Origin of the sequence: Rhodocaloribacter litoris, from assembly GCF_011682235.2 — a bacterium.
GTDB classification, from domain to species: Bacteria; Bacteroidota; Rhodothermia; order Rhodothermales; family ISCAR-4553; genus Rhodocaloribacter; species Rhodocaloribacter litoris.
Genome location: NZ_CP076718.1, coordinates 1,690,484 through 1,733,438 on the forward strand (window position 1 = coordinate 1,690,484; position 42,955 = coordinate 1,733,438).

At 66.1% G+C, this 42,955-nt stretch carries 36 protein-coding genes, 1 pseudogene and 1 other annotated feature (1 of these 38 only partly in view); of the genes and pseudogenes, 19 read left to right on the forward strand and 18 right to left on the reverse strand.

The window, feature by feature from the left end; all coding sequences use genetic code 11:
• Positions 1-135: the 3' end of a DoxX family membrane protein gene (locus GQ464_RS06920; RefSeq protein ID WP_166976865.1), read on the forward strand. 288 nt of this gene lie to the left of the window's left edge; 135 of the gene's 423 nt are visible here — the last part of the coding sequence; its start codon lies beyond the left edge, outside the window; the stop codon is at positions 133-135.
• A gap of 241 nt (positions 136-376) precedes the next feature.
• A complete protein-coding gene (locus tag GQ464_RS06925; protein ID WP_166976866.1) occupies positions 377-1,138 on the forward strand; it encodes a peptidoglycan-binding domain-containing protein in 762 nt (253 codons plus the stop codon).
• On the opposite strand, the gene GQ464_RS06930 is transcribed toward GQ464_RS06925, so the two are convergent.
• Both GQ464_RS06930 and GQ464_RS06935 read right to left on the reverse strand, forming a co-directional pair.
• Positions 1,129-1,341, reverse strand: a complete 213-nt coding sequence (locus GQ464_RS06930) for a transposase (RefSeq protein WP_228350695.1) — start codon at positions 1,339-1,341, stop codon at positions 1,129-1,131. The two genes, GQ464_RS06925 and GQ464_RS06930, sit on opposite strands and share 10 nt — an antisense overlap.
• Positions 1,342-1,784: 443 nt before the next feature.
• The gene (locus GQ464_RS06935; RefSeq protein WP_166976867.1) at positions 1,785-2,822 is read right to left on the reverse strand and encodes an extracellular solute-binding protein; all 1,038 of its coding nucleotides are present in this window, start codon (positions 2,820-2,822) and stop codon (positions 1,785-1,787) included.
• 224 nt (positions 2,823-3,046) lie between these two features.
• Here GQ464_RS06935 and GQ464_RS06940 point away from each other — a divergent pair, with 224 nt between their 5' ends.
• The gene (locus GQ464_RS06940; RefSeq protein WP_228350696.1) at positions 3,047-3,610 is read left to right on the forward strand and encodes a hypothetical protein; all 564 of its coding nucleotides are present in this window, start codon (positions 3,047-3,049) and stop codon (positions 3,608-3,610) included.
• A 368-nt stretch (positions 3,611-3,978) separates the two neighbouring features.
• Here the strand turns inward: GQ464_RS06940 and GQ464_RS06945 are convergent, their stop codons facing one another.
• Positions 3,979-5,058, reverse strand: coding sequence for an IS256 family transposase (locus GQ464_RS06945; protein WP_166976869.1), 1,080 nt, complete (start codon positions 5,056-5,058; stop codon positions 3,979-3,981).
• Positions 5,059-5,153: 95 nt separating this feature from the next.
• Between GQ464_RS06945 and GQ464_RS06950 the strand changes: the two are divergent.
• A pseudogene (locus GQ464_RS06950) lies at positions 5,154-6,409 on the forward strand (IS3 family transposase).
• Positions 5,451-5,569 (forward strand) — a sequence feature (AL1L pseudoknot). (Overlaps the previous pseudogene by 119 nt.)
• Here GQ464_RS06950 and GQ464_RS06955 read toward each other — a convergent pair.
• The 5 genes from GQ464_RS06955 to nhaA form a co-directional block, all read right to left on the reverse strand.
• Complete coding sequence (locus GQ464_RS06955) at positions 6,402-6,860, reverse strand: hypothetical protein (RefSeq protein ID WP_166976870.1); 459 nt, start codon at positions 6,858-6,860, stop codon at positions 6,402-6,404. The pseudogene GQ464_RS06950 and the gene GQ464_RS06955 sit on opposite strands and share 8 nt — an antisense overlap.
• 33 nt (positions 6,861-6,893) lie before the next feature.
• Positions 6,894-8,729, reverse strand: a complete 1,836-nt coding sequence (locus GQ464_RS06960) for a choice-of-anchor Q domain-containing protein (protein WP_166976871.1) — start codon at positions 8,727-8,729, stop codon at positions 6,894-6,896.
• 204 nt (positions 8,730-8,933) lie between these two features.
• The gene (locus GQ464_RS06965) at positions 8,934-11,267 is read right to left on the reverse strand and encodes an ATP-dependent helicase (protein WP_166976872.1); all 2,334 of its coding nucleotides are present in this window, start codon (positions 11,265-11,267) and stop codon (positions 8,934-8,936) included.
• 146 nt (positions 11,268-11,413) lie between these two features.
• Positions 11,414-13,438 (reverse strand): monovalent cation:proton antiporter family protein, encoded by a 2,025-nt coding sequence (locus GQ464_RS06970; RefSeq protein ID WP_166976873.1) that lies wholly within the window; start codon positions 13,436-13,438, stop codon positions 11,414-11,416.
• A 134-nt stretch (positions 13,439-13,572) separates the two neighbouring features.
• A complete protein-coding gene (nhaA, locus tag GQ464_RS06975) occupies positions 13,573-14,910 on the reverse strand; it encodes a Na+/H+ antiporter NhaA (RefSeq protein WP_166976874.1) in 1,338 nt (445 codons plus the stop codon).
• A 200-nt stretch (positions 14,911-15,110) separates the two neighbouring features.
• Here nhaA and glpK point away from each other — a divergent pair, with 200 nt between their 5' ends.
• The 7 genes from glpK to GQ464_RS07010 all read left to right on the forward strand — a co-directional run bounded on the left by glpK (position 15,111) and on the right by GQ464_RS07010 (position 25,478).
• On the forward strand, positions 15,111-16,601 hold the full coding sequence (gene glpK / locus GQ464_RS06980; protein WP_166976875.1) for a glycerol kinase GlpK: 1,491 nt from the start codon (positions 15,111-15,113) through the stop codon (positions 16,599-16,601).
• 82 nt (positions 16,602-16,683) lie between these two features.
• Positions 16,684-17,406, forward strand: coding sequence for an MIP/aquaporin family protein (locus GQ464_RS06985; protein WP_166976876.1), 723 nt, complete (start codon positions 16,684-16,686; stop codon positions 17,404-17,406).
• Between the two features lie 44 nt (positions 17,407-17,450).
• Complete coding sequence (locus GQ464_RS06990; protein ID WP_166976877.1) at positions 17,451-19,742, forward strand: cation:proton antiporter domain-containing protein; 2,292 nt, start codon at positions 17,451-17,453, stop codon at positions 19,740-19,742.
• Between the two features lie 519 nt (positions 19,743-20,261).
• Positions 20,262-20,615 (forward strand): helix-turn-helix domain-containing protein, encoded by a 354-nt coding sequence (locus tag GQ464_RS06995; RefSeq protein WP_166982032.1) that lies wholly within the window; start codon positions 20,262-20,264, stop codon positions 20,613-20,615.
• 41 nt (positions 20,616-20,656) lie between these two features.
• Positions 20,657-21,214, forward strand: a complete 558-nt coding sequence (locus GQ464_RS07000; RefSeq protein WP_166982035.1) for a transposase — start codon at positions 20,657-20,659, stop codon at positions 21,212-21,214.
• Between the two features lie 46 nt (positions 21,215-21,260).
• Positions 21,261-21,935 (forward strand): SAP domain-containing protein, encoded by a 675-nt coding sequence (locus GQ464_RS07005; protein ID WP_166980575.1) that lies wholly within the window; start codon positions 21,261-21,263, stop codon positions 21,933-21,935.
• Between the two features lie 111 nt (positions 21,936-22,046).
• Positions 22,047-25,478: a cation:proton antiporter domain-containing protein gene (locus tag GQ464_RS07010; RefSeq protein WP_166980577.1), complete on the forward strand. Its 3,432-nt coding sequence runs from the start codon at positions 22,047-22,049 to the stop codon at positions 25,476-25,478.
• Here GQ464_RS07010 and GQ464_RS07015 read toward each other — a convergent pair.
• From GQ464_RS07015 to GQ464_RS07035, 5 genes are all read right to left on the reverse strand, one after another.
• A complete protein-coding gene (locus GQ464_RS07015) occupies positions 25,444-27,177 on the reverse strand; it encodes a cation:proton antiporter domain-containing protein (RefSeq protein WP_166980579.1) in 1,734 nt (577 codons plus the stop codon). The two genes, GQ464_RS07010 and GQ464_RS07015, sit on opposite strands and share 35 nt — an antisense overlap.
• Before the next feature lie 65 nt (positions 27,178-27,242).
• Positions 27,243-28,088: a universal stress protein gene (locus tag GQ464_RS07020; RefSeq protein ID WP_166980581.1), complete on the reverse strand. Its 846-nt coding sequence runs from the start codon at positions 28,086-28,088 to the stop codon at positions 27,243-27,245.
• 123 nt (positions 28,089-28,211) lie between these two features.
• Positions 28,212-29,147 (reverse strand): mechanosensitive ion channel family protein, encoded by a 936-nt coding sequence (locus GQ464_RS07025; RefSeq protein WP_166980583.1) that lies wholly within the window; start codon positions 29,145-29,147, stop codon positions 28,212-28,214.
• Positions 29,148-29,191: 44 nt separating this feature from the next.
• Entirely contained in the window at positions 29,192-29,593 is a 402-nt protein-coding gene (locus GQ464_RS07030; RefSeq protein ID WP_166980585.1) for a response regulator transcription factor, read from the reverse strand.
• 203 nt (positions 29,594-29,796) lie between these two features.
• On the reverse strand, positions 29,797-30,450 hold the full coding sequence (locus GQ464_RS07035; protein WP_166980587.1) for a LuxR C-terminal-related transcriptional regulator: 654 nt from the start codon (positions 30,448-30,450) through the stop codon (positions 29,797-29,799).
• Positions 30,451-30,677: 227 nt separating this feature from the next.
• Here GQ464_RS07035 and GQ464_RS07040 point away from each other — a divergent pair, with 227 nt between their 5' ends.
• Positions 30,678-30,980 (forward strand): hypothetical protein, encoded by a 303-nt coding sequence (locus GQ464_RS07040; protein WP_166980591.1) that lies wholly within the window; start codon positions 30,678-30,680, stop codon positions 30,978-30,980.
• 54 nt (positions 30,981-31,034) lie between these two features.
• On the opposite strand, the gene GQ464_RS07045 is transcribed toward GQ464_RS07040, so the two are convergent.
• Together GQ464_RS07045 and GQ464_RS07050 are read right to left on the reverse strand one after the other, a co-directional pair.
• A complete protein-coding gene (locus GQ464_RS07045) occupies positions 31,035-32,024 on the reverse strand; it encodes an SDR family oxidoreductase (RefSeq protein WP_166980594.1) in 990 nt (329 codons plus the stop codon).
• Positions 32,021-32,527 (reverse strand): acyl-CoA carboxylase biotin carboxyl carrier protein subunit, encoded by a 507-nt coding sequence (locus GQ464_RS07050; RefSeq protein ID WP_166980597.1) that lies wholly within the window; start codon positions 32,525-32,527, stop codon positions 32,021-32,023. Before GQ464_RS07050 ends, GQ464_RS07045 begins: the two co-directional genes overlap by 4 nt.
• Before the next feature lie 130 nt (positions 32,528-32,657).
• Here GQ464_RS07050 and aat point away from each other — a divergent pair, with 130 nt between their 5' ends.
• From aat to ubiE, 4 genes are all read left to right on the forward strand, one after another.
• On the forward strand, positions 32,658-33,245 hold the full coding sequence (gene aat / locus GQ464_RS07055) for a leucyl/phenylalanyl-tRNA--protein transferase (RefSeq protein WP_166980600.1): 588 nt from the start codon (positions 32,658-32,660) through the stop codon (positions 33,243-33,245).
• Between the two features lie 153 nt (positions 33,246-33,398).
• Positions 33,399-34,298, forward strand: coding sequence for an N-acetylmuramoyl-L-alanine amidase-like domain-containing protein (locus GQ464_RS07060; RefSeq protein WP_166980603.1), 900 nt, complete (start codon positions 33,399-33,401; stop codon positions 34,296-34,298).
• Positions 34,299-34,387: 89 nt separating this feature from the next.
• The gene (gene pfkA, locus GQ464_RS07065) at positions 34,388-35,368 is read left to right on the forward strand and encodes a 6-phosphofructokinase (RefSeq protein WP_166980606.1); all 981 of its coding nucleotides are present in this window, start codon (positions 34,388-34,390) and stop codon (positions 35,366-35,368) included.
• A gap of 63 nt (positions 35,369-35,431) precedes the next feature.
• Positions 35,432-36,154 carry a bifunctional demethylmenaquinone methyltransferase/2-methoxy-6-polyprenyl-1,4-benzoquinol methylase UbiE gene (gene ubiE, locus GQ464_RS07070; RefSeq protein ID WP_166980609.1) on the forward strand — a complete coding sequence of 241 codons (723 nt, stop codon included), beginning with the start codon at positions 35,432-35,434 and terminating at the stop codon, positions 36,152-36,154.
• Positions 36,155-36,179: 25 nt separating this feature from the next.
• On the opposite strand, the gene GQ464_RS07075 is transcribed toward ubiE, so the two are convergent.
• From GQ464_RS07075 to GQ464_RS07085, 3 genes are read right to left on the reverse strand one after another with little or no spacing between them, the layout of a single operon-like run.
• Positions 36,180-36,635, reverse strand: a complete 456-nt coding sequence (locus GQ464_RS07075; RefSeq protein WP_166980611.1) for an ATP-binding protein — start codon at positions 36,633-36,635, stop codon at positions 36,180-36,182.
• Between the two features lie 52 nt (positions 36,636-36,687).
• Positions 36,688-37,062 (reverse strand): STAS domain-containing protein, encoded by a 375-nt coding sequence (locus GQ464_RS07080; protein WP_166980614.1) that lies wholly within the window; start codon positions 37,060-37,062, stop codon positions 36,688-36,690.
• A 36-nt stretch (positions 37,063-37,098) separates the two neighbouring features.
• The gene (locus tag GQ464_RS07085) at positions 37,099-39,279 is read right to left on the reverse strand and encodes a PP2C family protein-serine/threonine phosphatase (RefSeq protein WP_166980616.1); all 2,181 of its coding nucleotides are present in this window, start codon (positions 39,277-39,279) and stop codon (positions 37,099-37,101) included.
• A 346-nt stretch (positions 39,280-39,625) separates the two neighbouring features.
• On the opposite strand from GQ464_RS07085, the gene GQ464_RS07090 reads away from it, so the two are divergent.
• The 3 genes from GQ464_RS07090 to GQ464_RS07100 all read left to right on the forward strand — a co-directional run.
• Positions 39,626-41,431, forward strand: coding sequence for a hypothetical protein (locus tag GQ464_RS07090; protein ID WP_166980619.1), 1,806 nt, complete (start codon positions 39,626-39,628; stop codon positions 41,429-41,431).
• 46 nt (positions 41,432-41,477) lie between these two features.
• Positions 41,478-42,335, forward strand: a complete 858-nt coding sequence (gene prmA, locus GQ464_RS07095; RefSeq protein ID WP_166980621.1) for a 50S ribosomal protein L11 methyltransferase — start codon at positions 41,478-41,480, stop codon at positions 42,333-42,335.
• A gap of 44 nt (positions 42,336-42,379) precedes the next feature.
• Positions 42,380-42,955: Ppx/GppA phosphatase family protein (locus GQ464_RS07100; RefSeq protein ID WP_480383399.1), on the forward strand; the 576-nt coding region annotated here is incomplete at its 3' end.

The following is a 42,955-nucleotide window of genomic DNA, read 5'->3' on the forward strand; positions in this document are numbered from 1 at the left end:
GCGGGCATCGTGCCGGGCGCCGTGATTGCCGCTCTCCAGGCGCTCCTGCTCCTCGCCTACAGGCCGGTCTACGAGCCGATGCTGCAGGCGAAGGTAGACGTGGAGGCACGCACGCGGCGTAAGCAAACGGCCTGAACCGGAATTCCAACCGTCCGAAACGGAAACGTTTCTGGAAGCGCCCGTCCCCGCGTCACGTTCTGGCGGGGACGGGCGCTTCGCGTTTGGCCCTCTGATGCCGCCCTGCCTTCCCATTCCGCCGTCCCCTTCGTATATAGGATACAGCCTTTCTTGACCGCACCGGCGGTGCCTCCGTCGTCCCCGTCAGGTCGTTGCGGCCGGGCCCTTCTGCCCCGATCCACCGCTGGAGGACACCGCCATGACCTATGGAGAACGTATCATCGCAAGGGGAGCGCAGGGCCCGGATGTGGAGGAGCTTCAACTGCGCCTGGCCGGCTTCCGCGGCACCGTGCCCGACGGCGACTTCGGCCCGATCACCGAGATGCAGGTGATGACGTTTCAACGGGACGTGATGGGTCTCGACGCCCCGACCGGCATCGCCGACGGCGACACGCTCCGCGCCATCGACGCCTTCGCCGACGCCTTCCCGCTCGACTTCGACGCGCTCCGGTGCCCGTGCGGCGTCTGCCCGGGCTTCGGGCGGGGACGCTTCCGGGGGAGCTATCGCGGCGGACGCCCGCACATCGAGGCCTTCCACCGGTACGAGTATCCCGGCCTCCACCGGATGCTCCTCTGGGCCGTGCGCGCGGTTTTTTTCTACCTCCCCCAGTACCGTTTCCTCATCACCTCGGGCTACCGGTGCGGCGTGCGCAACCGGCAAACCGGCCGCACGAGCACCAACCACCACGGCAAGGCCATCGACATCGACGTGGCCCGGCGGCCGGGCGAGGACAAGCGCGACGACATGAACCGGTGCGACGAAATCCGGGGGCTCATCGTGCAGCGCTCGAACGCTCAGCTCGGCTGGCTCGCGCCGAACATGAAGGCGCTCGAGCCGGCCCACATCGCGCCGACGTGGGTGCACTACGACGTGCGGAACTACGCCCCGCGCTACCTCGAGGACCGCTTCTTCTGCACCGACGCGGCCACGCTCGACCGGCGCCTCCCGATTCAGGTCTGAGGCCCCGATGACGGGTTGTTCCGGTCCCGCCCCCACCGTGCGGGGTTGGCGGCGATGTAGGCGCGAATGCGCCGGAGGTCGGCGGTGTCCCGGATGACGTGCTCGTAATAATTGCGTTGCCAGAGGGCCGCGCCGGGGGTCCCGCGGATGGCATTGATGCGTTTGGTGGAAACGGTTTTGAACGCCCCGATCAACCGGCCCAACGGTTTGCGTTTCACCGAACCCGTCCGCCCTGCCGCATCGCCCGTAGCGTTTCACCGAACCCGTCCGCCCTGCCGCATCGCCCGTAGGGGCGGTTCGCGAACCGCCCCTACCGCCGCCCATTCCACCATCATCCACATCCCCCATGACGATGATCCCATGCAAATGATCGGGCATGACGACCCACGCATCCAATGCGACGTACGGGTATTGCGCCGCCAACCACGTCCATGCCTCCGCGACGATGCGCCCGGCGGCGGACAACCGCACTGCTCCGTTCACCACCTCACCAAACAGGCAGGCCCGGTCCCGGACACACAGGGTGACGAAATACGCCCCGTCCCGCGTGTAATCGTACCCGCGCAGCCGGATGGACCGGCGATGGTGTCGCTCCGGGTCGTAAGGCATCGGGTGATCCTCGTTTCAGAAAACCGCCACCGCCCCGTCACTCCGCATACCCGTGCTCGCGGAGCCAGGCTTCGCCGCGCCCTTTGATGTGCTCGTCCCAGTACTGCATCCAGGCCGGTCCTTCGGTGGCGAGGCGTTCCCAGTCCACCGGCATCGGGGTGATCGTCACGCGGGTGATCCAGGCGGGCAGCCGCGCGGGGTCGAGGTCGGTGCGGACGGGGATGCGGTAGTAGGTGCGGGCCTGCTCGACGAGGGCGCTGTCCGAGGTGACGAACTCGTAGAACTGCTTCGCCCGCTCCAGGTTGGGCCCGTTCTTGACAAGCGCGATGGCGTCGTTCAGCACGGGCGTGCCCGAGGCCGGGATCACGTAGTCGAACGGGTAGCCGTTGATCTCCGCCTGGATGTACGTATCCGGCATGTTCCAGAGCGTCAGGTCGCCCTCCTCGCGGGCGATCTTGAGGTAGAGCTGGGTGGGGTCGGCGGCGTACGTCTTCGTGTTGGCGTCGAGGCGGGCCAGCCAGGCATAGCCCTCCTCCACGGTGGGCTGCCGCATGATCATCGCCCCCCAGATGGTGCGCATGGTGCTGGAGGCGAGGGGGTAGCGGACGATGATGCGGTCGTCCCATTTGGGGTCGAGCAGGTCGTCCCAGTCCTTCGGGGCCTCCTCCGGCGCAAGGGTGCGGCTGTTGAACATGATCACCTCGGGCGTGAGGTAGGTGGCGTACCAGAAATGCGCGGGGTGGTGGGCGTCGTCCGGGACGGCCTCGGCCCAGGAGGGGACGTACGGCTCGAGCAGCCCTTCACGGGCGGCGCGGTCGAACATGGGGCCGTCACCGCCCCACCACAGGCTGGCCTGCGGGTTCTGCCGCTCGGTACGGATGCGGTCGTAGGCGTCCTGCCCGCCCATGTCGATCCACTGCACGTTCACCTCCGGGTGCAGCCGCTCGAACGCCTCCTCATACTGCGAGAGCATCTCTTTGCCGTGCGGCGAATAGATGACGAGCGTCTCGCGGGCGTCGCCCCCGCAGCCCGCCAGCATGAGCCCTCCCAGCATCCACACGATGAGTGTACGCATACGGTCTGTCCCCGGTCTGTTGCTGTGCCTGATCCCGCGCCCCGCCCATCCCGGCGGCCACGCGACGGCCTGCAAACTACCCGATCCGCCGCAGGTTGGCAAATTTGAATACAAGCTTCTTCTTCTCTACCTTCAAATATTCTCACGGCCGACCCCATCATACCTGCTCAGATGAATCGTTGTGCCGCTAGAAAGACCATTCATAAGCACCGGAGTGAAGTTATATGCACACTACGCTGGATCGGCTGGCGAAGGCACTGAATGTGCCGGGTGAACCGGCCTCAGACACGAAGCGCGACTCCCTTCGCCGCACATGGATACGCCTCGGAATCATGGCAGGCATCTTCTATCTATGCTCGTTCGTTTTCCCGCTGCTGCTCGGAAAAATACTGGAGATACCCTCGCCGCCCTTCTGGGCCCTGGCCGGATTCTCGCTCCTCGCCATGGCCTGTGTGGGCGCCCCTGTGGCGGCCATACTGCAATGGGCCTCCTGGCGCGAGGACGTGCGCGCCTTTCTGGATCACCCATCGCCTCCCCAGGACCTGGCTAGCTGGATCGACCGGAAACAGCGGGCCATGCTCCTCACACCCGTATGGGCAACGATAGGCATTGTGGCGGCCGCCGCACTAGCGTATCCCCTGGGCCTGAAGTTCATTCATGACCCCACCTACGTTCGCCAGCTTCTGATCTTGTTCAGCGGGTGGGGCATCCTGGCCACGACGCTTGCCTGCCTTGCCTTCGCCTTCAAGTTGCGCCGCGCACACCAAGCCAGGATCAGTATGCCGTAAGACGCTCCGGCGGCCCGTCCCTCACCCGATCCGCCGCAGGTTGGCAAACTTGAGCACGAGCTTCTTCTGCCCCACCTCCTGTAGGTATCTGACACTACTTTACCAACAAAATCGCTCCATTGACCGTTGTGTCGGCAGCCTCCAGACCGTATAAATAGATGCCGCTGGGGCGTAGATGCAATTCTAGTTGAAACTTTCTTCGGCAAGGGGCTCCCTCTCTGAGGGATTCCGTGGTTCTATATGTTTGAGAAGCGCCGCTCGCAGAAGCGGCAAATGTTCGGCGTGGTCGATCCGACGCATTTTCTGTTCCACCTCCAACAGCCCCATCGCCACCCACCGCTGGCGCTGGTCCGAGTCCATCCACCGCTTCACACGACCGATGTACTTCGAGAGCTGGCTGTTGAGGTTCTTTCGGACGCGTTCCGCGTCCAGATGCAATTGGTCGTCTTGAGACTCTTGCCCAGCTGCTCGAACAGCCCCAGCCGGTGCAGCGTCAGCGTCTCTTCGAGGCCCTCGAGGAGGCTGCGTGCAGCCGAGCGGTTGACCTGCTCCAACTCCGCGTGAATTTCCATCAGCGCTGCTTTGGCCTCTCCGTAGTCTACCTTCTGGTAGGCCCGCTGGAGCTTGCGGCGATAGCTGGCCTGATCTTGTCTCGGCAAATAGCTGACGACGTTCTCGCGTTTATGCCACTGGCAGCGCTGCACCTCGGCGCAGGTGCCGAAGACCTCTCGTACCGCCTTGTAGAGCCCCTTCGAGCCATCGATGACGCACAAGAGGCCTTCGCCGAAGTCCAGGCCCCGCCCGATCAGATCCTGGAGCAGGCCCTTGATCGCTCCGGTGTTCTCCGTCGTCGTCTCGACAAAGCCCAGGGGCAGCTTCCGTCCATCGATCGTCAAGCCGAGACAGATCACGAGTTGCACGCCGGCCAGGTGCTTCCCGTCGATCCAGAGCGCAACGAAGTCTTCCTCGGCCAGACTACGCTGCTCGAAGGCCTCCAAGGCCCGCCGGCTGCGCTCTTGGAAGGCCCGGCTGACCGACGATTGGCTCAGCCCGAAGCCGTCAAGGAACGCCGAGGCCACGCGCCCGTAGTCGCGTTGCGAGAGCCCCAGCAGAATCGCCTCTTCCAGGCGCTGGTCCATCTCGAGGGGCTGCTTCATCTGCTGGTAGGATTCCAAAGAACGTTCCCGGTCGGCTTCAACCTCGCGCACGCGGGGCACCTCGATGGGCACGCGCTCGGAGCCGATGCGGATCGAGCCGGGATTCGAGCCCCAGCGCCGGTAGCGCCCCTCAAGGGGCTTATCCCGGCTGTAGCGCGCGCCACACAGGCCAACGACTTCCTCGTCGAGGATCTCCCGTGCCAGCAGGCGAGCCAGTTCGGCGTAGTGCTGCAAGAGATGCAGTTTCACGTCGAGCCCACTGCGGAGCAACTCACCCAGCCGCTCAGGCACCTCTGGCGGAAGTTGGCTCTGTGTCGTATCGTGGTCGTGAAGCTTTGAACCGCCCCGGATTTGCTGGAGACTCCAAACTTTGAGAACTTGGAGTCATGAACAGATCAACACGGTATGCTCCCGAGGTCCGCGAACGGGCCGTTATGGCGATCGAAGATCGCCGGTATGGTGTTCGAACACGAACGCGACTATCGCTCGCAGTGGGCAGCCATCTGCTCCATTGCTGAGAAAATCGGCTGTACTGCCGAAACGTTGCGACAATGGGTCCGTCGCACAGAGCAAAACAACGGGCGCACAGACGCTGCCTCCACCGATGGGCACGCGCGCATCAAGGAACTCGAACGCGAGAACCGAGAACTGCGCCGCGCCAACGAGATCCTGCGTTTGGCATCGGCGTATTTCGCTCAGGCGGAGCCCCTGGTCGCCCACCGAGGTAATGGTGCGCTTTATCGACGCTCATAGGGCCGAGTATGGAGTCGAGCCGATCTGCACCGTGTTGCCGATCGCTCCATCGACCTACTACGCACACAAGGCACGTCAGGCTGACGCATCGCTTCAATCGGACCGAGCCCGTCGAGATAAGGTGCTTTGCCCCCAAATTCGCCGTGTGTGGGAAGATAACTTCCGAGTCTACGGAGTCCGTAAGGTGTGGCAGCAGTTGAAACGTGAAGGTGTTTCCGTGGCACGCTGCACCGTAGCCCGGCTGATGAAACAGATGGGTCTGCAGGGCGTGGTTCGAGGCCGACGCACTCGGACGACCGTAGCGGCGGATCCGGCGGATCGCCCGCAGGACCTGGTCAAGCGCGATTTCACAGCCCAGTGTCCGAATCAACTCTGGGTGTCGGACCTGACGTATGTGGCTACTTGGCGGGGTTTCGTCTATGTGGCCTTCGTCATTGACGTGTTCTCGCGGCGCATCGTCGGGTGGCGCGTGTCGGACTCACTTCGGAGCGATCTGGCACTCGATGCACTGGAGCAGGCCCTCTACGAACGCGATACCGACCCCCGGAAAGACTTGATCCACCACAGCGACCGGGGCGTGCAGTATCTTTCGATCCGCTACACTGAACGCCTGGCCGAGGCCGGTATCGAACCCTCGGTCGGGAGCAAGGGCGACTCGTACGACAACGCACTGGCGGAGTCGGTGATCGGGCTGTTCAAAGCCGAGGTGATCCGCCCGCGCGGTCCGTGGCGCTCACTTGAGGACGTCGAGATCGCAGTGCTCGAGTGGGTGTGGTGGTTCAACCACAAGCGCTTGCTCGGACCACTGGGCTATCTTCCGCCAGTCGAGTACGAACAGGCCTACCACAACCGTAACGAGGAGCACTTCCTTGAAGCGGTACTCAACTAACCCAGTCTCCGATAAACTCGGGGCGATTCACTTCTCCAAAGAGGTCAAATCCCGGCTCACATCCAAAATACGCAAAAACATAGGTTCCTATTTCAATTTTGTACAATGTATTATCTTCCAAATCAACGGCTCCCGTAATACCTGAAGAAACACCGCCTACGTTGGCTACCCAGTCACAATTCTGATGAACGTTATCATCAGAGAAAACAACATCACTATAGACAATATTTTTATTCTCTAAATTAGTAACACTAACCCAAACCCCTTCTACTTCTTCCACTGCCAGCATGATTTCCAAGTCTACTGTATTGCATGGACTTGCAAACTGTGCAGCGACATTCGGCACATATGCAGCAAAAATTGCCAAATACGATAATAATATACATTTTTTCATGGTATTAACACCTCGTAATTCAAGTTGTAATTCTCGCAAAATATCCAACCAAAGCATTATCGTATCGATCTTCGAGGCGCCTGCTATCAACTACTGAATCAGCATAACAGCCACCGTGGCGTGAACACCTTTCCCGGACAGCAGCACGAGGTAGACGCCGTCCGAAAGACCTCGCCCATCGACCGGTACCGTGTGAAGACGATTGACTACCGGAGTGCCTTCGTAGAGAACCCGAATCCGACGCCCAACCACATCATAGAGATCGATCTGAACCGACCCGGCCTGCCGGAGCATGAAGCGAAGGGTCGTCCGGCCCTGAAACGGGTTCGGGTAGGCTTCCAGATGCACCAGCGATCCAGGTACATTTCCCGCTTCACCGAACTCAACGCCCGTTGATACCGGAGGAGCAGAAAACTCGTACGCCCCCATGTCCACAACGGCCAACCCGGTGCCTCCGTCGTAGGCCCGCACGTTTCCGTCGAGGTCGACCGGTAGGGGCTCGGTCACGTCCCCATCTCCGTCGAGGTCCAGGCTGTCAGACGGCAGCGCCGCATTGTCTCCTGCGTCGATGGCCGGAGAGCCTGCGCGCAGCCGCAGGTCGTCGTCCTCGGTGCCCATCACGCCATCGAACCCTGCAGCGTCGACGAACAGCGGATCTGCGAAGAGGTTGCCACCGCCGTCTTCGGTGTCGAGCGGCACGCCCCCCTCGATCAGACTGTGCGCGAGCACAAGCACCGTTGGCCCGACCGACGTCGTCCCATTATAGACCTCATCGGTGCCCATCACGGCGCTGTTGCCCCAGAGAATACTGTTCGTCAGGACCGGCCGCCCATACCAGTTGTAGAGTCCCCCGCCATTGCCGACAGCCGTATTACCACTGAACGTCAGATTGGTGGCTGTGAACGAGCCGGCATCGGGGAACACATTGTAGATGCCCCCACCATCGCCTGCGGCTGTGTTGCCACTGAAAAGTACGTTGGCCAGCATGGTCTCGCTTTCATCATTGAAGAGCCCCCCACCGTCGAAAGGCGCCGCGCGGTTGCCTATGAAGACCGTATTGATCAAGGTCTGGCTCCCCTGACGGTTGTACACGCCTCCTCCCCAGCCCCCCACATTCCCGATAAAACGCGTGTCGATGACAACCACCTCGCTACGGTCATTGTACAATCCTCCGCCGAAGGAGGTGCTCACATTGTCGCGAAACGTGACATACCGAAGCACTGTATGGGCGTAGCTGTTAGCCATTCCTCCCCCATCGGCGCTCGAGACATTGGCCTGAAAGGTCACATGGGTTAGCACCGGTTCACCGGAGTTGGCCATCCCGCCCCCCAGCCCGGCTACATTTCCGGTAAAAACGATATGCCGGATAGATGGGCTACCGGCGTTGTCCATCCCGCCCCCCAGATGGGTACGTGGAGGAAAACCGTCCGCCTGTCCTCCGGTAACGATGAACCCGTCGAGCACGGTGGTGCTGTCTGCGTCGCTGCCGGCCGCCACCACATGATAGCTGTTCTCGCTCCGCGACGGCTCATCGATCGCGACATGATCGTTGTCGTTGCCCAGCAAGTCCCCCGACAGGATCGTCTCGTTCACTTCCCAGTCCCGTTCTTCCCGGCTCGTCTCGGTCCCGGAGAACCCTCCGTAAAGGGCTACCCCCTCCTTGAGGACAAAGCTCGCCGAGCGGTCGCCCGGCGTCAAGCCCGCTCCCTGGTCAGGGCGGTAAGTGCCCGAAGCCACCCAGATCTCGTCGCCGGCCTGCGCCGCCGCCAGCGCATCCTGCAACGACGGGTATGCGGCAGCCCACGAGGTACCGTCCCCCGTCCCCACGGCATCAGCCTTCACGTAAAGTACCCGTTGCGCTTGTACCCCGGCCGCCATTTCCACGGCCGGCATCCCCAGCATCAGCAGCGACAGAAGCGCAAACATACCCCCACCCAGACGGATTACACCCCAAAAAGGACGAATATTCCTACATGCACAATCTGTAAACGAGAAGACCTACAACGACCATCCGCTGATTACCGAACCATACACCGCAAAATAAATCCTTAACCTAATCACCACAAGGTAAGGCATGCATTATTACCTCTTTCGCCCGCTCGTCCCGGCGGCCACGCGACGGCCTGCAAACTACCCGATCCGCCGCAGGTTGGCAAACTTGAGCACGAGCTTCTTCTGCCCCACCTCTTTGAAGAAGACGACCGCCTTGGCCTGGGCGCCCGCCCCTTCTAGCGAGAGCACCTTGCCTTCGCCGAAGAGGGGGTGTTCGACCCGCATGCCGGGGGTGAACGCCCCGCCTTCCCCTTCGTCGTAGACGATGCGCCGCTCGCCGCCGCCCCGCTGGCCGCCGCCCCCGGTACGCGGTTTCTTCTCGCCCCGCAGGTTCTTCCGGTAATAGTGGGGGTCGATGCGGTCGTAGGTGTCGGTGGCGCCGGCGCCGGCCTGGAAGCGGCCGGCGCGGGGACGGAAGGCGGTGCCGGCCTCGGTGCGGATGAGGTCGGGGTCGAGCTCGTCGAGGAAGCGGCTGCGCACGGCCGGCTGCTGTTCGCCGTAGCGGTAGCGGCTGCGCGCGTAGCTCAGGTACAGGTGCCGCTCCGCCCGGGTGACGCCCACGTAGAAGAGCCGCCGTTCCTCCTCGAGGTCCTTGCGGTCCTGCGCGGCCGCGGCCAGCGGGAAAAGGCCTTCCTCGAGGCCCGTGATGAAGACGACGGGAAACTCGAGGCCCTTCGAGGCATGGAGCGTCATGAGCGTGACGCGGTTCTCGTCGTCGTCGACGCTGTCGGCGTCGGTCAGCAGGGAGACTTCCTGGAGGAAGGCGCTGAGGGTGCCCTGCTCACCCGCGCCGGCGGTGAACTCGGCGATGGCGTTGAGGAGTTCGTTCACGTTCTCCCACCGCACGAGGTTTTCGGGCGTGTCGTCCCGGCGGAGGTCGTCCAGGATGCCGGATTCGCGGATGAGGTCGCGGGCGAGTTCGTCGGCGGGGCGGGAGGTAGCCTGCGCGGCGTGCCGGGCGATGAGGAAGCGGAAGGCCTCCACGGCGCTTACGGCGCGGGCGGGCAGCCCGGCCTCCTCGGCGCGCTCGAGGGCCTGCCAGATGCCCAGCCCCTCGCGCCGGGCGTAGTCGAAGAGGGCCTCCTGCGTCTTGCCCCCGATGCCGCGCGTGGGGTAGTTGATGACGCGGCGCAGGCTGGCCTCGTCGTTCGGGTTGACGACCAGGCGCAGGTAGGCCAGCGCGTCCTTGATCTCGCGGCGCTGGTAGAACGAGACGCCGCCGACGACGCGGTACGGGAGGCCGCCCCGGCGGAGCGCCTCCTCCAGCGAACGGCTCTGCGCGTTGGTCCGGTAGAGCACGGCGAAGTCGCGGAAGGTATAGCCCTGGCGCACGTGCAGGTCGCGGATGGTGCGCTCCACCTTCTGCGCCTCGTCCCGCTCCGAGATGGCCTCCAGCAGCGTCACCGGCTCGCCGTCGCTGTTTTCCGTCCAGAGCGACTTCTCGAGCTGGTCCTGGTTGTGGCGGATGATGGCGTCGGCCAGGCGGAGGATGGTCTTCGTGGAGCGGTAGTTCTGTTCGAGGCGGACGGTTTTCGCTTCGGGGTAGTCCCGCTGGAACGAGAGGATATTGGTGATGTCGGCCCCGCGGAAGGCGTAGATGCTCTGCGCGTCGTCGCCCACCACGCACAGGTTCTTGTGGCGGGCGGCCAGCAGCTTCGCCAGCACGTACTGCGCGTGGTTGGTGTCCTGGTACTCGTCGATGTGGAGATAGCGCCAGCGGTGCTGGTACTTCTCCAGCACGTCGGCGTGCTGCCGGAACAGCTCGATGGGCTTGAGCAGGAGGTCGTCGAAGTCCATTGCGTTGGCCTTGCGGAGTGCCTCCTGGTACGGCCCGTAGAGCAGGGCGGCCTTCTCCTGCGCCGGGGTGGCGGCGAGCCGGGCGTACTCGCCGGGTGCAACCAGCCGGTTCTTGGCCGAGGAGATGAGCGCGTGCATCATCCGCACGTTGAACTGCTTGCCGTCGACGTGGTAGCGGTCCATCAGCTCGCGGAGGATGCGCTGGCTGTCGTCGGGGTCGTAGATGGAGAAGTCGGGTGTGTAGCCGATGCGTTCGCCCTCGATGCGCAGCAGGCGGGCGAACGTGGCGTGGAAGGTGCCCATCCACATGCCGCGGGCCTGCTCCGGCCCGACGAGCCGTTCGATGCGCTCCTTCATCTCGCGGGCCGCCTTGTTCGTGAACGTGAGTGCGAGGATCTCGAACGGCCGTGCCTTTCCGGCGGCGATCAGGTAGGCGATGCGGTGCGTGAGCGTGCGCGTCTTGCCCGAGCCCGGCCCCGCGATGATGAGCACCGGCCCGTCGGTCACCCGGACGGCCTCCTGCTGGGCCGGGTTGAGCCCCTGCAGGATCTGTTCGGCCTCGTCGGGCCGCGCGGCATCGGCCGGCTCGTCAAACGAAAGCTTGTACTGGCGCATCGAATCGTGGGACGGGATTGAAAATTGAAAAATGGAAGATGGAAGATTCAGGATGCCTCCGGCGGGAGGGAAGCGGCCGGGTGGTGGCACAAGATAGCCCATCGCCGGCAGGGATGGGGCGGGGCGGGTATGAAAAATGACCGGGGTCAGCCGGCCACGGCGGGTGGCGGGGCTTCGCGGAACAGGTCGGCGCAGCGGGCAAACTGGGTGGCCTCGCCGATGAGCACCAGCCGGTCGCCGGGCTGGATGCGGAAGTCGCCCGAGGGGCTGGCGATGGTACGACCGTCGCGGCGGACGGCGAGGACGGTGAGGTTGTAGCGCTGGCGCAGGCCCAGCTCGGCGAGCGTCTTGCCGGCCACGGGTGCGCCCGGTCGCACGGCCACGGCGCGGGTGTGCAGCCCTTCCTCGTCGAGCCCCTGCAGCACCATCATGTGGGCCTCGTGGAGCTGGCTGCGGAAGACCTGGTAGTCGCCCGAGCGGAGGGCCGCCACCTTCCGGTTGATCTCGTCGGGCGGTATCATGTAGGCCGCCAGCACGTTGGTGAAGATGCGTACGGACGTCTCCAGTTCCTCGGGCACGACGATGTCTGCACCGGCCTGCTGGAGCCGCTCGATGTTGGCCAGGAAGCGGGTGCGGGCGATGATCTGGACGGTGGGGTTGAGGTAATGGGCCACCTCGACGATGCGCAACGTGGCCGCCTCGTCGTTGATGACGACCACGAGCAACTTGGCCCGGTCGATGCCGGCGTGTTCGAGGATATGGGGACGCCCGGCATCGCCCCGGACGGCATGGAACCCGTCTTCCTCGGCCTTGTCGGCCAGGCGCGGGTCGAGTTCGACGACCTCGAAGGGCAGGCCGGTGTCCTTGAGCACCTGGGCCAGGCGCTGGCCGGCCGGGCCGTACCCGACAATGATGACGTGGTCCTCCAGCGGCGGTGCGCTGCCGGTATCCGGCGCCGTGCCGGCCGGACCGAAACGCTCGGTGCGCACCAGCCACGCGCCGATGCGCGTGCCCAGCTGCAAGAGGAGCGGCGTGAACGCCATCAGCAGCACCGTCACGGCGATGAAGGCCTGCACCCCGGCATCGCCGAGGGCAGCCGGGGTGAGCCCCACCTCCTCCCCGGCCCGCGCCAGCACGAACGAGAACTCGCCGATCTGGGCCAGCCCGAGCCCGACGAACACGGCGATGTGGGGCGGGTAGCCCACGGCCCGCACCGTGGCCGTCGTCAGGCCAATCTTGACCAGCAGCACCGCCCCGGCCACACCGAGCACCAGCGGCAGGTTGTCCAGCAGAAAACCGAGGTCGAGCAGCATCCCGACCGACACGAAGAAGACGGCGTTGAAGAGGGTGCGCAGCGGGAGGATCTCGCTCAGGGCGTAGGCGCTGTACCGGCTCTCGCTGACGATGAGCCCCCCCAGGAAGGCGCCGAGCGCCAGGCTCACGCCGGCCAGGCTCGTCAGCCATGCCGTGCCGAAGCAGATCGTCACCACCGTCGGCAGAAAGAGTTCGGACCGCTGCGTCCGGGCGATCCGCTCGAGCACGGGCGGCAGGACTTTCCGGGCCACCGCCAGCACCAGCGCAATGATGAGCACCGCCCGGCCGAACGCCAGCAGCAGTTCCAGCGGCGTGCCGCCCTGCCCGCCGAGCATCGGCACGAGGAGCACCATCAGGATGATGGCCAGGTCCTGGAAGATGAGGACGGCCAGGGCCACCCGCCCGGCCGGTGTGTCGGTCTCGTTGCGGTCGTCGAGCAGCTTCAGCACGATGGCGGTGCTGCTGAGCGCCACCAGGCACCCCGTGAAGACGCCCACCGGCCAGGCCGCCCCCGCCACCAGCAGGGCCAGCATCACCATCAGCACCGTCAGGCCCACCTGCAGGCCGCCACCGAAGAAGATGAGGCGGCGGATGCGGTCGAGCCGCTCCAGGCTGAACTCGACGCCGATGGTGAACAGCAGCAGGATCACGCCCACCTCGGCCATGCCGTCGATGAGCGCCTGGTCCGTCACCAGCCCCAGCGCCGTCGGGCCGATGACCACGCCCGCCAGCAGGAACCCCACGATGGGCACCAGCCGGATACGGTGGCACAGGTAGGCGATGAGCACGCTCCCGGCGAGCAGCGCCACGATCTCGCCGAGGAACGGCAGGGTTACCGCAAGAACGGAGTAGGGCATGGCGATCCGTGTCAGACAGACTCCGTTTGTGGATGCAGGGGAAGCTTCAGGATGGTGTGTGGTCCGTAGTGCGTAGTGCGTAGTGCGTATTTCGTAAGATTGTTTTCTACGCACTACGAAATACGCACTACGCACTACGAAGCCGGGGGCTGTGCTTTCCCGTTCGCGCCGCGCGAGAGCATGAACCACCCGCCGAGGCCGGCCACCAGCGAGGCCGTCAGAATCCCCACCTTGGCCCGGTCGAGCAAGGCGGGATCGTCAAAGGCCAGGTTGGCGATGAACAGCGACATCGTGAACCCGATGCCGCACAGCAGGCTGACGCCGTGGATCTGGCGCCAGGAGACCCCGAGTGGGCGCTCGGCCCAGCCCAGGCGCACGGCCAGCCACGCAAAGCCCGTCACCCCGACCTGCTTCCCGATGAACAGCCCCGCCAGGATTCCCAGCGTGATCGGATCTCCGGGGGCCAGGCCGCTGCCGAGGGAGACCCCCGCATTGGCCAGGGCAAACAGCGGCACGATCCCGAAAGCCACCCAGCCGTGCAGCGCGTGCTCCATCCGGACCAGCGGGGTCTCGACGTGACGACAGGCTATCTCCAGGGCATAGACGGCGTCCCGCTGGTCCGTGCTCGGCTCGGTCTTGCCCGGCCGCACGTCCCGGGCAAAGGTACGCAGCAGTTCATTCCCCCGGGCCAGAAACTCGTGCGTGTCGATGCGCCGGCGGGCCGGGATGGTGAGCGCCAGCAGCACCCCGGCCAGGGTAGCGTGCACACCCGACTTCAACAACGCCACCCACAGCGCCACACCGAGCACGACGTAGACCGCCGGGCGCTGGATCCGCAACCGGTTGGCCACCAGCAGCGCCGCCAAAACCCCCGCGCCGACGCCGAGCGCGCCCCACGAAATCTCGGCCGTGTAGAAGAACGCGATCACGAGCACCGCCCCCAGGTCGTCCACGATGGCCAGCGCCGTGAGGAACACCTTCAGTCCCAGCGGGACGCGCGGCCCGAGCAACGCCAGCACCCCGAGCGCAAAGGCAATGTCCGTGGCCATCGGGATGCCCCAGCCGCTGAGGCCGTCCGTGCCGGCATTGAGCACGGCGTAGATCACCGCCGGCACCACCATGCCGCCGAGCGCACCCGCCAGTGCCAGCCCCGCCTTCTTCGGCGACGCCAGCTCCCCCACCAGCACCTCCCGCTTGATCTCCAGGCCGACGACGAAGAAGAAAATCGCCATCAGCCCGTCGTTGATCCACAGCAGCAGCGGCTTGCTGATCATGAAGCCGCCCACGCCCACCGTGACCGTCGTCTGCCAGAGACCGAAATAGGCACCGGCCCAGGGCGTGTTGGCCCACAGGAGCGCGATCACGGCACACACCAGCAAAAGCACCCCGCCGGCCGCCTCCATCTTGAAAAAGATCTGAAACGGCCGCACCAGCACCTGCGGCATCTGAAAGCTCTTCTGTCTGTCCGGCATCGTACGGGCTCCGATCGACCTTACACCTCCATCAAGATACGGACGATCCGGGATGGTATGTGAAACGAATGAGCCGGCCGGGTGAAGTCGCGGCAAAACCGAAACGTAAAGCGGCAATCTTCCGATGGCAATTTCGTCTTTGGTCAGGATTCCTTTTCTTGGAGCACCCGTTTCCCTGCTCCATCGACCAGACTGCCCGTATGTCCTTCATCCTTGCCCTCGACCAGGGGACAACCAGCTCCCGGGCCATCGTCTTCGACCACCGGGGCCGGATCCGGGCCGTGGCCCAGCAGGAGTTCGAGCAGCTCTTCCCCCGGCCCGGCTGGGTGGAGCACGACGCCGAGGAGATCTGGAGCAGCCAGATGCTCGTGGCCACCCAGGCCATCCGAAAGGCCGGCCTGACGGCACGGGACATCGCCGCCGTCGGGATCACCAACCAGCGTGAGACCACCGTCGTGTGGGATCGCGAGACGGGACGGCCCATCCATCACGCCATCGTCTGGCAGGACCGCCGCACGTCCGACTTCTGCGGCAGGCTGAAAGCCGACGGCCACGAGCCGGTCTTCCGGGAAAAGACGGGGCTCCTGCTCGACCCCTACTTTTCCGGCACCAAGGTCCGCTGGCTGCTCGACCACGTCGAGGGCGCCCGGGCCCGCGCCGAGGCCGGCCGGCTCGCCTTCGGCACCATCGACACGTGGCTCGTGTGGAACCTCACCGGGGGGCGCGTGCACGTCACCGACCCGTCGAACGCCTCCCGTACCCTCCTCTTCAACATTCACACGGGGGACTGGGACGACGACCTCCTCGACCGCCTCGGCGTGCCCCGGAGCCTGTTGCCCGAGGTGCGCCCTTCCAGCCAGGTCTACGGCGAGACGGCGCCCGGCCTCTTCGAAACCGCCCTGCCCATCGCCGGCATCGCCGGCGACCAGCAGGCCGCCCTCTTCGGGCAGCTCTGCACCCGGCCCGGCATGGTCAAGAACACCTACGGCACGGGCTGCTTCATGCTGATGAACACGGGCACGGAAGCCGTTCCCTCCACGAACAACCTGCTGACGACCGTCGCCTGGCGGCTCGACGACCGGATGACCTATGCCCTCGAAGGGAGCGTCTTCATCGCCGGGGCCGTGGTACAGTGGCTGCGCGACGGGCTGGAACTGATCCGCTCGGCCGCCGAGATCGAGACCCTGGCGGCCCAGGTGCCGGACAACGGCGGCGTCTACCTGGTGCCCGCCTTCGCCGGGCTGGGCGCTCCCCACTGGGATCCCTATGCCCGCGGCGCCATCCTCGGCCTGACCCGCGGCGCCACGAAGGCCCACCTGGCCCGCGCCGCCCTCGAAGGCATCGCCTACCAGGTGGCCGACATCCTCGAAGCCATGGAAGCCGATGCCGGCCTCCGCCTGGCCGAGCTCCGCGTCGACGGGGGCGCCACGGCCAACAACCTCCTGCTCCAGTTCCAGGCAGACCTGCTCGGCGTGCCCGTCGTCCGGCCCGAAGTGCTGGAGACGACCGCCCTCGGCGCCGCCTACCTGGCCGGCCTGGCCACCGGCTACTGGAACGACCTCGACGACCTGGCCGAGCAATGGGTCGAAGACCGGCGCTTCCGCCCCGCCATGCCCGGCGACGACGTCCGGCGCCTCCGGAAGGGCTGGCAAAAAGCCCTCGAACGGGCCAAGCAGTGGGCCGCGGATTGAACCCCACGCCACCGTACACGAGAAAACGTCACCCTGGCCCAACGTTCCAACACGCAACGCGAAACCTCAAACGACCCAGCCTGTGACACCCTTCATCGCAGAAACCATCGGGACGGCCCTGCTGCTCTTGCTCGGCGACGGCGTGGTGGCCAATGTCGTGCTCCAGCGCACCAAGGGCCAGGGAGCCGGGTGGATCGTCATCACGCTCGGGTGGGGCATGGCGGTCTTCGTGGGGGTCTTCACGGTGGCCGCCTACAGCGGGGCCCACATCAACCCGGCCGTGACGCTGGGCCTGGCCGTCGCCGGCAAGTTCGACTGGGCGAGCGTGCCGGTGTACCTGCTGGGACAGTTCGCCGGCGCCGCGCTCGGGGCGTTCCTGGTCTGGCTCCACTATCGCCCCCACTTTGCCGTTACGGACGACGCCGACGCCAAGCTGGCGGTCTTCTGTACCGGCCCGGCCCTCCGCAGCCTGCCGGCCAACCTGATCTCCGAGGTCTCCGGCACCTTCGTGCTCGTCTTCGCCGTGCTCTACCTGGCGGCGCCGGAGGTGGGCCTCGGCGCCCTCGACGCGCTGCCGGTGGCGCTGGTGGTGCTCGGCATCGGCCTCTCGCTCGGCGGCACGACGGGCTACGCCATCAACCCGGCCCGGGATCTCAGCCCCCGCCTCATGCATTCTCTCCTGCCCATTCCCGGCAAGCGGGACAGCGACTGGGGCTACGCATGGATTCCGGTCGTCGGCCCCGTTGCCGGCGGCATCCTGGCCGCCCTGGCCTACCTGGCGCTTACGGCCAACCCGCTCCCGTAACGGAGACGAACCCGGCCCCCCCAGAGAACCAACCGGACACCGGCGTGGAACTGAACCTGCTCAACCTGCTCCTGGTACTGCTGGCCGCGTGGCTGGCCGGCAACCTCGCCTCGCGGTTCGGGTATCCGGCCGTGCTGGGCGAGCTGCTCGTCGGCATCGTGCTGGGACCGCCGCTGCTGGGACTGCTCCACGGCGGCGAAGCCATCGCGGTGCTCGCCGAGGTCGGGGTGCTGCTGATGATGCTCTACATCGGCATGGAAGTCGACCCCGGCGACCTGAAGAAGGTATCGTGGGCCGGCACGCTCGCGGCCCTGGGGGGGTTCATCACCCCGTTCGTGCTGGCCTTTCTCACGGTGCGCTGGTTCGGAGGCAGCGTGCTGGCCGGCCTCTTCGTCGGCATCGCCGCCGGGGTAACCTCGCTCGCCACCAAGTCGCGCATCCTGGTAGACCTGAAGCTGCTCGACACGCGCGTCGCGCACGTGATGATGGCGGGAGCCCTCATCGCCGACACGCTGTCCCTCATCGTCTTCTCGATCATCATCGGCATCGCCGAAGGCGGGGTCAACCTGCTGGAGATCGGGCTCGTCACGGCCCGCATCGTCGCCTTCTTCACCGTGACGATCCTCGTAGGCCTCCGCTTTTTCCCCTGGCTCGGGCGCCGGCTCTCGGAGGCCGGGCTGACGGGGCGCACCTTCAACTTCACGCTGGTGCTGCTGATCGCCGTCCTCTTCGGCGAGCTGGCCGAACTGGCCGGGCTGCACGCGATCCTGGGCGCCTTCCTGGCCGGGCTTTTCCTGCGCGAAAACGTGCTGGGCCGCACGCTTTCCCAGCGCCTGATGCACGCCGTGGAGGACGCCTCGATCGGTTTCCTCGCGCCGATCTTTTTCGTCACGGCCGGCTTCGAGGTCTCCTTCAGCGTCTTCCAGGCAGACCTGTGGCTGTTCCTGTCCATCATGGCCGTGGCCACCGTGGGGAAGATCGTCGGAACGGCGCTCTTCTACCTGCCCACGGGCTACGGCTGGCGCGAGGGCATCGCCATCGGCGCCGGCATGAACGGCCGCGGGGCCGTCGAGATCATCGTAGCCCAGATCGGCCTGAGCATGGGGCTCATCTCCCAGGAGATCTTCTCGGTCCTGGTTTTCATGGCCATCTTCACGACGGCCGCCGTACCGCTTTTCCTCAAGTGGGGTACGGACTGGCTGCGCCGTCGTGGGGAGCTGGTGCGCCGTGCAGAGGAACGCCGGGGGGTGCTCATCATCGGCGCGGGGCCGCTGGCCCGCCGGCTGGCCCGGCACCTGCAGGCCTCGCGACCGGTCTGGCTGCTGGACACCAACCCCGAACATTGCCGGGCGGCACAGGCCGAGGGGCTGGCGGTCGTCCAGGGCAACGCCCTTCAGGAAAACGTTCTCAGCGAAGCGCACGCCGCCGAGGCCGACACCCTGATCGCCATGACCCCCAACCCCGAGGTGAACACGCTCGTGGCGCAGCTCGCCCGGGACGTCTTCTTCATCCCGGACATCCACCTCCTCCAGCTCGGGCGAGAGGGCTCGGGGCAGGAGGCCGCGCTCAAACGGCTGAAGGCGACCGCGCTCTTCGGGGGTTCCGTCCCGCTGAACACCTGGAACCACTGGATCAGCCAGCACACGGTGCGGGAAGTACGGCGCCGGATCGACCAGGCCATGCCGCTCCATGAACTGACCGACCCGATGGACCGCCAGGCCCTGCCCCTGGTCATCTACCGGGAAAACGAGGTGCTGCCCGCCCACGAGACGCTCCGCCTGGAGCGCGGCGACGAGGTCGTGCTGCTCCTGCACGAACCGGCCACCGAGAGCGTCGAGGTGACCCGCGACCGGTTCGACCACCTCGTCGAGACGGCCCCGGTGCTGGACCTGGACGAATCCCTTCCGGTGGACGCTTTCTTCGAACGCGTGGCCCACCTGCTTGCCGGCGAGTTGAACATGGAGCCGGCCACCCTGCACGCCCTGCTGATGGAACGGGAAAAAGAGTTCAGCTCGCTCATCGCGCCCGGGCTCGCCGTCCCGCACGTCGTCATCGACCAGCCCGGCCGGTTCCACATGGTCATCGCACGGGCACGCCACGGTGTCGTCTTCTCCCGAGAAGGCGAAACCGCAACCGTCCTCTTCGTGCTGGTGCGTTCGCCGGAGGAGCGCACCTTTCACCTGCGCACGCTCTCGGCCATTGCCCAGATCGTGCAGGACCCGGACTTCGAAGTCCGCTGGGAAGAGGCCCGGGACCCGGAGGAACTCCGCCGCGTCCTGCGTACCGCCGAACGCCGCCGGTACGCCGAAGCCGAGCAGGCTCGAACGGGGGAATGAGACCGGGGCTGAAGCACGCCCGGCTCCCGTCTCTGTAGCACCGTGTTGCCCCCGGTCCCTACGCCGGAAAAAAAACCGTAGACGCTGCCTCCCACTCGAACCAACCCCGGGCGACGGCGTTTTTCCGGAAGTTCAGTCTCCTCCCCTCCAGCATATCGCCACCCCGGCTCACCACGGTGGAGAAGTTCAAGCGGTTGACCGGTGAAGCGGGACAACCCGAACCAACCACGTAGCCGCGGATCTGGACGCGTTGCGCGTCCCGTTAGCCCGGGCTGCCCACATGTAGCCGCGGATCTGGACGCATTGCGCGTCCCGGGACGCGTTGCACGTCCCGTCGGCCCGGGCTCTCCTGTGGGCCATGGGGCGCACCCGTGAAGGGTGCGGCTACATCGCGCTGCACAACGACGCCTTCAATAGCATGGACCAACGCTATAGCGCTACGCAGTAACATGGTCCGCAACAATTGTGGTTGCTTCAAGTTATTAGTAGCTCGTCTCCGCTCCGCTTGCTCCAGTGCTCATGAAAGCCCTCTCCCCTGATCTCAGAGAACGTATCGTGAAGGCCTACCTCAACGGGGAAGGCTCACAAAAACACATCGCCCAGCGCTTTTCCGTCTCTCAACGCACCGTCAGACGTCTGGTCAAACTCTACCGAAGCACCGGTTCGCTCTTACCCCGTACGCGCTTCAATGGCCGTAGCCCCATCCTCGGCCCACAAGACCGACAATGGCTGCTGCAACTGTTCAAGGAAAACCCGGATCTGACGCAGGAGCAACTGGCCCATCGCCTCACCGAAGCCGGACGTCCGGTCAGCCAACAGACCGTCAGCCGGGCCCTTAAGCGCCTGGGGATCACACGAAAAAAAAGACCTTGAGACCTTCCCAACAAGATCGTCCAGCGGTTCAAGCCGAGCGCATGGCTTTCAGGCAGCGTCTGTCCGAGATCGCCCCTGAGCGGATCAAGGTGGTCGATGAGAGCCGGGTGGAGGTGGGCATGCGGCTCCCCTACGGCTACAGTGTTCGCGGTGCGCGCTGCCATGAGCGCGCGCCGCTGCGCAGTCCGATTCGGCGTAGCTTGATCGGCTGGATGGGATTCGATGGGTCGGGGGTCGTGGCCACGCACGCAGGCACGGTGCGTGGGTGGACCTTTCGCGGGTTTGTGCGCCGGCACCTGGTCCCGTATCTGAGGCAGGGAGACGTCGTCATCTGGGACAATGCCACGATTCATGGTGTCGAGGGGATCAAGGACCTGATCGAGGCGGCCGGGGCGGAGGTATTGCCGCTGCCGCGTTATAGTCCGGATCTGAGCCCGATCGAGTTGGCCTGGAACAAAATCAAGCATGTGGTCAAACGCGCGCGTGCAGAGACGGCGCAGGCGTTGGAGGCGTCCGTGGAGCAGGGGGTGGCCGCGGTTAGGCCCTCCGATGCCGTGGGGTGGTTCAAACACTGTGGTTATTTGGGTCAAAGTCCCTGAGTAGCGCTATACATGACCCGCGCTATAAAAAAGAGCGTAGAGATGTATGGATACAAATCAGCGTCCCCCTTTTACGACCGATCTGTCGGTCGAAGAGTTTCGCGCCCACTACTGGTACAAGCAGGAATTAGCCGCCCTCTGTCGGCAGCACGGGCTACCCGCTTCCGGAACCAAAGCGGAGTTGGAAGAGCGGCTGGTACAACTGTTGACAGGTACGGCGAAACCGGCCGCGTCCCGTACCAGGGCGACTCAGTTGCGCCGCAAAGCGACCAACCAGCCGATCACACTGGCGACCCGGCTGATTCCCGGCGGGTTTAAGTTTAACCAGGAAGCGCGAGAATTTTTCCAAAACTACTACGGGGTCAAAAAATTCTCGTTCACCAAAGAGATGGCGGCTGCCTTGCGGGACGCGGAGGCACGGGGCGACTACGCAATGACGGTGGCCGACCTGATTGCCGTGTACGAAAGCAGCCGCATCCGCGGCAAGGACCGCGTCATGCCGGAAACCGCTGAGGAAAAGACCTACCAGTGGAATGCGTTTGTCCGCGATTTCCATGCCGATCCGCGGACAAAGGCGTGGAACAACAAGATGGAGATCGCGGCGTTCCTGTGGCGCAAGGTGCGGGATCGCAAGGGGGCCAAGCGGTATGACACCGCGTTGCTGGACGAGTTTCGCGAGCAGATTGCGGAGATGGAGCGAGCGGACAAGGCGTGGGGGTAGCGGTGTCTCCCCCGGACAGGCACTTCAGGGATGCGTCGTCCATGAAGGAGGCATTCTGCCCTACGGGTATGGTCCTGCGGTACGCTTTATCAGCACAATGATCGAACGTTTATGCACCTGCCCGATCTCTCGCTCCCGCTCACCGACCCGGTGCTGATCTTCGCGCTGGTGATGGTCATGATTCTGGTGCTGCCGCTGCTCTTTCAGCGGATGCGGATACCGGGAATGGTCGGATTGATCATCGCCGGCGTGATCATGGGGCCGCACGCGCTGGGGGTGCTCGCGCGCGATCAGACGATGGAGCTGCTTGGCACCGTCGGCATACTCTATATCATGTTCATTGCCGGACTGGAGATAGACCTGAACGAGTTCAAGCGACAACGGAACCGGAGCATCGTTTTTGGCACCCTCACGTTTGTGCTACCCCAGGGGCTGGGCACGCTGATGGGTCGTTTCGTACTGGGCTTCGAGTGGCCGAGCGCGATCCTGCTCGGGGCCGTCTTCGCCTCACACACCCTGCTCGCCTACCCCGTCGTCAGCCGCCTGGGGCTGGCGAAAGGCGAGGACGTGACCACCGGCGTCGGCGCTACGATCCTGACCGATACCGCCGCCCTGCTCGTGCTGGCCGTCGTCGTGCGCACGGCCGAGGGCGCCCTGACACCGCTCTTCTGGTTCCAGATGACGGTCCTGCTGGCCGCCTACATGGTCGGGGTGCTGTGGGGTGTACCGAGACTGGGGCGATGGTTCTTCCAGAAAGTCCGCAGTGACGGGGTCTTCGAGTTCGTCTTCGTGCTGGCCGTCGTCTTCGTCTGCGCCTTCCTGGCCACCGTCGCCGGGGTCGAACCCATCATCGGCGCTTTCCTGGCCGGACTGGCCCTGAACCGTCTGGTTCCTGAACACAGCACCCTGATGAACCGGACCCGCTTCGTCGGGGCATCGCTTTTCATTCCCTTCTTCCTGATCTCGGTCGGCATGCTGGTCGATGTACGCGTGCTCGTGGCCGGAACGGAGGCCTGGACAATTACGGGCTTCATGCTCGGAACGGTGATCATGACGAAGTGGCTGGCTGCCCAGGCGACCCGGCCGCTCTTCGGCTACACCGCCGACCAGGCGTGGATGCTCTTCGGCCTGACGGTTCCGCAGGCGGCGGCCACGCTCGCCACCGTGCTGGTTGGTTACAACGCAGGCCTCTTTGGCGACGGCGTGCTCAACGGAACCATCGTGATGATGCTGGCAACCTGTATGCTCGGGCCCTGGGTAGCCGAGCGCTACGGGCGCCGTGTGGCGCTTCGGGCCGCCCGAACCCCCCCCGAACCGTCACGTGCCCCTCAACGGATCCTGATCCCTCTGGCCAACCCGGAGACGGCGCCGGACCTGATGGACCTGGCCTTGATGATCCGGCAGCCGTCCTCGGAACAACCGCTCTATCCGCTGGCCATCGTTCGTAACCGGGAGAAGGTACGGGAGGGCGTTGCGGCCGCAGAAAAGCTGCTCGGGCATGCCGTTCTGCACGCCGCAGCGGCCGATGTGCCCGTTACACCGGTGGTTCGCATCGATCATAACGTGGCCAGCGGCATCCTGCGCGCCGTGCGGGAACACATGATCTCTACGGTGATCATCGGATGGAACGGCAAAAGCTCGGGACGACAATACACCTTCGGCAGCATTCTGGACCAGCTGCTGCAGGACAGCCACGAGCTGGTGCTGGTCAGCAAGATCGAGCAACCCGTAGCCACGGTGGAACGCGTGGTGCTGTCCGTCCCTCCGTATGCCGACCTCGACCCCGGCTTCGCCGATGTCGTGCGGACCGTCAAGGGACTGGCCCGCCAGATGAGTGCAAGCATCCTTGTGCTGGGTTCGCCGGACAGGCTGCCGGGCATCCAGGAGCATATGCGCCGGGCGCGACCCGAAGTGCCGACCACCTACGCACCGCTGACGGCATGGTCTCACCTGATCTCGACGTACGAGGTCCACCATCGCCCCTACGACCTGGTGCTGCTCGTGGCCGCCCGGCCGGGTACGCTGGCCTGGCGACCGGCCCTCGGCCGCCTGCCCCGCTTGCTCGCACGCCGCTTTCCCAAGACCAGCCTGGTCGTGTGCTACCCGCCCCTCCCGGCCGAGGAAGCACATCTTCCCCATACCCTGCCCTCGGGTGACCTTGTGCTGGGCGGGCTCCTCTCTGCCCACCGCATCCGGCTCAACCTCGAAGGCCGGCACACCGACGAGGTGCTGTCCGAGATGCTGAAGGCTGCATTCCCGGATCAACCGGACCTGATCCGGCATACCGCCGATGCTTTTTCGCTGACGGCAGCAGACTACGTGCCCGAGTTGATGCCCGGCGCGATCCTCTACCACGCCCACGTCTCGGGCATCCAGGACCCGCTCCTCCTCGTCGGGATCAGCGCACGGGGCCTGAACCTTCCAAAGAGTTCGGCCCCCGTCTACGTGATCCTGCTGTTGCTGAGCCCGGAGAACGGATCGCCGGAAGATCACCTGCGCAGCCTTGCACTGGTTACCCGCCTGGTGCATGCGCCCGAAACCATTGACCAACTTCGCAAGGCTGCCTCACCGAAAGAGGCCTTTGAGATCCTGGCGAGCAGCTTCCTGGAGCCCCGCTACGGCCGGACCCGTGTGCGCAAAGCACGGCTGCGCGTACGGGATGAGGTCCCCGGTGGAGCCCTCTACGGCAAGGTCGGGGTAGTCGTCACGCCGGCGTCCGACCTGATCCCTTTGCTAGCGGAGGCCCTCCACCGCACCATTTCATTTGGCCGGCGGATGAACCTGCTGTACCTCGGCACCCCCACGCCACAGCGAGAAGAACGGCTGCAACAGGCACTTCAGGAAACAGGCCTCGCCCGGGAAACACCGGTCTACTGGCTGGAAAATCAGAGTGAAGAAGCCCTGCGACAGGTAACCCGGCAACACGAAATCGACCTGTTGATGGTGGAAGCACTCGACGACGCCAGCCGGCTCGGCACGCACCTTGGCCCGATCGCGCAGGCCCTGGTACACCGCCCCCCCTCGTCGCTGCTGATCCTTTCGCATCCCGTCGTGCAGCCCCGATCCTACCGGCGTATCGTGGTCTTGACGGAGTACGACGAGACGTCCTTGCTGCTCTATCGCCAGGTGTTGCGCCTGGCGGTACGGGAGCACGCCGATCAGGTTTTCGTGGTCCGTGTTCTGCCCAAGTTCGGAGAGGCGAGAATCCTGACCGGTGCAGCGGGGCGCGAGCCGGAGTATCAGCCGCGTTCCCTGACCGAGGAACAGGCCTTACTGGAAGACTTTGTACACGGCGGGGGGGAAAGCGGCATCCCGGTCCAGACGTTCTGCCTGGAAGGGCCGATCGGCTTTGCAGCCACCCGGTTTGCCTACCGGTACAAAGCGGACCTGCTGGCGATCCCGGCCATCGAACGATATGCAGCGCTTGCCGATCGCCTCTATCCCTCCGAGACCGACTGGCGGCTGCGCGAGGCGCCCTGCGACGTATGGATTGCCTACCCGGAGGGACTCAGTGTACCGGCTCGGGCGCACCCTCGATTTTGACGAACGCACGCACCAGCTCCACCGAGTCGTTCTCGTAAACCACCCTGCGTGCCGTCTCCTGCCGGAACAGACGCGCGATCTGCCCCATGATCTGAATCTGGGCGGCCATATCCCGTCTCGGGGTCAGCAGCAGGAAGATGAGCCGGGCCGGCTTGCCGTCGGGGCTGTCGAAGTCGATGCCCTGTCTACTGTGACCGACCACCAGGACGGGGCGGGTCAGCCCGTCGAGGCGGGCATGGGGGATGGCGACCTCCTCGCCCAGGCCCGTCCCCATGAGCCGTTCCCGGGCCAGCACGGCCTCGGCCACGTCGGCGGCGTCGAGGCCGGCGGCTTCGGCAGCCGGCCGGGCCAGCTCCCGGATGACGCCCTCGCGCGTGGTCGCCTCCAGGTCCGGCACGAACAGCCGGGCGTTGAGCAGATCCTCCAGCTTCCACGTCCGGGGCCGTGCAAAGAACCGGTTCATCAGCGGGCCGCTGACGATGGAACTGGCCAGGGCCAGCACCACCAGGGCAACGAACATGTCCTCCCGAATGACGCCGAACTCCAGGGCCAGCAGCCCGAGGATGATCTCCATCGCCCCGCGGGCGTTCATGCCGAAGCTGATCGCCCACCCGTCACGCCGGGAGAGACCGCCCAGGCGGGCCCCGAGCAGGCATCCCCCCAGCTTGCCCAGAAAGGCCACGACCAGCACCCCCAGCACCAGCGGCAGGTTGAAGTGCCGCAGAAAGTCGGCCTCCAGCCCGATCGAGACGAAGAAGATGGGGGCAAAGATGTAGGTGACGAACTGATGGAGGACCGTGCGTGTCTGTGCCCGCATGTGGGTCGAGTCGCCCACGGCAATGCCGACGAGGAAGGCCCCGAAGATGGCGTGGATCCCGATGGCCTCGGTGGCGGCCGCGCCGGCGAACGCCAGGACCAGGGTGAACCCCAGCACCCCGCCCGGCCAGCTCAGACGCGACTGGATCCAGGGCAACGCCCGGTGCACCATCCACCGGCCCACCGTCAGCGTGAACACGACGAGCAGCAACGTCAGGCCGATCGTGGCCCCGATGCTCATCCCCCCTCCGTGCCCCCCCGCACCTCCGGCCGACGCGGGCGCGTTCATCATCCCCAGTACAATCGAGAAGACGATCCACCCGACGAGATCGCTGAACATGGCCGCCCCCATGACGAGCATCCCGACGTCGGTCTTGAACAGATCCAGGTCCATCATGATCTTGGCGATCACCGGCAGGGCCGAGATGCTCAGCGCCGTCCCGAAAAAGAGCGCGAACGTGAGCAGGTCGGTCCCCGGCTCAACGCCCCAGAATCCGGGAAAGGCGTAGGCCACCCCGAAGCCGACGGCAAAGGGCACAGCCGTGCCGAGGAAGCTGATCAGCAGTGCGGCCCGGCCCTGCCGCCAGAGCACGCTCAGATCGATCTCCAGCCCGGCGATCAGCAGCAGCAGCACCACCGACAGCGTGATCACGGCGTGGTACGCCAGCGCAACGGCACCCTCCGCCGGAAAAAGCTGCTGGAACAGACCGGGGGCCAGCGCCCCCAGCACCGTGGGCCCCAGCAGGATACCGGCCAGGATCTCGCCGACGATGGCCGGCTGCCTGAAACGGTTGAACACCTCCCCGAAGGCACGCGCCAGCCCCAGCATGACCCCGAAGCCAAGCAGCAGCGTCGTGACTTCAACGGAGGTGAGCTTTTCCATGCGGCAGCCTGAACGGAAGAACGGAAACCGGACGAACGAAAGGACTTTCCTGCGGGGCCGGTCGCTCAGGGCAGGGACGCCCGCACCACCCACAGGTTGCAGGGGATCTCGCGCAGGACCCACTCCATGTCCGAGGGAAAGAGCCGCTCGAAGAAGTGGCTGTGCCGGCTGGCCGAGGGCATCACGAGCAGGTCGACCTCGTGATCGCGGGCAAACTGCGCGGCGATGTAGCCGGTATGCCCTTCGATGATGCACGGCTCGACGGGTACGCGGCTATGCCCGGCCGCATCCACCAGATCCCGCAACAGGGTCTCTTCCTGTACCCGGGAGGTCTTCTGAGAAGACCGGGCACGCTCCCGGCGATTCCCTTCCGAAAACATGACCACTTCCCCGAACTGGGGTAACACGCGAAGCACGTAGACCCGCTCGGCCTGCTCCTGCTCGGCCAGGCGTACGGCCTTGGTCAGCGCAATCAGCGCCAGCTCCGAATAGTCGGTCACGACGACCAGCCGGCGCACCGGCTGCGGCACCACCCGGGGCTCCGTGAACAAGAGCAGCGAACAGGGTGCCTCCCGGACCAGATTACGGGCCACGGAGCCCAGGTAATAACGCAGCGGGTGTTCCTTCTCCAGCGCTCCGGCCAGGAGCAGGTCCAGACCGTAGGTCTCCACCGCTTCGAGCAGGGCCGCATCGGGGGCCCCGCGGACCCACAGGATCTCCGTCTCGCGGGGTAGCCCGGCCTGCTCCATGGCCCGCCGCAGATGGGCCTCGTGCTCCGGTGTGTGGTCACCGGCGTGAACCAGGCTCAGCCGTGCCGCCAGCCCGGGCGCACGGTAAGCCGTCTCGGCCAGCAGCGCCTCCAGGCGGGGCGAAAACGTGACGGCAACCCCGAGGTGTCGGTAGAGTGGCATCGGTCCGCGCAAGATGCAAGGAAACCCTTCCCCCACGCAGGGAAGGTTTCCTGAAAAAGCGTACCGGCAGGACAGGTTCCTGTGACCGGCAACGCCCGAAAGGACACCCGGCAAAAGCGTGCGTCACGCGGCTTCCCCGTTTCCGGCGGCCGGCGTCTCGCGCCCCCCCTCGACCCAGGCCTTCGGCAGGGCTTCGGCCAGCTTTACGCCCCCGACGACGCCGAAGTCCAGCGTCCGGATCGGGAAGGGGATGGTGATGCCGTGCGCGTCGAAGGCCCGTTTGATGCGCCGGATGGCCGCACTACGGGCTTCGAACAGGTCGCGCGGCCCCTGGAACGGTATCCAGAACCGGAGCACGAAGTTGATCGAACTGTCGCCGAAGGATTCGTAGAACAGCTCGAGCGGCCGGTCCTTGGCCCGCCCGGGCAGGTCCTCGACGGCCTCCAGCGCCACCTCGCGGGCCTTTTCCAGGTCGTCGCCATAGGCCACGCCGCAGGCGACGTCCACCCGGCGAAAGCCCGGCTCGCAGTAGTTGACGATCTGGTGGCCGAAGACCTCCCGGTTGGGCACGTAGACGCGCGCGCCGTCCGTGCGGCGGATGATGGTCGTGCGCAGGTTGACCTCCTCCACGGTCCCGCTGACGCCGCTGGCCTCGACGTAATGCCCCTCGCGGAACGGCCGGCGAAAGGCCAGCAGAATGCCGGAGACGAAGTTGGAGACGATGTCCTGAAAGGCGAAGCCGAGAGCCAGCCCGACGATCCCGACGCCGGCCAGCAGCGCCGTCACGACGTCTTCGAGGTGCAGGATGCTCAGCGCGATGAAGATCCCCGCGGCCACGACGGCCACCGACACGATCGAGCCGAGGAGCCGGTTGACCTGCCGGTTCGCCGAGACGCGGTCGAGCAGCCGGTACGTGAGGCGGCGCCCGTAGCGCGCCAGCAGCCCGAAACCGATCGCCACCAGCACGGCCAGCACCAGGTTGGGCAGCAGGGCGATGAGGGCTTCCAGCCATCCGATGAGCTTTTCCGTGATCGTGGATAAGGCGTCTGAAAGGTTCATGCGTCGCTCCGTTTAATGAAATCCATCGTTCCTTTCCGAAACCCTCACGGCCCCTCGCCCGGCTCCCCTGCCGGATCAGGCCCCGGTGCACACAACGTCTCCAGTAGATCAGCGGCCGTGTCGACGGCGACGGGTTCGGCGTGTGGGCCCGGGCGAAGCAGGCGGCCGCCGGGTGAGAGCGCGACCAGCCGCAGGCCGGGATAACGACGGCGCACGTGCCGGAGACGCGGATCGAGCCGGCCGGCGTCGTCCATCGACATCACCACACATTCCGGCGCCCCGGCCGCCACACAGGCCTCGAGCCGCGCCGGATCGTCGACCTGACCGACCAGGTGCAACGCCGGGTGGCGACGGATCAGCCGGCCCAGCATCTCGCGCATCAGCCGCGGGCGAACGGCCAGCAGCACGCGTGTTGTCGAAGCCCGTGGCGATGCGGCATCCGTCATGATCCCGGCTCGGCATATACCCGTTGCACTCCTCCCGTACAGGATAAGAGGCACCGGGCCCGGATACCATGGATCTCCGCCCGCCTCCACGATACATTTTTCGATACATTTCCGGCGGCTTGTGGGGATCTACGGCTACGGGCAGACGGCGGAGACCAGATCCCGGCCCGGCGTCCCGCAACGTCCCGGGCCGCCGCTCCCCTTCAAAGCCCCCTTTTTTCGAGGGCTCGCAGGTAGCGCGCCGCTTCCTCGCGGCTGCGCACGTTGAGCTTGCCGAGGATGCTGTGGACGTGGTTCTTGACGGTGCCGAGTTCGATGAAGAGCCGGTCGGCGATCTGCTGGTTCGTCAGTCCTTCCCCGATCAGTTCGAGCACCTCACGCTCGCGGGGCGTCAGGTCGGGCGGGCGGCTGAGGTCGATGCCGCTGTCGGCGGCCAGTTCGGCCAGCTCGGCCACGCGTTCCATCAGCAGGGCGGCGATCTCGGGCGAGACGAGCGCCCGCCCGCGACGGGCCGCCCGGATGTTGCGCAGCAGCTCCTCGACCGAGTCCTCCCGCAAGACGTAGCCGCTGGCCCCGGCCTCGATGTGGCGCAGGATGTCGTGCGGCTCCCGCGCCAGCCCGACCACCAGAATGCCCACCTCCGGATCGGCTTCACGCAGGCGTGCGATCAGGCGCGTGGTGCCCCCTTCCGGCAGGCCGGTGCTGACGAGCACGAGGTCGCAGGAGCCTCCGTATGCCAGGGCTTCCTCCACGGTCGTGGCCGTCCCCACCACCTCCAGGTCTTCTTCTTCGCCGAGCACGGCCGCCATCACGCTGGCATTCAGGCGAATCTCGTCGACGATCAGAATGCGGGTCATGCGAGGCAACGGAAGCGCAATGAAACAGCCGGAACGCCCTGTCAAAGTACGTACCGGCCCTTCCCCCTTCAAGCGCGTCGCCCCCGTCTTCTACCCGGTTTATATCGGATCTATATCTCGTCCCTGGATCCCGATCCATGGCAAAGCAGCGATCATATCACTATCTTTTCAAGGTTTGGACCTCCAAACCACGCGCGTACATGTATCATCAGACCAGAACACGAACGATGGCATTGTATTCCCCCCAGCAGGCTGAACTCGACGGGATCAAGGGACAGGGCTATGCCTTTTCCCGGCGTACCTACCAGGGCATCGAGTACCGGGGGGTCTTCTTCGTCGATGAGGAAAAGGCGGAGGCGCTGGAACCCCTGCTCGAGAAGGACGAGGTCGAGTTCACCGGCGTCGTCTACAAGAAGAACCGTTCCGGGAAGGTGCGCCAGATGACCCGTACGTTCCTGGTGGACGTGAAAGATCTGGCCAGCGTACATGTCGGTGAGCGCGCCGACTTCAAGGTCGTCGGCGAAGCCTGAACGCCCCGCCGCGTTTCGCCCTGGAGCCCGTCATCGCAGCGGTGGCGGGCTTCTTTACTTCTCCTCGCGCAGCGTCGCGGCGAGGCGTTGCGCGGTCTCCCGGAAAGGCCGGAAACGGCACCCCAGCGCTTCGACGGCTTTGCGGTTGCTGTAGCGATACCGGTGGGCACTGTGACGGGCCATCTCGCGGGTGAGGCGCGGCGACGTGCGGGTGAGCAATGCCACCGCCTCGGCGACTGCGCCGAGCCACCAGGCCAGCCGGGGCGAGAGCGTCCACCGGGGCGGCGGCACACCGAAGGCCCGTGCCAGCGTCTCGGCGATCTCCCGCCACGAGAGGTTGTCGCCCGCCAGGATGTAGCGCTCGCCGGTATGCCCGTGCGCCATGGCCCGGATGTGCCCCTCGGCGACGTCTTCCACGTCCACGACACACGTCCCGCCCGCCGGAACCGCCGGCAGCCGCCGTTTCCGCACCAGATCGACGAGCCGGCGCGTGTTCTCGCCGGGTCGCCCGGGACCGAAGACGAGCGCGGGGTTGACAATGACGGCGTCGAGCCCCTCGGCAACGCCGCGTTGCACTTCGAGCTCGGCGCGGTACTTCGACAGGGCATAGGGGGAAGGAGAAGGCGCGTCGTGCCAGGAAGCCGTTTCGTCCAGGACGACGTCCGGGCCGGGGAGGCGGCCGAGCGCAGCAACGCTGGAGGTGTGCACGAGCCGTTCGACGCCGGCCGCCAGCGCGGCATCGACGACGTGCGCGGTGCCCTCGACGTTGACATGAAAGAGCCGCGCCCGCTCGCGACGGTTCCGGCCCTGCCCCACATAGCCGGCCACATGGTAAACGCGGGATACCCCCTCGAAAGCCCCCCGCAGGCTGCCGGGGTCCGTGACGTCGCCGAGCGCGTGCTCGACATGACCGGCTGCGTCACCGAGCAGGTCGAGGCGGGAGGCCGGGCGCCGCAGGATCCGCACCTCGACGCCCTGTGCGACAAGCAGGCGGGTCAGGGCCGCCCCGACGAGGCCGGTCGCACCGGTGACGAGGGTTTTCATGCCAGTTCGATCAGGAGCGCGTTCTTGCCCACGGCCTCACCGGGCGCCACATGGATGCGCCGCACGACGGCCTCGCCGGTCGCCCGCAACTCGTTCTCCATCTTCATCGCCTCCAGGATCATCAGGCCATCGCCCGCCTTCACGGTCTGTCCTTCTTCCACCAGCACCTTCAGCACCAGCCCGGGCATGGGTGCCCGCACCTCGCGCTCGGCCGCCCGGCTACCGGCCTCCAGGCCGAAACGCTCCAGCAGCAGCGCTTTCTCATCCAGCACCCGCACCTGCCGGAGCCGGTGGCCGATCTCCACCTGAAGCGTCCCCGCCTCACCGGCGGCGATGAAGACCGGCAGGCTCCGGCCGTCGATCAACAGCGAAAAGGCGCCCGCCCCGACCGGCTCGAAAGACACCTCGACGGCCCGGCCGTCAAGATAAACCCGCCCTTCCCGGAACTCGATCTCGAAAGCGCGGTCTCCTACCTGCGCCCGAAAAACCTGATCCTTCACCATCGGCTCTTTCCTTTCGGCTACATGCCGGGTCGGCACCGGCCCACCCGCAGGACTTTCCCGGAGGCCCTGCAAAATACGAATCCCGCACCCAATCGCCAGCATCTCGCCCACGACATCTGCCGGCTCGCGTATGGACCAGAGGTTGACCCCGGAGTTGCTCCTGTACGGCTACCGGCACGGTATCTTTCCCATGGCGGATCCCCGCGATGGCGACGCCGTCTACTGGTTCGATCCCGATCCACGGGCCGTGATCCCGCTCGATGCCTTTCACGTGCCGAAGAGCCTGGCCCGGCTGGTACGCAAGGGAACGTTCGAGGTGGTTACGGACCGGGACTTCGAGGGGGTCATGCGGGCCTGCGCCGACCGGGCGGAAACGTGGATTTCGGAAGAGATCATTCAGGCCTATGTGGCGTTACACCGCCTGGGCCATGCCCACAGCGTCGAATGCCGGCGCCATGGCCGGCTGGCTGGCGGGCTTTACGGCGTAGCACTCGGAGGCGCCTTCTTCGGGGAATCGATGTTCCACCGCGAGCGGGACGCCTCGAAGGTGGCGCTCGTCCATCTGGTCGAGCGGCTGCGCCGGGGGGGGTTCGTGTTGCTGGACACCCAGTACCTCACGCCGCACCTGGCCCGTTTCGGTGCCATCGAGATTCCACGGGCCGAATACCGCCGGCGCCTGGCCGCGGCCCTGCGCATCGATGCCCGGTGGCAGGTATGACCGCGCCGCCCTCCCACAAGGCAACCCGCGATCCGATCCGGTCCCGACCCGCGTGCCGGGACCGGATTGCAGGCCGACAAGTGGAACCCCCGGGTTTCCGGCATGAAGCTTCCGGCCGGGGCTGCTTCCGTCAAACACCAAAGCCTTTGTCCGATGCGCCTGTTGTCGCTGCCCGTCCTCCTGCTCCTGATCGGCTGCCGGCCCGAGGCTGCCGAGCCGCCCGCCCCGGTCGCCCGCACGGCGGCCCTGCACGCAGCCGTCGTGGCCCCGCCCGACAGCGCCACCGCCCGGCGTTTTCGCGAGGTGATGGCCTTCGCCCGCCGCGAGCGCCTGCACGAACGCCCGCTCGGCGAGGTCATGCAGGCCGTCGGGTTGCAATTCGCCGGCGCCCCCTACGTGGCCGGGTTGCTCGACGAGCCGCCGGAGGAAACCCTGGTGGTCACCCTGAGCGGGTTCGACTGCGTGCTGCTCGTCGAGACGGTGCTGGCGCTGGCCCGGGGCATCGCCGTGCAGGACTACACCTACGAAGGCTTCACGCGCCGCCTGGAAGAGCAACGCTACCGCGGCGGGCGCATGGACGGCTACTGCAGTCGCCTGCACTATTTCACCGAATGGATCGCGGACAACGAACGGCGTGGCCTGGTGAAAGACCTCACACGCGCGCTCGGCGGCACCCGCCTGGAAAAGCGACTCAACTTCATGAGTACCCACCGCGAAAGCTACCCGCGCCTGGTGCAGAACGACAGCCTCTTCGAAGGCATCCGTGAGATGGAGCACCGCCTGGCCGGCCACGTGATCCACTACATCCCGCAACACCGCATCCGCACCGTCTACGACCGCCTCCAGGCCGGCGACATCATCGCCACCGCCACCAGCATCGAAGGCCTCGACGTCTCCCACACCGGCCTGGTCTACGATGCCGGCGACGGGAAAAAGGGCTTCCTGCACGCCTCCACGACCGGCGGCGTCAAGGTTTCTCCGGATCTTCAAGCTTACGTGGAGAACAACAAGATCCAAATCGGCATTGTGGTAGCGCGCCCGATACGACCCTAGCAGGGGCGCGCCACGGGAGCAACCGGGCCGTAGCCGTCCCGCCCCCGCCCGTAGAGCGGCCCCGACGTGCGTGAAGCGAACAACGGACCATGGAACTCCGACGGATCGGTGTCTTCACCAGCGGCGGCGATGCACCCGGCATGAACGCCTGCGTCCGGGCCGTCGTCCGGACCGCCTACACGTTCGACCTCGACGTCATCGGCATCCGCCGCGGCTACGAGGGGATGATCGAGGGCGACTTCGTGGAGATGGACCCGCAGTCCGTCTCGAACATCCTCCAGAAAGGCGGCACGCTGCTCAAGAGTGCCCGGTCCGAGCGGTTTCGCACCCCGGAAGGCCGGGCCCGGGCCGCCGAACAGCTTCGCAAGTTCGGCATCGACGGCCTCGTCGGGATTGGAGGAGACGGCACCCTGCGCGGGGCCGCCATCTTTTATGAGGAACACGGCATCCCGATCGTCGGTTGCCCCGGTACCATCGACAACGACCTCTTCGGCACCGACGAGACGATCGGCTACGACACGGCGCTCAACACCGCCATCGAAAACATCGACCGCATCCGGGACACGGCCGACGCCCACAACCGGCTGTTCCTGGTCGAGGTCATGGGCCGGGATGCCGGCTTCATCGCGCTCAACAGCGGCATCGGCGGCGGCGCCGAGCTGGTGCTCATCCCGGAGACCTTCACCGAGATGGACAAGGTGAAGAAGCGGATCCACTCGCTGATGTCGGCCCAGTCCCGCTCGTCCATCGTGGTCGTGGCCGAAGGGGATGAACTGGGCGGCGCCGCCAAGATCGCCAACGCCCTGCGTGCCGACCCGCGTTTCGAGCGGATCGACCTCCGCGTCTGCATCCTCGGCCACACCCAGCGTGGCGGCGCCCCGACGGCGCGGGACCGCGTCCTGGCCAGCCGCCTGGGCGCCGCCGCGGTCGAAGCCCTCGTGGAAGGTCACACCAACGTGATGGTGGGCATCATCAACAACGAGATCAAACTCACCCCCACCCGCAACGTCTGGCAACGGAAGAAAACGATCAATTACGAGCTGCTGAAGCTGACCGACCTGCTCAGCTGACCCGCTTCTTCCACCGGGGGTGCCCGGCCTCCGATCCGTCATGCAGGCCTTCCCCACCCGACGATGAAAAACTACCCCCCGATCGAACAAGTGCAGGGAAAAAAGGAAGAAGTGCAGGCGATGTTCGACGCCATCGCCCCCCGCTACGATCTGCTCAACCGCATCCTCAGTTTCGGCATCGACCGGCGCTGGCGCCGGCAGGCGGTGGCCATGCTGCGCGAACACCAGCCACGCCGCATCCTCGACGTCGCCACCGGCACGGCCGACCTGGCCATCGAGGCCCTCTCCCTCGATCCCGAAAAGGTCGTCGGCGTCGACATCTCGGACGAGATGCTGCGTATCGGGCAGGAAAAGATCGAACGGCTGGGGCTGGCGGACCGCATCACGCTGCGCAAGGGCGACGCCGAGCGGCTGCCCTTCTCCGACTCCCAGTTCGACGCCGTCCTCGTGGCCTTCGGCGTGCGCAATTTCGAAAACCTCGAACAGGGACTTCGCCAGATCGCGCGGGTGCTCCGGCCCGGCGGGGTGCTCGTCGTGCTCGAGTTCAGCCGCCCGCGCCGCTTCCCCGTCAAACAGCTCTATCGTTTCTACGCCCGCCACATCCTGCCGCGCGTCGGCCGCTCGCTCTCCCGAAACGAGGGGGCCTACCAGTACCTGCCCGACTCCATCGCCGCCTTCCCGGACGGGCCGCACTTTCTCGACATCATGGAAAAGGCCGGGTTCAAAGACCTGCGCTGGAAACCCCTCACCTTCGGCATCGCCTCCCTCTACAAGGGAACCACCTGACCGGGAACCGCAGCGGGGAACCGGGCTACCCGTCCTGCCCCTCCCCGTGGCCCGGCGTCCGGTTGTTGCGGTACTTCGTCATGCAGCATTCGTTGATCTTGCCGCGCTTCCGGTACTCGACCTGATCCATGAGCCGGCGCATGATGTGCACGCCGAAACCGCCTTTCTTGTGGCGACGGGCATATTCGAAGATATCGGGTTCCTGATACGCCTTCGGGTCGAAAGATTCGCCCTCGTCGCGGATACGTACGGTCAGGCGGTCGGGTTTGACGATGACGGCGATATCGATCTGGTGCTCCCCTTTGCCCTTGTAGGCGTGCTCGATGACGTTGGTGCAGGCCTCGTCCACGGCCATCTTGAGCTGTTCGACGGCCTCCGGGCTCAGGTCCGCCTGCCGGGCGTGCGTCTCCACGAAGTGACGCACGTCCTCCAGGTAGCGCGTCGAGCTTGGGATGGTGAGCTTGTACACGGACTGGGCCACGGTCTTCTCGGATTGGGAACTACGGATGCGACGCCGTCATCGAGGGCAGGGATCAGGCCGGCTCGTCGGGCTGCTCGCCGTTCTGTTGAAAGCGGGCCACGGCTTCTTCCTCCGTCTGGACGATGTCGAACAGCATGGGAAAGCCCAGCAGGTCGAACACGTTGTAGACTTTAGGTTGCAGGGCCGCGATCTTGATGTCGCCGCCCTGTTCGCGCAATTCTTCGATATAGGCCATAAAGACGCCGAGGCCGGCACTCGAGATGTATTTCAGATTTTCTCCGTTGACGACGATTTTGCAACGGTTTTCGCGCCGGCACTTCTGGATGGCGGCCTCCAGCTCGGAGGCCGTGTGGGCGTCGAGCTCGCCTTTCAGGTCGAGCACCTGGATGCTGCCGTTCGTGCGGAATCCAACAGAAAAGTTGCTCATGGGATCGGGTTGCTGGAAGTAGGGTCAGCGGGGAGGTTACCCGGTGGATACCTCACCGGCGGCAGGTTGTTCGACGGCGGGGCGCCCGGCCCGGCGCTCGCCGGTCACCGGACCGGGCTGGTCGAGCCGGATGCCGTGCCATTTCAGGACGACCAGGGTCATGTCGTCATCATACTCCTTCTCCCCCAGGAAGGTGTTGAGGTCGTCGAGGAGGGCGGCATGCAGGTCGGTGGCGTCTTCATGCCGGTGTTCGGCCAGGACCCGGAGCAGGCGGTCATAGCCGTATTCCTCCCCGGCCGCGTTGCGGCTCTCGACGATGCCGTCGGTGTAGAGGACGAAGACGTCGCCGGGCTGCAGCCGGATGCGTTCTTCGGCCAGCATTTTCCGGAAGAGCGGGCCACGGTCCAGCCCGAGGCCGAGGCCGCGTGAACGCAGATACCGGGCCGATCCGTTGAGGCTGATGACGGCCGCCGGGCAGTGCCCGGCCCGGGCCAGCACGAACTCCTCCGTGTGCAGATCGAGCACGCCGTAGACGACGGAGATGAAGACGTTCTTCTCCAGGGAGCTGGCCAGCGCCACGTTGGCGTGGTGGAGAAAGTCGCACGGAGAAGGGGCCAGGCGGCTGACCGACTGGAAGATGCCCTGCATCTCGGCCATGTAAAACGCGGCGGACGTGCCTTTTCCGGACACGTCCGCGACGATGACGGCGAGGCGGTGGTCGTCGAGCCGGGCGAAGTCGTAGTAGTCGCCCCCCACTTCGAGGGCCGAGACGCTGGAGGCGGCCAGCGTCATGCCGGGCAGCACGGGCAGGCGTTGCGGGAGCAGCTTCCGTTGCACCGCCCGCGCGATGGCCAGCTCACGGGCCAGGCGCTCCTTTTCGAGTTGTTCTTCGAAAAGGCGGGCGTTGTCGAGGGCGAGGGCGGCCTGCGCGGCGAAGACGCTGATGGCTTCCACGTCATCCTGCTCGAAGCCGTGGGTGACTTCCTTCGTGGCAAAGAGGGCCCCGAGCACCTGATCGCGCGCCAGCAGCGGCACCACGAGCAGGCTGCCCAGGCCGTCCCCCGCCCGCGCGTCGACGCGGTGATCGGCCAGGGCCTGGTGCAGCACCAGGGGCGCCCGGCTCCCCCGAACCTCGTCGAAGAGGGCCTGCACGTCCACCAGCCGTTCGATCCGTTCCGGCGTCATGCCATGCGCGGCCACGATCCGGGGCTCCAGCGTGCCATGCTCCAGGTCCGGCAACGCCAGCCAGGATGCCTGCGCCGAGCACGCATCGATCGGCGAGGCGGCAATCGTGGTGAAAAGCTTCTCGGAATCGAAAACCTGGCTGACCAGATGGGAGAGCGAGTGCATCGTCGCCATCTCGCCCGCCTTCCGCTGGAAGTCGCTCGTGGTGGGCAGGTGGAAAAGCAGCGACAGGAACGCCGTGGTGCAGTAGAGGATGCCGAAATAGACGGCCAGCCCCGTAAAGATGGCCAGCGGGTAACTGTAGTAGAGCATGGAGCGGACCGCGCCCGGCACCAGCTCGAAGCCGTCCTCGGTGCTGCCGTCGATGCCGGCCAGCCCGATGAGCAGGATCAGGAGCAGAAACGCCATGCCGCTGGTGGCCATCTTGGCCCGGAACGAGAGCGTCACGATCCAGGAAAGGCGAAACGAGTTGACCACCATGAAGACGACCGCGGGAATGATGGCCAGGCCCTGCAACAGAAGCACCTCCTCACGCGGCGACCTCATGAAGCCCGAAAGGGCCGCCAGCACCATGAAACCGATCATCAGGTTCCAGTTGCGCTGGCTGCTCCGGGTCCGTTTGACGAGCACCAGTTCCCGGAAGCGAAGCAGCAGGATGAAGGCGAACGTCGTCTTCAAAAGCGCCAGCAGGCCCACCTTGAACGGCACCGACGGGGCCAGCGGCAGGGCGTTTTCCATGCTGAAGCCGACGATGCCCACCGGCGGGATCCGCGTGACGAGATAGCCCAGCAGCACGTAGAGCCCTCCCAGCAGCAGCGTCGTCCAGAAGATGCGGCCCGGCTCGGACCGCCGGTGCCGGAACAGCAGCGACAGCAAAAACCAGAAAGCGGCGTAGCCCGTCAGCACCACCACGTGGTACACCCCCTCGACGAGCAGCCCCGCCGGCTCGCCTGTGTTCCAGAGCAACAGGTGATAGCCCAGGGCAAGCACATAGCACACCCCCCACAGCGTCCCCAGCAGAACGTACTGCACGCGCGCTCCTCTGCCGGATGCGGGCAGTAGCCCCGGCGATCTGGACATCCGGAATGGCGGCATCAAACGTGGAGAAAAAGTGGGCATGCAGCGATCGGGCAGGCCGGGCAACCTTCCGGCGCCCTTTTACTTCCTCCCGTCAAACTTTGTTACGGGTACCGGTCGGCCGGGTGATCTGCTCAAGGTACGGCATTTTAGCGCCTTCCGGAAGGCACCGGCCCGTTCCGCCCGGAGCCTGACCGGGCCGGTGGGCGTACATGGCTCAAGCAACTTCGCCCGCCAGGGCACGTAGAGCCGGTGGAGCGCCGTTCCCCCGGCCTTGCGGCGGTTTCATACACCCCACCCCATGAAAAGACAACGCCTCGTTCGCTTCCAGATCTTCCTGCTCTTCGTCGCCATGGGCCTGGTGGTGGCGCGCGTCCTGATGGGCCCGCCGACGCCGCAGGGACTGATCGTTTTTACCCGGCTCGAACCCGGCCGGCTCGAACACGCCGGCTTCGTCCTCGACGGCCGCGCCTCCCTCTTCGTCGAAGCGACGGGATCCTTCGAAAACCTGGAGTCGTCCAGCCCGCTGGCGGCCTATGCCTGGATCCTCCGGCGGGACACGCGCGAGGTCGTCTGGCAGATGACGCCCACCACCGTGACGCACGGCCAGGGCACGCTGGCACACATCCGGGACAGCCTCTCGCTGCCGGCCGGCACCTACGACGTCTTCTTCACCACCTACGGCACCTCCCCGCAGGCACGGGAAGGCGCCTCGTTCCTCAGCCTCCGCCACCACTGGACGAGCGACGCCGACCGGTGGCGGCTCGTCCTCCAACCGGGCCAGGCCGTCACACCGTCCATTGCCCGCCCGCTTCTGCAGGAACGAGACGAGGACCTGGCCCCTCACGGCGCGCACATCACCTGGTCGTCGGCCCCGGCACGACGTGCCCAGCACACCGACGTCTTCCTCTTCCAGACCCGCCACCCGATCGAACTGACCCTCTATGCCGTCGGCGAGCTCTGCGAAGTGGATGCGGCACGCACCCGCACGCCGTGCGACTTCGGCTGGCTCGAAAACGCCACCAGCGACCGCCGCCTCTGGGAGATGACCTGGGACAACACCGAACCCGCCGGCGGCAGCGAAGCCAACCGGTACTTCCGGGGACGGCTTACGTTGCCGCCCGGCCTCTACCGGGCCGGCTTCACCACCAACGACCGCCATCATCCCGGCCGCTGGCACGCCAACCCGCCCCTCGACCCCGCCGCCTGGGGCCTGACCCTCTACGCCTCCGACCCCGCTGCCGTCACCCGGTTCGACCCGTGGACCCTCCGCACCCCGCTCGTCAGCCTCACCCGCGTGCCGAGCGACGCCCTCCGCTCCGCCCAGTTCGTCGTCGAAGAACCCGTGCGCCTGATCGCGTATGCCCTCGGCGAGATCAGCAGCGGCGGCAGCCGGTATGACTACGCCTGGGTCGAAAACAACGAATCGGGGGAACGCCTGTGGGAGATGACCCGCGAAGCCTCCCAGCCCGTCGGCGACGAGGACAGCGGCAACCGCGTCGAGATCGCTTTCCTGAACCTGTCGCCGGGCACCTACACGGTCGGCTTTCAAACCGACGGCTCCCATGCCTTCGGCGACTGGCGCAAGGCGGAGCCGCCCCATGCGGAGCGCTGGGGCGTCACCCTCTTCCCCCTCCCGGAGCAACTGCCCCCCGGCGTCTTCCGCGTCATCGACACCGAAAGCGCCGGCATCACGGCAGCCCCCCTGCCGGAAGCTCCCCCGCCCCCGCCTGGCACCGGCCGGGTCCTGCTCCGGCGTACCCGCCTCGGCAACGACGCCCGCGTCGAGTTCCCCTTCACCCTGGCCCGGCCGACCCGCCTCCGCATCACCGCCCTGGGCGAAATCTCGACCAGCGGCACCTACGACTACGGCTGGATCGAACAGGCCGACAACGGCGAAACCGTCTGGAAGATGACCCTCCAGAACACCCGGCCCGCCGGCGGCGACGACCGCAACCGCCGCTTCGACGGCGTCCTCACGCTCCCGCCGGGGGAATACGTCGCCTACTTCAAAACCGACTTCTCCCATGCCTACGGCGACTTCGACGACGGCGCCCCGGACGACCCCGCCGCCTGGGGCATCGTCATCGAACTTCTCGACGAATGAGCGCGCCTTCCCCGGTTCGTCGTAGCCCGCTTCCGACCGTCGCCCCATGAGAACCGTCGAACTGACGCTCTACGTCGAAGAACCGCTCCAGGAATGGCTCATCGCCTTCCTCGAAGACCTGGACTTCGACGCGTTTCTCCAGGAGGATCACCGCCTGAAGGCCTACCTGCCGGCGGCCCGCTGGAACGACGTCGCCCGGGAGCGGATCGAGCAATGGCTCCTGGCCCACGGCCTCGACGTGCCCATCGAGGAGCAGCTCATCGAGCCGCAGGACTGGAACGCGCAGTGGGAACGCTCCCTGCGCCCTGTTGCCGTCGGGCCGTTCCTCATCCGCCCCACCTGGACCGAGACGCCGCCCGAGCACGCAGACAAGATCGTCCTCGAGATCGATCCGAAGATGAGCTTCGGCACGGGCTACCACGAGAGCACGCGCCTGGTGCTCCGCGTGTTGCCCTCGCTCATCCGGGGCGGCGAGCGCGTCCTCGACGCCGGCACCGGCACCGGCATCCTCGCCATCGCCGCCGTCCGCCTGGGCGCCGCCGGGGCCCTCGCCTTCGACATCGACCCGTGGGCCGCCGAGAACGCCGCCGAGAACTTCGCCCGCAACGGCGTCGCCGACCGCATCGCGTTCCGTGAGGGTTCGCTGGAGGTCGTCCCCGAATCCGGCTTCGACCTGGTCCTGGCGAACATCAACCGGAACGTGCTGCTGGACCTGCTGCCCGGCTTCGCCGAGAAGACGCGCCCGGGCGGCCGGATCGTGCTCGCCGGTCTGCTCACGTCGGACCGCGACCGCATGCTCGAAGCCGCCGCCCGCATGGAGCGTGCGACGCGGCCCGCCCTGACGCCGCTCCACGAAGCCACCGAAGGCGAGTGGTGGTCGGTCGTCCTCGAGCGACCCGCATGAGCGCCACCCCGCCCGGAGATCCGCCCTTCAGCCCGGAGTCCGCGATGCGCCTTGCCACGATCGACGTCGGAACGAACACGGCGCTGCTGCTCGTGGCCGAGCAAGCGCCCGGCGGGCGGCTTCGCGTCCTGTACGAGGAGAGCCGCGTCATCCGGCTGGGGGAAGGCGTGGACCGGAGCCGTGTCATCCGTCCCGAGGCGATGGCCCGCCTGCGCGACGCGCTGCTCGCTTACCGGCACGTCGCCGACACGTACGGCGTGCAGGCGACGGTGGTGGCCGGCACGAGCGCCTCGCGCGACGCCGAGAACCGGGACGAGCTCGTCGCCTTCGTTCGTCGTGAGACGGGCCTGGCATACGAGATCCTCTCGGGCGACGAGGAAGCCCGGTGGAGCTTCGCCGGGGCGGTCTCCGCCTTCGACGACCTGCACGGCCCGTGCATCGTGTTCGACATCGGCGGCGGCTCCACCGAGGTCGTCGAAGGCGAGGCCGGGCCGGACGGCACGCCCCGCCTCACCTTCCGCACCAGCCTCGACGTCGGCACGGTGCGCCTGGCCGAGCGGTACTTCGCCACACAGCCGCCACCCGCCGGGGCCGTCGCGGCCGTACGGGCCGCGCTCGAG

Bases quoted from the DNA above. Each gene is read 5' to 3' on its own strand.
- aat (WP_166980600.1), top strand. From the start codon at position 32,658: ATGGACCAGAGGTTGACCCCGGAGTTGCTCCTGTACGGCTACCGGCAC.
- GQ464_RS06995 (WP_166982032.1), top strand. From the start codon at position 20,262: ATGAAAGCCCTCTCCCCTGATCTCAGAGAACGTATCGTGAAGGCCTAC.
- GQ464_RS07080 (WP_166980614.1), bottom strand. From the start codon at position 37,062: ATGAGCAACTTTTCTGTTGGATTCCGCACGAACGGCAGCATCCAGGTG.
- GQ464_RS07035 (WP_166980587.1), bottom strand. From the start codon at position 30,450: ATGACCCGCATTCTGATCGTCGACGAGATTCGCCTGAATGCCAGCGTG.
- pfkA (WP_166980606.1), top strand. From the start codon at position 34,388: ATGGAACTCCGACGGATCGGTGTCTTCACCAGCGGCGGCGATGCACCC.
- GQ464_RS07045 (WP_166980594.1), bottom strand. From the start codon at position 32,024: ATGAAAACCCTCGTCACCGGTGCGACCGGCCTCGTCGGGGCGGCCCTG.
- glpK (WP_166976875.1), top strand. From the start codon at position 15,111: ATGTCCTTCATCCTTGCCCTCGACCAGGGGACAACCAGCTCCCGGGCC.
- GQ464_RS06965 (WP_166976872.1), bottom strand. From the start codon at position 11,267: ATGCGCCAGTACAAGCTTTCGTTTGACGAGCCGGCCGATGCCGCGCGG.
- GQ464_RS06960 (WP_166976871.1), bottom strand. From the start codon at position 8,729: ATGTTTGCGCTTCTGTCGCTGCTGATGCTGGGGATGCCGGCCGTGGAA.
- ubiE (WP_166980609.1), top strand. From the start codon at position 35,432: ATGAAAAACTACCCCCCGATCGAACAAGTGCAGGGAAAAAAGGAAGAA.
- GQ464_RS07005 (WP_166980575.1), top strand. From the start codon at position 21,261: ATGGATACAAATCAGCGTCCCCCTTTTACGACCGATCTGTCGGTCGAA.
- GQ464_RS06935 (WP_166976867.1), bottom strand. From the start codon at position 2,822: ATGCGTACACTCATCGTGTGGATGCTGGGAGGGCTCATGCTGGCGGGC.
- prmA (WP_166980621.1), top strand. From the start codon at position 41,478: ATGAGAACCGTCGAACTGACGCTCTACGTCGAAGAACCGCTCCAGGAA.
- GQ464_RS06940 (WP_228350696.1), top strand. From the start codon at position 3,047: ATGCACACTACGCTGGATCGGCTGGCGAAGGCACTGAATGTGCCGGGT.
- GQ464_RS07030 (WP_166980585.1), bottom strand. From the start codon at position 29,593: ATGACGGATGCCGCATCGCCACGGGCTTCGACAACACGCGTGCTGCTG.
- GQ464_RS07025 (WP_166980583.1), bottom strand. From the start codon at position 29,147: ATGAACCTTTCAGACGCCTTATCCACGATCACGGAAAAGCTCATCGGA.
- GQ464_RS07090 (WP_166980619.1), top strand. From the start codon at position 39,626: ATGAAAAGACAACGCCTCGTTCGCTTCCAGATCTTCCTGCTCTTCGTC.
- GQ464_RS07040 (WP_166980591.1), top strand. From the start codon at position 30,678: ATGGCATTGTATTCCCCCCAGCAGGCTGAACTCGACGGGATCAAGGGA.
- GQ464_RS07015 (WP_166980579.1), bottom strand. From the start codon at position 27,177: ATGGAAAAGCTCACCTCCGTTGAAGTCACGACGCTGCTGCTTGGCTTC.
- GQ464_RS06970 (WP_166976873.1), bottom strand. From the start codon at position 13,438: ATGCCCTACTCCGTTCTTGCGGTAACCCTGCCGTTCCTCGGCGAGATC.
- GQ464_RS07050 (WP_166980597.1), bottom strand. From the start codon at position 32,527: ATGGTGAAGGATCAGGTTTTTCGGGCGCAGGTAGGAGACCGCGCTTTC.
- GQ464_RS07060 (WP_166980603.1), top strand. From the start codon at position 33,399: ATGCGCCTGTTGTCGCTGCCCGTCCTCCTGCTCCTGATCGGCTGCCGG.
- GQ464_RS07010 (WP_166980577.1), top strand. From the start codon at position 22,047: ATGCACCTGCCCGATCTCTCGCTCCCGCTCACCGACCCGGTGCTGATC.
- nhaA (WP_166976874.1), bottom strand. From the start codon at position 14,910: ATGCCGGACAGACAGAAGAGCTTTCAGATGCCGCAGGTGCTGGTGCGG.
- GQ464_RS06955 (WP_166976870.1), bottom strand. From the start codon at position 6,860: ATGCTTTGGTTGGATATTTTGCGAGAATTACAACTTGAATTACGAGGT.
- GQ464_RS07000 (WP_166982035.1), top strand. From the start codon at position 20,657: ATGGCTTTCAGGCAGCGTCTGTCCGAGATCGCCCCTGAGCGGATCAAG.
- GQ464_RS06925 (WP_166976866.1), top strand. From the start codon at position 377: ATGACCTATGGAGAACGTATCATCGCAAGGGGAGCGCAGGGCCCGGAT.
- GQ464_RS07020 (WP_166980581.1), bottom strand. From the start codon at position 28,088: ATGCCACTCTACCGACACCTCGGGGTTGCCGTCACGTTTTCGCCCCGC.